This is a genomic window from Salinivibrio sp. ML198 (assembly GCF_001996015.1).
Lineage (GTDB): Bacteria > Pseudomonadota > Gammaproteobacteria > Enterobacterales > Vibrionaceae > Salinivibrio > Salinivibrio siamensis.
Genome location: NZ_MUEZ01000024.1, coordinates 1 through 47,603, shown reverse-complemented (window position 1 = coordinate 47,603; position 47,603 = coordinate 1). Strand labels below are relative to the sequence as shown.

General features: G+C 49.6%; 40 protein-coding genes and 1 pseudogene. 22 read left to right on the top strand and 19 right to left on the bottom strand.

Annotated elements, in window-relative coordinates:
• The 7 genes and pseudogenes from BZG25_RS16000 to BZG25_RS14595 form a co-directional block, all read left to right on the top strand.
• Positions 1 to 640 (top strand): annotated as a pseudogene (locus tag BZG25_RS16000) (sel1 repeat family protein); the annotation flags it as partial.
• A 180-nt stretch (positions 641 to 820) separates the two neighbouring features.
• Positions 821 to 1,936 (top strand): hypothetical protein, encoded by a 1,116-nt coding sequence (locus BZG25_RS14620; RefSeq protein ID WP_077579459.1) that lies wholly within the window; start codon positions 821 to 823, stop codon positions 1,934 to 1,936.
• Positions 1,937 to 2,117: 181 nt separating this feature from the next.
• Positions 2,118 to 2,870, top strand: a complete 753-nt coding sequence (locus BZG25_RS14615; protein ID WP_077639324.1) for a DUF2931 family protein — start codon at positions 2,118 to 2,120, stop codon at positions 2,868 to 2,870.
• Between the two features lie 231 nt (positions 2,871 to 3,101).
• Entirely contained in the window at positions 3,102 to 3,620 is a 519-nt protein-coding gene (hcp-2, locus tag BZG25_RS14610; protein WP_077459225.1) for a type VI secretion system effector Hcp-2, read from the top strand.
• A 124-nt stretch (positions 3,621 to 3,744) separates the two neighbouring features.
• Positions 3,745 to 5,691 carry a type VI secretion system Vgr family protein gene (locus BZG25_RS14605; RefSeq protein WP_077639323.1) on the top strand — a complete coding sequence of 649 codons (1,947 nt, stop codon included), beginning with the start codon at positions 3,745 to 3,747 and terminating at the stop codon, positions 5,689 to 5,691.
• 35 nt (positions 5,692 to 5,726) lie between these two features.
• Positions 5,727 to 6,011, top strand: a complete 285-nt coding sequence (locus tag BZG25_RS14600) for a type VI secretion system PAAR protein (protein WP_077459223.1) — start codon at positions 5,727 to 5,729, stop codon at positions 6,009 to 6,011.
• Positions 5,995 to 7,101, top strand: coding sequence for a sel1 repeat family protein (locus BZG25_RS14595; RefSeq protein ID WP_077639322.1), 1,107 nt, complete (start codon positions 5,995 to 5,997; stop codon positions 7,099 to 7,101). Before BZG25_RS14600 ends, BZG25_RS14595 begins: the two co-directional genes overlap by 17 nt.
• Positions 7,102 to 7,157: 56 nt before the next feature.
• On the opposite strand, the gene BZG25_RS14590 is transcribed toward BZG25_RS14595, so the two are convergent.
• Together BZG25_RS14590 and BZG25_RS14585 are read right to left on the bottom strand one after the other, a co-directional pair.
• Positions 7,158 to 8,552, bottom strand: a complete 1,395-nt coding sequence (locus tag BZG25_RS14590) for a diguanylate cyclase (RefSeq protein WP_077579462.1) — start codon at positions 8,550 to 8,552, stop codon at positions 7,158 to 7,160.
• 92 nt (positions 8,553 to 8,644) lie between these two features.
• A complete protein-coding gene (locus BZG25_RS14585; protein WP_077579463.1) occupies positions 8,645 to 9,529 on the bottom strand; it encodes an aspartoacylase in 885 nt (294 codons plus the stop codon).
• A 222-nt stretch (positions 9,530 to 9,751) separates the two neighbouring features.
• Here BZG25_RS14585 and BZG25_RS14580 point away from each other — a divergent pair, with 222 nt between their 5' ends.
• On the top strand, positions 9,752 to 11,182 hold the full coding sequence (locus BZG25_RS14580; RefSeq protein WP_077579464.1) for a 6-phospho-beta-glucosidase: 1,431 nt from the start codon (positions 9,752 to 9,754) through the stop codon (positions 11,180 to 11,182).
• 137 nt (positions 11,183 to 11,319) lie between these two features.
• Here the strand turns inward: BZG25_RS14580 and BZG25_RS14575 are convergent, their stop codons facing one another.
• The 3 genes from BZG25_RS14575 to BZG25_RS14565 all read right to left on the bottom strand — a co-directional run bounded on the left by BZG25_RS14575 (position 11,320) and on the right by BZG25_RS14565 (position 14,911).
• The gene (locus BZG25_RS14575) at positions 11,320 to 11,859 is read right to left on the bottom strand and encodes a histidine phosphatase family protein (protein WP_077579465.1); all 540 of its coding nucleotides are present in this window, start codon (positions 11,857 to 11,859) and stop codon (positions 11,320 to 11,322) included.
• 193 nt (positions 11,860 to 12,052) lie between these two features.
• The gene (locus BZG25_RS14570; RefSeq protein ID WP_077579466.1) at positions 12,053 to 13,888 is read right to left on the bottom strand and encodes a GGDEF domain-containing protein; all 1,836 of its coding nucleotides are present in this window, start codon (positions 13,886 to 13,888) and stop codon (positions 12,053 to 12,055) included.
• On the bottom strand, positions 13,889 to 14,911 hold the full coding sequence (locus tag BZG25_RS14565; protein WP_158010047.1) for an ABC transporter substrate-binding protein: 1,023 nt from the start codon (positions 14,909 to 14,911) through the stop codon (positions 13,889 to 13,891).
• A gap of 250 nt (positions 14,912 to 15,161) precedes the next feature.
• Between BZG25_RS14565 and BZG25_RS14560 the strand changes: the two genes are divergently transcribed.
• The 5 genes from BZG25_RS14560 to BZG25_RS14540 are packed head-to-tail and all read left to right on the top strand — an operon-like array spanning position 15,162 to position 18,592.
• Positions 15,162 to 15,548: a hypothetical protein gene (locus tag BZG25_RS14560; protein WP_052708091.1), complete on the top strand. Its 387-nt coding sequence runs from the start codon at positions 15,162 to 15,164 to the stop codon at positions 15,546 to 15,548.
• Positions 15,549 to 15,605: 57 nt separating this feature from the next.
• A complete protein-coding gene (locus BZG25_RS14555; RefSeq protein ID WP_046075510.1) occupies positions 15,606 to 15,962 on the top strand; it encodes a hypothetical protein in 357 nt (118 codons plus the stop codon).
• Positions 15,963 to 16,011: 49 nt separating this feature from the next.
• The gene (locus BZG25_RS14550; RefSeq protein WP_198531502.1) at positions 16,012 to 16,566 is read left to right on the top strand and encodes a GNAT family N-acetyltransferase; all 555 of its coding nucleotides are present in this window, start codon (positions 16,012 to 16,014) and stop codon (positions 16,564 to 16,566) included.
• Positions 16,556 to 17,248, top strand: coding sequence for a penicillin-insensitive murein endopeptidase (locus tag BZG25_RS14545; RefSeq protein ID WP_077579469.1), 693 nt, complete (start codon positions 16,556 to 16,558; stop codon positions 17,246 to 17,248). The genes BZG25_RS14550 and BZG25_RS14545 overlap by 11 nt, the downstream gene beginning before the upstream one ends.
• A 39-nt stretch (positions 17,249 to 17,287) precedes the next feature.
• Positions 17,288 to 18,592 carry an MFS transporter gene (locus BZG25_RS14540; RefSeq protein WP_077579470.1) on the top strand — a complete coding sequence of 435 codons (1,305 nt, stop codon included), beginning with the start codon at positions 17,288 to 17,290 and terminating at the stop codon, positions 18,590 to 18,592.
• A 63-nt stretch (positions 18,593 to 18,655) separates the two neighbouring features.
• Here BZG25_RS14540 and BZG25_RS14535 read toward each other — a convergent pair whose 3' ends face one another.
• Both BZG25_RS14535 and trpS read right to left on the bottom strand, forming a co-directional pair.
• Positions 18,656 to 20,326: a methyl-accepting chemotaxis protein gene (locus BZG25_RS14535; RefSeq protein WP_077579471.1), complete on the bottom strand. Its 1,671-nt coding sequence runs from the start codon at positions 20,324 to 20,326 to the stop codon at positions 18,656 to 18,658.
• A 221-nt stretch (positions 20,327 to 20,547) separates the two neighbouring features.
• Positions 20,548 to 21,585, bottom strand: coding sequence for a tryptophan--tRNA ligase (trpS, locus tag BZG25_RS14530; RefSeq protein ID WP_077579472.1), 1,038 nt, complete (start codon positions 21,583 to 21,585; stop codon positions 20,548 to 20,550).
• A gap of 288 nt (positions 21,586 to 21,873) precedes the next feature.
• On the opposite strand from trpS, the gene BZG25_RS14525 reads away from it, so the two are divergent.
• From BZG25_RS14525 to BZG25_RS14515, 3 genes are read left to right on the top strand one after another with little or no spacing between them, the layout of a single operon-like run.
• Complete coding sequence (locus BZG25_RS14525) at positions 21,874 to 22,605, top strand: 5-oxoprolinase subunit PxpA (protein WP_077579473.1); 732 nt, start codon at positions 21,874 to 21,876, stop codon at positions 22,603 to 22,605.
• Positions 22,602 to 23,297, top strand: coding sequence for a 5-oxoprolinase subunit PxpB (gene pxpB, locus BZG25_RS14520; RefSeq protein ID WP_077579474.1), 696 nt, complete (start codon positions 22,602 to 22,604; stop codon positions 23,295 to 23,297). The genes BZG25_RS14525 and pxpB overlap by 4 nt, the downstream gene beginning before the upstream one ends.
• Complete coding sequence (locus tag BZG25_RS14515) at positions 23,282 to 24,232, top strand: biotin-dependent carboxyltransferase family protein (RefSeq protein WP_077579475.1); 951 nt, start codon at positions 23,282 to 23,284, stop codon at positions 24,230 to 24,232. The genes pxpB and BZG25_RS14515 overlap by 16 nt, the downstream gene beginning before the upstream one ends.
• Before the next feature lie 77 nt (positions 24,233 to 24,309).
• Here BZG25_RS14515 and BZG25_RS14510 read toward each other — a convergent pair whose 3' ends face one another.
• Both BZG25_RS14510 and BZG25_RS14505 read right to left on the bottom strand, forming a co-directional pair.
• Positions 24,310 to 26,139 carry a DUF3413 domain-containing protein gene (locus tag BZG25_RS14510; RefSeq protein ID WP_077579476.1) on the bottom strand — a complete coding sequence of 610 codons (1,830 nt, stop codon included), beginning with the start codon at positions 26,137 to 26,139 and terminating at the stop codon, positions 24,310 to 24,312.
• Between the two features lie 73 nt (positions 26,140 to 26,212).
• Positions 26,213 to 26,614, bottom strand: coding sequence for a diacylglycerol kinase (locus BZG25_RS14505; RefSeq protein ID WP_077579477.1), 402 nt, complete (start codon positions 26,612 to 26,614; stop codon positions 26,213 to 26,215).
• A 96-nt stretch (positions 26,615 to 26,710) separates the two neighbouring features.
• Between BZG25_RS14505 and BZG25_RS14500 the strand changes: the two genes are divergently transcribed.
• Entirely contained in the window at positions 26,711 to 27,754 is a 1,044-nt protein-coding gene (locus tag BZG25_RS14500; protein WP_077579478.1) for a glycosyltransferase family 9 protein, read from the top strand.
• Positions 27,755 to 27,793: 39 nt separating this feature from the next.
• On the opposite strand, the gene acnA is transcribed toward BZG25_RS14500, so the two are convergent.
• Positions 27,794 to 30,532 (bottom strand): aconitate hydratase AcnA, encoded by a 2,739-nt coding sequence (acnA, locus tag BZG25_RS14495; RefSeq protein ID WP_077579479.1) that lies wholly within the window; start codon positions 30,530 to 30,532, stop codon positions 27,794 to 27,796.
• Positions 30,533 to 30,708: 176 nt separating this feature from the next.
• Positions 30,709 to 31,311, bottom strand: coding sequence for a DUF6151 family protein (locus tag BZG25_RS14490; protein ID WP_077579480.1), 603 nt, complete (start codon positions 31,309 to 31,311; stop codon positions 30,709 to 30,711).
• Positions 31,312 to 31,749: 438 nt separating this feature from the next.
• Between BZG25_RS14490 and BZG25_RS14485 the strand changes: the two genes are divergently transcribed.
• The 3 genes from BZG25_RS14485 to BZG25_RS14475 all read left to right on the top strand — a co-directional run bounded on the left by BZG25_RS14485 (position 31,750) and on the right by BZG25_RS14475 (position 34,295).
• Positions 31,750 to 32,385 (top strand): 2OG-Fe dioxygenase family protein, encoded by a 636-nt coding sequence (locus tag BZG25_RS14485; protein WP_077579481.1) that lies wholly within the window; start codon positions 31,750 to 31,752, stop codon positions 32,383 to 32,385.
• Positions 32,386 to 32,387: 2 nt separating this feature from the next.
• Positions 32,388 to 33,635, top strand: coding sequence for a cysteine desulfurase-like protein (locus BZG25_RS14480; RefSeq protein WP_077579482.1), 1,248 nt, complete (start codon positions 32,388 to 32,390; stop codon positions 33,633 to 33,635).
• Positions 33,636 to 33,827: 192 nt separating this feature from the next.
• Complete coding sequence (locus BZG25_RS14475) at positions 33,828 to 34,295, top strand: ASCH domain-containing protein (RefSeq protein ID WP_077579483.1); 468 nt, start codon at positions 33,828 to 33,830, stop codon at positions 34,293 to 34,295.
• 54 nt (positions 34,296 to 34,349) lie between these two features.
• Here the strand turns inward: BZG25_RS14475 and BZG25_RS14470 are convergent, their stop codons facing one another.
• Positions 34,350 to 34,634, bottom strand: a complete 285-nt coding sequence (locus BZG25_RS14470; RefSeq protein WP_046075496.1) for a hypothetical protein — start codon at positions 34,632 to 34,634, stop codon at positions 34,350 to 34,352.
• 154 nt (positions 34,635 to 34,788) lie between these two features.
• Between BZG25_RS14470 and BZG25_RS14465 the strand changes: the two genes are divergently transcribed.
• Positions 34,789 to 36,171 (top strand): lyase family protein, encoded by a 1,383-nt coding sequence (locus BZG25_RS14465; RefSeq protein ID WP_046075495.1) that lies wholly within the window; start codon positions 34,789 to 34,791, stop codon positions 36,169 to 36,171.
• A 6-nt stretch (positions 36,172 to 36,177) separates the two neighbouring features.
• Here the strand turns inward: BZG25_RS14465 and BZG25_RS14460 are convergent, their stop codons facing one another.
• The 5 genes from BZG25_RS14460 to BZG25_RS14440 form a co-directional block, all read right to left on the bottom strand.
• Positions 36,178 to 37,590 carry a GGDEF domain-containing protein gene (locus tag BZG25_RS14460; RefSeq protein WP_077579484.1) on the bottom strand — a complete coding sequence of 471 codons (1,413 nt, stop codon included), beginning with the start codon at positions 37,588 to 37,590 and terminating at the stop codon, positions 36,178 to 36,180.
• A gap of 120 nt (positions 37,591 to 37,710) precedes the next feature.
• On the bottom strand, positions 37,711 to 38,154 hold the full coding sequence (gene msrB, locus BZG25_RS14455) for a peptide-methionine (R)-S-oxide reductase MsrB (RefSeq protein ID WP_077579485.1): 444 nt from the start codon (positions 38,152 to 38,154) through the stop codon (positions 37,711 to 37,713).
• Between the two features lie 107 nt (positions 38,155 to 38,261).
• The gene (locus tag BZG25_RS14450) at positions 38,262 to 39,350 is read right to left on the bottom strand and encodes a succinylglutamate desuccinylase/aspartoacylase family protein (protein WP_046075493.1); all 1,089 of its coding nucleotides are present in this window, start codon (positions 39,348 to 39,350) and stop codon (positions 38,262 to 38,264) included.
• Positions 39,316 to 40,221 carry a 30S ribosomal protein S6--L-glutamate ligase gene (rimK, locus tag BZG25_RS14445; protein ID WP_046075492.1) on the bottom strand — a complete coding sequence of 302 codons (906 nt, stop codon included), beginning with the start codon at positions 40,219 to 40,221 and terminating at the stop codon, positions 39,316 to 39,318. Before rimK ends, BZG25_RS14450 begins: the two co-directional genes overlap by 35 nt.
• Positions 40,222 to 40,235: 14 nt before the next feature.
• Positions 40,236 to 40,676, bottom strand: coding sequence for an ATP-dependent zinc protease (locus BZG25_RS14440; RefSeq protein ID WP_046075491.1), 441 nt, complete (start codon positions 40,674 to 40,676; stop codon positions 40,236 to 40,238).
• A gap of 218 nt (positions 40,677 to 40,894) precedes the next feature.
• Between BZG25_RS14440 and BZG25_RS14435 the strand changes: the two genes are divergently transcribed.
• The gene (locus tag BZG25_RS14435; protein WP_046075490.1) at positions 40,895 to 42,235 is read left to right on the top strand and encodes a magnesium transporter; all 1,341 of its coding nucleotides are present in this window, start codon (positions 40,895 to 40,897) and stop codon (positions 42,233 to 42,235) included.
• Positions 42,236 to 42,305: 70 nt separating this feature from the next.
• Here BZG25_RS14435 and BZG25_RS14430 read toward each other — a convergent pair whose 3' ends face one another.
• Complete coding sequence (locus BZG25_RS14430) at positions 42,306 to 43,217, bottom strand: mechanosensitive ion channel family protein (RefSeq protein ID WP_241828726.1); 912 nt, start codon at positions 43,215 to 43,217, stop codon at positions 42,306 to 42,308.
• Between the two features lie 111 nt (positions 43,218 to 43,328).
• A partial coding sequence (locus BZG25_RS14425) for a VCBS domain-containing protein (protein ID WP_131826119.1) occupies positions 43,329 to 47,603 on the bottom strand: 4,275 nt, incomplete at its 5' end.

The window sequence follows — 47,603 nt, the reverse complement described above, 5'->3', positions numbered from 1 at the left end:
TACCTCCTATGAAAATAAATACTGCACTGAGGAAATTTACCAAAAAGCAGTCGAGGGATTTAAAAAACTCGCAGCGGAAGGCGATCTTCGTGCTCAGTACTTTTTGCTAAAAGAAAAAGGTCTTGATAAATCTGTAGAAAAGCGTGAAGAATATATTAAAGAAGTGGTTCGATTCGCAGAGGATCATTATTATAAGCCATTAATGGACTATACATATTCACTAAGAAAACAATCAAAAAAGGGTAGAGTGTTCAGTACAGAGAAGTTAAAAAACTTATCACTTAATCTCTTCAGAGTAGCAAGCAATAATTATTATATACCTGCGATGAGTAAGTTAGTGTATTATGAAAGAGATAATGCTGTTCTTTTTGATAGGTTGAAGAAATCAGGTGGCCGGAATTATTTTTGGGCTATGGCATTTGATAGAAGCAATGAGTTAACAACTAGAGATAAATACTGCCATGCTGTGTTATTCGAGAAGATATATAAAGATATGGACTTTTACGGTTTTGACAGTGATTGGCCTAAGAAAGGTGATTACGATGAAAGTATCTGCGAGACAGATAGGGAAATTTCTGAAATGAAGCCGATGATTTATATGGATTATTTCACTAGGATCGATAATTGGGGCCAAGGGTGATTTTCGTTCGGCTGATACTGGAGTTTCCCGAAATTAAAGAATTTCTTCCCCGTCTTGATGTGATATCCTAAATATCCCGTTCAGTGAGTGATACAACACTCGCTGGGCGGTAGCATTCCTTAGCTTTAAAACGTTATGTTATCTGTCGGTCTAAAATCACTATCTGCTGGACACAGCCTTATGATGCGTCATAAAACGATTATCCAAGTTATACTTTTAACCTTATCGATAAGTTGCCTCATAGGTTGCAAAAAAAAGGCGATCAACCCTGAAGATGATATTCCTTTATTTAAGAGCTTTATTGAAAGGAACATCGATAAAGTAGCCGATGATCCCTATATATCGAGTACAGTAAAGCCTGATGATGAGATTTATGACTTGATGCTAATGCTGCAGCGTGGTGATTGGAGTCAAACAACTTGGGATGAGATGGACTCTTTGATGAATAAGGGCGTAGAGAATGCCAAAATAATCTATGCACGTACAAAAATAGATGAAATTTATAAACGAAGTGAAGCCACTACTATACTGACTGAATTGATGAGAAAAGGAAATCCTTATGCGACTTACTGGCTATCTAATAAAAGTAACTTATGTCTTTCTTATCTTTCATCAGAGTATTTTGGCAATAAAGTAGCAAAAGAACTTGGCTTAGACACCTCTTACGAAAATAAATATTGCACCGAGGAAATCTATCAAAAATCGGTCGAGGGGTTTAAAAAACTCGCAGCGGAAGGCGATCTTCGCGCTCAGTACTTTTTGCTAAAAGATCAAGGCCTTGATAAATCAGTAGAAAAACGCGAAGAATACATTAAAGAAATTATTCGATTTGCAGAGAGTCACTATTATAAACCATTGATGGACTATCTGCATACATTAAAGAAACCAAGTCGTAGAGGACTAGAGTTTCGCACTGAAGAATTTAGAGAGCTCGGCCTAGATCTGTATAGAGTTGCGAGTAATAATTACTATACACCTGCAATGAGTATATTGATGGCTTATGAAACAGATAATCATACTCTTTATAAGAGAATGAAGCAGTCCGGTGGCCGTTATTACTTCTGGGCAATGGCTATAGACAGAAGTGACGAGTTGACCGAGAAAGAGAAATACTGCCATGCTGTGTTATTCGAGAAGATGTATAAAGATACGGACTTTTATGGTTTTGACAGTGATTGGCCTAAGAAAGGTGATTACGATGAAAGTATCTGTAATATAGATAAGGAAATTTCTAAAATGAAGCCAATGATTTATATCGATTACTTCACTAGGATCGATAATTGGGGCCAAGGGTGATTTTCGTTCGGCTGATACTGGAGTTTCCCGAAATTAAAGAATTTCTTCCCCGTCTTGATGTGACATCCTAAATATCCCGTTCAGTGAGTGATACAACACTCGCTGGGCGGTAGCATTTTTTAGTTCTAAAAAGTTATGGTATCTCTCGGCCAAAACATCACTATCTGTTGGACACAGCACTATGATAAGTCATAAAACAACTATCCAAGTTATATTTTTAAGCTTATCGATAAGTATGCTTACCGGTTGTAAAGAAAACGAGCCTCTACCTGGTGACCCTTGGCAGGTTTCTGTGGTAACGCCTTCATTTTATCCCATTAAAATCACGCAAGCGTATGGTGTAAATGAAGAGCAAGACTGGAAAATGCCGATCCATGGTCTCTCTCAATCGATGAGAAAAAGCCGCATAGATTATGTCCGTACTGTGTTTCCTGATTATGATGGGTTTGGTTTTCCTTTATCATCTTTGACCGCTGTTAATGGACGCCAGGTGGGATCTGCGAATAAGCACTTACCAGATAGCATATATATATATTGGACCTCACTGATTAATATGCGGTTTTTTGTGACTAAGTATGATCTTCCTCAGAAGGTTAAGGAAATAATGGCGAAAGGGGTTAGCTTTGAGCGATATGATGGTTCTTTAGGTTACTGTTTTCGGAATGAATTTTTCTTTGGCATGCTGCCTAATGGCAAAGCCAAAGTGTGGTTGATGGGCTGTGATCAACTTATCTATTTGGCAGAGTTGGAGCCAGCACGAGAGAAAGACCGTGACCAAAATGGTACAACGGCTGATGTATATAGGCGTGGATCTAAGCCAGAGAAAGCAAAACAGCGTGGAATCGATGCAGGTGTATCGACTGTCCCGATTCCATGGGAGAAAGTTGGCAAAGTGTATAGCACGGACACCGTCGAATTGCTCAGTGAGCAGTAAGCTTGGGTGGATCGACGTGCGTTCCGGCGGTTTGTATACGCTCAGTGATATGCCAAGCAACTTTTTGCTTGGCTTGGCAAGAAGTTGCTTGAAGCGTGCAAAAAATTGGTCAGCAAATAATTAACTGTCTGATATATAACGAATTAAAAGTTGGCATGAATCTAGCTTGCTAGTAGGGCTAGACAGCAAGAGTCGCTGTTGAAACTCAAATCAAAAAATAGAGGAGCGATTATGCCAACGCCATGTTATATCTCGATTGAAGGTGAAACCCAGGGTTTGATCACTGCCGGTGCCTGCACAGCTGATTCAATCGGTGATGCATTCGTTGAAGGTCATGAAGATGAGATGCTGGTACAGCAGTTTGATCACAATGTCACTGTTCCAACTGATCCTCAGTCTGGTCAGCCATCAGGACAACGTGTTCACAAGCCATTTAAGTTTACCGTGGCATTGAATAAAGCTGTTCCATTGCTTTACAACGCGCTGTCTTCAGGCGAAAAAATGTCTACTGTGGAGCTGAAATGGTACCGCACGTCGATTGAAGGTAAGCAAGAAAACTTCTTTACTACCAAACTCGAGAGTGCGTCAATTGTTGACATCCACTGTGAAATGCCACATTGCCAAGATCCGGCTAAATCTGATTTCACTCAGAATCTCACCGTATCTATGTCTTATCGTAAGATCACCTGGGATCACGTTAACGCGGGTACGTCAGGATCAGACGATTGGCGTAAGCCTATTGAAGCCTAAGGGCTCATTATGTTGCGTCGGCATATTGCCGGCGCTTCATCATTTGTCTAGCGTGCTTCAGTCATTAGTCTGAGGAGTGCTAGACAAGTGTTCACTGTTGCGGGAACAAGATTCGGGAGACATCATGGCGAAATTACGTTTTGAATTTAGCGTCGAGGGCTTAGAGCCAGACACGTTTGTGGTCAGAGAGTATCAGGGCAATGAATCTCTCTCTGCTGCGGCGTTCGATCAGCAAGCTTGCAACGGGTTTCGTTATTCGATTGCTTTGGCGAGTCGTGACCACTCACTTACTCCAGACCAAGTGGTGGACTGCCAAGCAACGCTTTCCCTCTACCGTAATGAGCAGTGTGAGCGTCGTGTCAGTGGCATTGTGCGTCAATTTTCTCAAGGGGATATTGGCCATCATCACACTTACTATGATATTGAATTAGTCCCCGATATTGAGCGCTTGTCGCTACGTCAAAATAGCCGTGTTTTCCAGCATCAAACGGTTCCGCAAATCATTTCCGTGCTTTTGCAGGAAATGGATATCACGGATGTCGGCTTCGGACTGACAAAAGAATACGCTGAGCGTGAATTTTGTGTTCAGTATCGAGAAACAGATCTGGCGTTTTTCCATCGAATCGCCGCAGAAGAGGGGCTCATCTACTGCTTTTTATGGAAAGAGGGAAAGCAGCTTTTATACATTACTGATTCACCTTTCGCTCTCCCAGCTCTAGAGCAGCCGATTGCCCACAACGCGCAGTCAGGGGCGGTGGTGGATGAGCCGTATATCCGTGCGATAGAAAAACGCACGCGCATTGTTCCCTCGTCGTTGGCAATGAAAGACTATAGCTTTAAAAAGCCGAGTTATAGTTTTTTGCAACAAGTAAACACGGCAGGCATCGATTATCAACGCCAAGATTATGAGGTTTATGATTTCCCAGGCAGATATAAAGATGATGCCCAAGGCAAACACCTAGCGCAGGTACGGCAAGAATTTCTGGTGCGTGATAAAGTCACCGCGGACGGAAAAAGTAATCATTTTCTTGTACAGGCGGGGCATGCATTTGAAATGCAAGATCATCTCGACCGTACCATGAATCAAAAATGGCAAGTGGTGCGCGTTCAGCATTACGGCACCCAGCCACAAGCGGTCGAAGAAGAAGGCTGTTCTGGCGCTACCACTTATCATAATCAGTTTACCGTGATTCCGGCCTCCACCTCGTGGCGGGCAACCCCGCACCCTAAGCCACAGGTGGACGGCCCCCTTATCGGTATTGTCGTCGGCCCCGAAGGTGAAGAAATATTCTGTGATGAGCATGGTCGGGTGAAAGTGCATTTTCCATGGGATCGGTATTCAAATGGTGACGAACAGAGTAGCTGTTGGATCCGAGTCTCTCAGGGCTGGGCGGGCAGCCAATATGGCATGATGGCCATTCCACGTATTGGGCATGAGGTGATTGTATCGTTTTTACATAACGACCCAGATCAGCCGATCATCACAGGACGCACTTATCACGCAACAAATGTACCCCCTTATACGTTGCCTGCGGATAAAACCAAAACCGTGTGGCGCAGTGAATCGCATCAAGGAGAAGGGTATAACGAGCTAACATTCGAAGATCAATCGGACAGTGAGCAAGTGTACTTGCATGCACAGCGTGATTGGCAATCCGATGTGGAAAATGATGTCATTACTCAGATAAGGCATGATGAGCACCAAAAAACCGCCCATGATTCTTTTTCTAGAGTGGCGAATAATCAACATGTTACCGTCGATAAGCAAGCAAGAGAGCGAGTGAAAAAGGACGCCACCTTTGAGGTTGATGGTGGTATTCATGAAAAAATTAATAACCGTTTCGCGGCCACCGCCGGACGTGAGGTGCATCTAAAAGCGGGCACAAATGTCGTGCTTGATGCTGGCACAGAGATTACCGTATCGGCCGGTGGTAGCGTCATGAAAGTAGATGCTGCAGGCGTGCACTTATTAGGGCCTGTGATAAATCTCAATGCAGGTGGAAGTGCGGGGAGTGGATCGGGTTACCAGGGTAAACAACCGGCCTCACCACGCGCAGTGAAGAAGCCCTAATCATATTCGCAAGTTCATAAGAATCGAGGAAAACTATGCCAAAAGCTGCACTGGTTGGCCATATTGGTACCGCCCATGATGGCTTTCCGCCTACGCCCATTACAGCGGGTTCACCAACGGTAAAGATTGATGGGATCCCAGCGGTACGCAAAGGCGACCCACTGGCTCCCCATAGTAAGCCTAAGCATCCACCGCATGGTCGGTCAGTAAATGCTGGGTCTGGTAGCGTCAACATTGATGGAAAGCCGGCTGCACGAATTGGTGATGCAATAAGTTGTGGCGGCGTAATTTCAGGAGGTTCGAGTGTCAACATTGGTTAAGCCGTCACGATTAAAAGTCAGTTTTTGTACCCTTTTGCTTGTTATCAGTGGACAGGCTTTCGCCGAGCAGGTTGAAATAGAGGCGACGCCGTTTGTGTCATTGGAGCCGGTAGAGAAAATTGCCGATGACTATGATATCCAAGCGATGACACCGGAAGCACTGTTTGAACATGGCCGTTTGTCACGTGCGCAATTCCATTATCAACGCGCAGAGAAGTATCTGCGAGCGGCTGCCGATCAAGGTAATGTGCCTGCGGCTTACTTGTATGCAGTTCTGGTGAGTGATGATGGCAAGAAACTCGCGTATTCTCCTGAGGCGCAGCAATATCTCACTCAGGCTGCACGAGAAAGCTACATCCCAGCCATGAAGCTATTGGTTGAAGAAGGTGAGTGGTTGTCAGCCAACCATCGCACGATATGGCGTCACAAGTACGAAGAGGCCTTGGATGCCTGGTATAAAGATGCCCCTGAAGAGGCAGCCTTTAGTTTATACCAGTACACCGCTTCCACAGATAAACAAAAAGCTGAGGTCTATCTCGAAGAGGCCATTGCGGCAAACGATGTCGATGCGCTATTACACAAAGCATCACAAATAGAAACGGCGCAGCGCGGCTTTTATCTTTTCCCTAGCTCTCGCCTGGATGCGGCTGCTGAGGTGAAAAAGCAAATTGCCAATGCTGGGGGGATCCCTGGAACGAAGAGTTTATACCGTGACTTTATTCGCCGTGGAGAAGCCCCTAAAGCCGTTGAGTGGCGTGAAAAAGCGATAGAGCAGGGCGATCTCATGTCCTTGGCGGCGTTAGGTCGCGTATATACAACAAATTATGCACCTGATGATGAAAAGTATATTGATGGTTTGGTGTATCTCTCCGCATACCTGGATGTGGTTGGTCAAGGGCGATTTGTCGACCTAAGGGATCAAGCGATGGCACAGTTTGAGCTGGCGTCTTCTCGGGTGTCTAATGAGGTCCTGAAAGATGTGGAGAAAAACGCGGCAGAGCTACGAAAAACCCACACCTTCTTTCACTACGATCGATATTGGCAAAAAACAGCCACGAACACAGAGAAAGAAGCAGATCCAACAAGCTAGCTGGGTAGAGGTTTGATAATTTAGCTCCGGCGAAGACTTTAGCGGCCGTAATCGAATCATTGCTTCTCGATTCGATTGCGGCCGTTTTCTTTTGCGAGATAGAGCGCGGTATCGGCACGTTGAATGATACTGTCTTGTGTATCACCTGCCGAGAAGCCCGTATAACCGATACTGATGGTACAGCGTATGGTTTGTCCGTCGACGTGAATTTCTTCGCCATGTACGCGCTCGACCAAGCGCTTTAGTACAACCTCAGCACCACTCAAATCCGTTTCAGGAAGCAAACAGAGAAATTCCTCTCCGCCCCAGCGACCGTATATGTCATTAGTCCGTGATTCTTCCCGCACAATATTGCCGAAGCGTTGTAAGGCGATATCGCCTGCCCGATGACCAAAGGTGTCATTTAAGCGTTTGAAGTTATCGAAGTCTACGATCGCCAGCGTCAAGGGGTTGTTGTACCGTTCGCAGCGTGCCAGCTCTTGAACGAGAGCGTTGCTGAGGTAATGGCGGTTATAAAGTTGCGTTAATGAGTCAGTATTCGCTTGTATTTCAAGCAATTGTTGCGCTTGTTCGAGTGCTTCCCAGTCTCGTAGACGCGCCAGCTCGTGACCGACCCATTCGGCAAAAAGTCGTACCAGTTCATAGTCTTGCGAAATAAAGGGGCGAGTGGGTTCAGGGCTTGAAAAATTTAACGTGCCATAGCGCTCGCCATCAATAAAAATGGGGGCACCGATATATGCTTCGAGGCCGAAATGTTCGTAGCAGGGGTGGGCTTTGATATCGCTTTGCGAAACATGGTGGAACCCTTGCGCCTCATTGGCCTCATAGACGTGACAACAGTATGTTTCTTTTAGATCAAACACCTGTCCAGGCTGCAGGGCGTCATCAGGATGCTGCGCATATTGTACGGTATAACGCTGACCATGAATGTGGCTGAGTATACCGATAGGCAAATTAAAGTGTTTACAACCGAGAGAGAGAATACGCTCTACGCGCCGGCAAAAATCCAAATTGCGTGCTGACGTGATTGAGTGGAGCTGGTTGAGCGCGGATTCTACTTCTACGCGGGTGCTAATGTCTTGAATAAAAGCCACATACATGGTGACAACTTGTTGCTCATCGCACACTGGCCCACCATGTGTTTCGCCTAAAAACACATGGCCATCGGCGGTCTTATATCTCACCACATAAGCATCGTAGTATGCGTGAACTGAGTGGGTGTTAAAACGATCTTTGCCCGTTGCGGTAAAGTCTTCTTGCTCGGCGTAAAGGATGCGCGTGCTAGCGCCTTTTACGTCCGCTAGGCTGCAACCAAATAGGGCTTCTGCTTCGGGGTTTAATAGTTGTATACGGCGATTTGTATCAGCAATAACAACCGCCGTATCGAGATGGCGAAAAAGCGAGGGCAGTAATGTGACAATATGCTTGTACTGGTCAATGGGCTGATTCACTGCTGGGCTCTGTACGTCTATTTGGCTTAGACTAAGCGTAGTACAAATCCCAGCAGCTCGCGCTCGCTGAGGAGATTAGGCGGAGAAACAGGTTATACCGTGAAGGTAAATACGTTAGCCATCGACATCGCAATATTGTTGTCGTAATACGCTGCTTCATTAATGAAGTGCGGATAGGCCGTGTAGTCGCCTTGCCATGTTAATTCTTTGCCATCAAAACACATAAACAGTGGGTCACCGGGCTTTATCGGCTGAAAGTCTTTGTCTTGAACGTGTTGGTGCACCATACCAATACGTTCCCCATGCTCATTTTGTGGCAAATGCAGTGTCTCTTTGTAACGATACGCGGTGACGCTTTTAGGCAGTGCTGGCACCTTATCAATATTAAACAGATGCACGAAGTCCAAAATGTGTGTCGTCATTTCTTGCATCGATTCCATTACATCATGACGCAGTACCGATTGGGGCTGTGGGCCTACCTCAACGATCACCCCTTGTTTGCCGATCGAGCATAAAAATGCATGCTGAATAGGTTCAATATGATCTTCGACTAAGATGATGGCATCGGGCATACGCTCACTAATATAAGCGGCGAGCTGCTTATTGAACGTATCAAGTGTCAAGAGTATCAGTGTGGGTCCCATGTTGCTGGTGGTGTTATGCAGGTCGATAATAAAATCGACGCGCGGATCCCCTTTAGGGCCTAATTGTTGGTTGAGGGCTTTAGCGCGACTTTGCTCATAGTTTGCCAAGCTGTAGTCAGCCAGCAGTTTAGGATCGAATTGGCGGTTAAGGTCGCAGTCTAGATAGCGTTTGTTGGCGCTATAAGCAGGGGGGTTCGCAAAGACATGTTCGGTGGAAAAACTATCGCGGGCTGTGATTGCTGGGTTGGATTGCCACTGTTTTAGTGCGTAAACACCGCTAAACTCATTACCGTGGGTGCCACCAACAATAGCAACGTTACTAAACCGACTCATGAAAGCTCCTGATATGTGAAGAATAATCGCATGGATTTGTCTATTTAGACAGCTTAGCACTAACTACTCGATAGGTTAATAGCATAATTTTTCTTTATTAATGCTTTTCTATTCACTTGATCGCGAGTTGGTAGTGGAGGTCCTATGCTTTTTCGAGTCAGTTCACACTTCAGCTGAGTGGAAATCGTTAGCCTAGCGGAAGACGATACAAAGAGGTGAACAATGAAAACGGTATTTCCTGAGCATTTTTTATGGGGTGGCGCGGTAGCGGCTCATCAAGTTGAGGGGGGATGGGATTGCGACGGTAAAGGCGTCAGCATTGTGGATGTGCTGACCAAAGGTGCCCATGGTACACCGCGCACAATTACCCAGCGTGTTGAAGAACATGAAGCCTATCCGAACCATGATGCTGTGGACTTTTATCATCGCTACCGTGAAGACATTGATCTCTTTGCGGAGATGGGTTTTAAGTGTTTTCGCACGTCTATCGCGTGGTCGAGAATATTTCCTCTTGGTGATGAGCTCACGCCGAATGAAGCGGGCCTTGCCTTTTATGATGACCTTATTGACTACCTATTAGAGAAGGGGATTGAACCTGTCATTACGCTTTCTCATTTTGAGATGCCCCAGCACCTTGTCACCCAATACGGGGGCTGGGCTCATCGAGATGTGATTGAGTTTTTCGTGCGGTTTTGCGAGACCGTAATGACTCGCTATCGCGACAAAGTCTCCTATTGGATTACCTTTAACGAGATCAACAACCAGCTCAACTGGGACTATCCGCTATTTGGCTATTGTAATTCAGGTGTGGTTTTTACCGAGCACGATCATCCCGAACAGAGACTCTATCAAGTGCTACATCATCAATTCGTCGCCAGCGCCAAAGTGGTGTCTCTAGGGCATGTGATTAATCCGGATTTTAAAATAGGTAGCATGATCCACATGATGCCGTTGTATCCGGCGAGTTGTCACCCTGATGATATGTTGGCGTCACAGCAAGCGATGCGTGACAAATATTTATGCAGCGATGTGCAGTTGCGAGGCCACTACCCACACTATATTTGGCCGCAATGGGCCAGCAAAGGGATCGAGGTCAATATGCATCAAGAGGATGCAACGATTCTTAAAAACGGCTGTGCGGACTTTTTGGCGATCAGCTATTACATGACGAATATCGTAGATGCCAACCCGCCAGAAGAAGATGAAAATGCTTTATTCAGTGCAAGCCGATTGAATCCGCATCTACCCGCTTCGGACTGGGGCTGGCAAATTGATCCCAAAGGTTTACGCTTTGCGCTTTCTGAGCTGTATGAGCGTTACGAAAAACCGATTTTTGTGGTGGAGAATGGGCTTGGCGCGACAGATAAGCGTGAAACCTCAGGGGAAATCAATGATGATTACCGAATCAGCTATTTATCACAACATATTGAGGCGCTCGCGGATGCCATTTGGCAAGATGGCGTTGAGGTGATTGGCTATACGCCATGGGGCTGTCTCGATTGTGTGTCCTTTACCACGGGCGAATACCGCAAACGCTATGGTTTCATCTACGTTGACCGTCATGATGATGGCAGTGGCGACTTTTCTCGCCATCGTAAAAAGAGCTTTTACTGGTATCAAAACGTGATTAAGAACAATGGTTTGATAGAGTAAAGGCTCTGGTAGAATCGCAGTAAGACGAGAAGGGACGCCTAGTGCGTCCCTTTTATAACTATCGGTAAAGTCATTGCATCGAGGTATGCGATTTTTACCGTTTTAGCGCTAAAGCCTCGCCCGCTAAGGGGGAGAAGTTAGAGATTGGGTTGGTAGTCGACCTCAATCACTTCTCCATATTCAATCCCTTGCTCACGATAACCCACTAAGCTCTCAATCACATTAAAATGCGCGATAACCGCAATCGTATTGTAGTCTTGATAGGTGTCGAGCACAGATGTCACTCGGCGATATAACGCGGTCGCGGACTCATAACCTGCATTGGTCACTTCATTTCCATTGGCAAACAGTTCTCGGTACTCAATCCAGCGTCGATCGCGCTCAGAAAGAGGAATATAGCTCCCTTTGATATCCGCTTGCCACTCGCGGAGGTCATGCTCGACAAACAGTTCTTTTTGCAATTGCCGGTTGAGGATTTCTGCTGTTTGTAAGGCACGTGTGTAGGGTGAAGAGAGGATGATGTCTGCGTGTTGTAAACTCGGGTGATCGGCTAGCGATTGAATAGCGGGAATACATGCACGTTGGAGTGGTGCATAGTCTTTTTCCAGTTGGCTCATTTGGCGAGCGTCGGCCAAAGAGTAATCGGTTTTTCCGTGACGGACAAAGACGACTTTCATAGGGCTTCCTTTTCTGCGTCGACAGCGTCTGAAGCGCTGCTTCTTGAGTCGGTGACATTTTTATTATCCGGATAACGAGGCGAGACACCCGCTTGGCGGGTGGTCAACATATCGCTTACGAGGGTTGTAGCATACCGTCATCGGACTGTCATGACTCACCCGTGGGATTGAGAGGAGGGCGTGAGCAAGCTCGCTATTTTTCTCTGGTTTGATCTAATATTTTGGTGCGATCACGGCCTTCTTCTTTAGCTTGATATAGACGCTGATCAGCCATTTCGAGTAGGTATGAGTCCGTGGTTTCGCGAGTTGGGAGCGTAATAATGCCACCGATACTGACAGTGATTTTGTCACCATCTGGGTTTTTCTTGTGCTCGATATCAAGCTTGGCAATTTCAGCGCGAATGGTTTCGGCCAGCTGAGTTAACTTCGAGGCATAGCGCGTTGAGAGCGTGATCGCAAACTCCTCGCCCCCAAAGCGTGCCACGGAACCATGAAAGCGTTCCGTTTGTGTAAGCAGCACGCGCGCGATTTGGGTGAGAACGTCATCGCCTTTGAGGTGACCGTATTCATCGTTATACGCTTTAAAATGATCGACATCGATCATCATGACGGCGACAGGTAACCGGCTGGCGATGCCATGTTGGATATGGTTTTTGAGCTCACGTTTAAACGGTCTTCGATTACTTAACCGGGTGAGGTCATCGGTTTCTGCTTGTACTTTCAACTTTTCATTGGCGACAATCAGCTCTTCTTGTAGCTCTTCCATGGCGTAATGGTTTCGTTCACGGATCATCACTTCACTGATGGCGGTGGCGAAACGTTTTAAAAGCAATGTCTTATTGTTATCCCAGATGAAGGGTAGACGGCGATTTGCCACTGTAATCATACCAAAGCTTTTTCTACCGTCGGTTAGCGGAAAAGCGGCAAACGATAAAATATGCCGTTGGCGCAACCAAGAGCGCTCGTTAATTGCATTATCGCCGAGCTGGCCGACATGGGGAACGACCAGTGCGTCGGTATCAGCCAGCCACCGTTTTATCATGTGCATATCGCTTAAATCGACGGTCTGGGGGGCAAAATCAATCTCTTGTGGCCAGTAACAACGACGTTCAGCGCGGAATGCGTCAAAGGCATACCAGCCAATCGCCTCAACGCCGAGTAATGACGCCATATCGGGAAAAATTTTCTCTACGTCTTCAGTAATATATTGCGAGTCTGCACGTAAAAATTGAATTGAAATATCGGCCAGTAGAGAGCTAGCGTTTGATTGCCAATTGAGTGCTTTGGTGCGTTGCTCGACTTGCTCTTTCAATAAAGTTTGATGTTGACGAAGTTCACGCTCTGTCACGCGTTTTTGTAGAAAGTCGTCTCTGATACGCGATTGCATCGCATTGATTGAGCGAGACACTTTACCTATTTCGTCATTACGTTGAATCAACGAGAGCGGCACACTCGTTTGGTTGGCCTTGTCGGTTTGGTAGTAATCGAGCGTATTTGACAGCTGTTGGAGTGGGCGCGAGCACAGCCGGTGGATAACCCACAAAATCAGCAGAGTGATGATAAAGGTTTCAGTAAAATGGACGACAGCGACAGGCACGGCGCCTGTGAAGGCATCGCGTTTAATCGCACTGCGATCGAGCACAATGTTCAGGGTGCCAATATTGTTACCTTGAACGCTCAACAATGACTGATGATTGGCGTCACAGTCCTCACTGGTATTATTGACTTCAGTGATGTGTGTGCCATCAAAACCTTTTACCTCGACGCGACAAATGGTGGGGATCATCGACAATCCCTTTACACTGCGGCGCACAAGCTCTAAATCAACGACCCACAATGCATGGCTAATCACGCGAGCCGAGTTATGGCTCCGGCTCTCTACCAGTTGTGTGGTCGTAGCCAGTGTGCGCTGGTAGTTGATGTACATCTGCGTCAGTGTACTCCCTACCGCAAACAGTAAGCTAATCGCGAGCACAACGAAAGCGACGCGCGCTTGAAGACCGCGTAAGTTTACATCGCGTTTTATCACTTAGTTATCCATTTGAGTTGTGGTTGAATGACAATGGCTTTCAATCCCTTTCGCCATGTTCAAAAACGAGATTTGATCCCACGCCTGCTCGCGCAACTGTACGAAAAAAGCGGAGCCAGGTTCAATTAAGTGAAACAACTGTCCAGCGCATTGCGGTGGTAACGGCCAGCCTTTATCGTGAGCGTAAATGCGGCTCAATGCAAGGCCAGCGGCTTTAAAGTGCCCGCCCCCAAGGGCTGAAATGTCGCCTTTTTCTCGCAAAGAGAGCACGCGCTCGGAGGTATTGACCGTGGCAAAATAGATGTCATCGCCGGGCGTTTTTCCTGCTTGCCGCGCGGCTTTCATCGCGCCAAACGCCATATGATCGTTGGCCGTCCACACGTAGCGCACATTTGGGTAGCGTTGCAACAAGGTATGCATTTGCTCTTGGCTGATGGACTCATTCCACTGACCATGAACAACTTGATGTAAGGTAATGTCTGAGCGTTCAACGAAAAAGCGCTTGCCGCCCGCTTCGCGTTGGACGGATGCGGGGGTGGTAAGATCACCTGAAATCATGACGGCTTCGCCGGGCGCATTATCGCCTGCTTGCACCATGGCTTCGGCGATCGCATAGCCTATCGAATGATTGTTGGGAATAATGCTCGGCAGTAAGTATTGTTGCCAATGTGGGTCTTGGAAGAGCTTGGTTTTGGTCTGCTGATCGACATCATTCAAGATAAGTTGTACATAAATAGGATACTTTCTCAGTATAGGAAGTAGGTTTTTGGCCGCCAGCTTTTCATTCACGATGATAATGTAATCAGGGTGGGTCGGTTTACTCAACGTTGCGGCGAGTATTTGACGCACGGCAAAATGATTGCGATCGGCGTGGCGAATCGTTAGGTCAATATTTAATGCTGAGGCAGCGCTATTGGCATATTCATCCACGTCCTGCCAGAAGCTTTCCGTTGCATAACCGGGATTAATAAATAGTACACGGGGCTGAGCCTGTTCAGCATGAATGTGCGTACTGAACATCATGTATATAGAAACAACACACCACAAAATCAGTCTTCTACACATGTAGGGAAGGGTCCTCTCCATTGGCCACCTCTGTTAAGGATAGCGCATATGTATACGCTTGATTGCGGTAGGTTTATCATTGTCTGTAATTCGTTCAGATAGCCGCTGTTTGACACGTAAATTTTATTGGGCAAGAGAAAGCATATACGGCATCATAGTTATGTAGACTAGAGTGCCAGTCAATGGCGAACAAAATGATAACAATGCAATGAAATCTTACTACGATAAGAAGAAATTTAAGCGGCATTTTCCGATGGATTTTTATGGTGAGAGTGAAGGCTGGCAGTTTGCAGTGCGCGCCTTGTCTCCCACGCAAGTCTTATCGGCGAAAAGCTGGGTGGCGCGATTGAGCTGTCGTCGCCGAGACTTTCGGCTCGTTGATTTGGCGATTGACCGCTTCCACTTTTTGAGTGGCGGCGATGAGCAGATGCGTTTCACGGGCGTGGATTTGGGCACTAAAGTGAGTATTCGCCGGCAAGGGCAAATCGTCACTGTCGACGCCCTTAATCACCGCTATGGTGCTTTGACAGCAAACGTCCAGCCGTCAATTTCAACCGCGTGCATAGAGCCTGCGAGCAAGATCGTACTCTCTTAATAGGCGTCTCTTTGGCGGTTTGCATCAGTGCCATACTGAGAAAAAAGGTGGGAACTCATGACGTTTATTGTGATTATCGTGCTTAGCATTCTTGGTGGTTTGTTGGCGGGTGAGCACTTCCATTCTTATCTTCTTGGGCTGGGCGTCGCCAGTACAGCGGTGGGTGCTTGCTATTGGATCACGTTTCGTAGCAGTCATTACCCCCAGTTTGCACTGTTTTTGTTGTTGCTCGGGGTAGTCGCTAAGATTGCGGTGACGGCGGCGGGTGTACTGCTCGGGTTAAAACATGCGTTGATCACCTCGCCTTTGGTCTTTTCGCTTTCGTATTTGTTTTTCTTGTTCGCCTCGACCTATTGCTATTTTCGCTATCGTGAATATTGGCTCACGCGCTTGCGTCATAAAGACTTACAGTAACGGGCTCGGCGGTGTGTAGTGTGATCGTTAACGAGGGATGGTATTAGTGATGTATTCAACGAAGCGATTGACGCTGCGCGCATGGCAAGTGTCCGATTTGACCCCTTTTGCGGCACTCAATCAAGACCCCGATGTCATGCGCTATTTTCCCAGTGTGCTTTCACGCGCACAAAGCGATGCAATGGCGGCGCATATTCAATCCAAACTGGCGGATAATGGGTTCGGATTTTGGGCGGTAGAGCTGATGGAAACACGGGAATTCATTGGCTTTGTGGGGTTAAACCGTCCCACCTTCGATCTCGGCCATCAGCCGTTTGTTGAAATTGGCTGGCGTTTAGCGTCGCCACATTGGGGAAAAGGCTATGCCACTGAAGCGGCACAAAAAGCACTCGCCATCGGCTTTGAGGACGTTGAGCTTCCGGCAATTTATGCGTTTACCACCGAGAGTAATCTGCCCTCACAAGCAGTGATGAAAAAACTCGGGATGACGCCGGCTGCTCCCTTTACCTTTTTGCATCCTCATTTGGCAGCAGATCATCCGCTCGCAACGCATGTCTTATACGCGATATCGAAGCCCAGCTGGCAGGCAAACCATGCTAATTAATCGCCGGTACCTATCGTTCATTCTTTCCGTTTTTTGTTTGTTGTTTCCATTGGCGGGCACTGCGCAGCAAAGTACCTGTCATGGCACTACGTCGAATGGTCATTTAGCCAATGGGGTACAGTTGCCCAGTGACGGGGCGAATTTCATAGGCTACAGCTTGATTGCGCGTTGGGCGGGGCGAACCTATGTTCACTCCGCAGTGCGTGACATCATCGTGGCATCGTATCAGTCTTTGGAGGCGGAGCAGCCAGACAAAGTATATCAATATGCTGAAACGGGCTTTGAGTCAGGTGGTCAGTTCAAACCGCATAAAACCCATAGAAATGGCTTATCGGTTGATTTTATGACACCGGTCGTCGATGCCGAGGGGCGATCGGTTCATCTGCCGACTCATCTACTCAATAAATTTGGCTACAGCATTGAGTTTGATGGGAATGGTCAATACCAAGACAAGCACATTGATTACACCGCCATGGCCGCACACATAGTGGCGTTACACCGAGAAGCGACGCGTCGTGGCTATGATCTTTGGCGTGTTATCTTTGATCCAACTCTTCAGCCGGCACTGTACGATACCCCGTATGGGCAGTATTTAAAGCAACATATTCAGTTTTCAACGCGGCGGTCTTGGGTTCGCCATGATGAACATTATCACGTTGATTTTGCCGTGCCTTGCCAATAAGGGCAGAATAAAAACAAAAAGAAAAGACTGGGAGAAAGTGTGCACAAACTAGCGGATGACTTACACCAAAAGCTTTTTAATGAAGAAGATGCGCGTGCCTGTAAAGACATTGATGGCAGTGCGTGTCGTGAGGTTCCGGGCAATTTTTTCCGCATCATCGTTAGCCAAGGACTCACCAAAATTGGCGACGCGGTATCTAACCCGAAAATTGTCTTGCCAGCGCTTCTCACCGCAGTTGGCGCCCCCTTGGCGTTAATTGGCTTATTGGTGCCAATACGAGAGGCGGGCTCGTTAGTGCCTCAGTTGGGTATCGCCGGTTATGTCCGCCAATTTGCGGTACGTAAGTGGGCATGGGTGGCGGGCTCTGTCATTCAAGGGGCGTGTATCCTAGCAATGGCCATCGCAGCGTTACTTTTAACCGGTCAAGTAGCCGGCTGGAGCATTGTTGGCTTGCTGGTGGTATTTAGTCTGGCGCGAGGCTTGTGCTCGGTCGCTTCGAAAGATGTGTTAGGGAAAACCATTCCTAAGCCGCAACGAGGACGTTTGAATGGGTGGTCGTCAAGCTTGGCGGGGGCGGTGACGATTGCTGCCGGTGTCGGATTGTTCAGCGTCTCGGATCAACAGCATGTGTGGGTCTATTGTGCGTTACTGGCATTCGGCGCAGTGCTTTGGTGGATTGCCGCAGCGTTTTACAGCCAAGTGGATGAATACGAAGGGGCCACAGAAGGCGGAGCCAATGCGCTCACGCATGCACTGTCTAAACTGCGCTTGTTGGTGGATGATAGACGCCTACGCCACTTTGTGATCACCCGTTCACTGTTACTCTGTTCGGCCCTATCCGCGCCCTATTATGTGCTGTTAGCCAGTCAGCATAGCCAAGCGCTGGCGATCACCACCGCAAGCTTTGTCGCCATTAGCGGTATCGCAAGTTTGTTGTCGGCTCCTTTTTGGGGACTGTTTGCCGATCGATCTAGTCGCCAAGTGATGATAATGGCCGCTGTAGTGACGGCGATACTGGGGCTGGTGGTCGTGAGTATCAGTCATTGGTATCCCGCGCTGTTTTCTTTTGCGTGGGTACTGCCTGGCGTCTATTTTGTCCTGACCATTGCTCACGAGGGTGTGCGCCTTGGCCGTAAAACCTACATCGTGAATATGGCTGACGGCAATCAGCGCACCGATTATGTCTCAGTTAGCAATACTTTGATTGGCTTCATGCTCCTATTCATGGGCGGCGTCACGGCATGGTTGAGCCAGTGGGGGTTGATGGTGGTGATTGCGGTGTTATCGGCGCTTGGCTTGCTGGGGGCATTGATGGCGCGCGCCTTGCCTGAGGTGGAACGGTAAGCCGATTGTCCAGCAGCAAAAAGGCGCTGAAATATCAGCGCCTTTTTCGTTTGGTTTGACGAATCAAACTTTAAATTGGCTCACCAGACGTTTGAGCTCTTCGCCTGTCTGATTTAAGTCAGTCGCCGCTTGTGCCGAGTCATTACTGGCGTTGAGTAGTTGGCTCACAATGTCGCGAATCGATACCAGATTACGGTGAATGTCTTCGGTCACCGTGGTTTGCTCCGAGGCAGCCGAGGCGATATAGCTGGTCATGTCATTGATTTGTGTGATTGCATTACTTACCGAATCAATGCCGCTACCAATCTCGTTGGATGCCTCCGAGGTTTGCTGGCAGGTATCGTTACTTTGCTTCATTCCCTCAACAGCCTGATTGACGTATGACTGAAGTTCATCCAGCATTTCGCGAATTTCGTGAGTGCTCTTTTGCGTACGGCTTGCGAGGGTTCTCACTTCGTCAGCGACCACGGCAAAGCCGCGACCCTGTTCGCCTGCACGTGCGGCCTCAATGGCAGCGTTAAGTGCCAGCAAGTTGGTTTGTTCAGCAATATCGCCAATCACAGAAAGCACGCCAGTAATTTTATGGGACTGCTCATTCAGCGAATCCACATGTGTACTCGAGGTATTCATTTGCTCGACCAGCGCTTGCATCGAGGTGATCGAGAACTGAACTTTCTCTTGGGCGTGACGCGCATCGTCAGTAGCTGCACTGGTGGCATCAGCCACTTGGGTAGCATTCTGTGACACCTCTTGCGCAGCCGAGCTCATCTGGGTAACAGCGGTGACCACTTGCTCGGTCTCGTTATCGTGAGTCTGTAATTGCGTGGCAACCATCTGGGTTTGCTCGTCAATCGTACGTGCGGTGTGACTCACTTTTTCCGTGACATCCACCACGCTGCGGATGGTGGTTTGCAGCTTATCGATAAAGCGGTTGAATGCATCCCCAAGCTGAGCAATTTCGTCACTGCCTTTAATTTTCAGGCGCTGGGTCAGGTCGCCATCACCGTCGGCAATATCATTGAGGTTGTCCAGCATGTCTTTCACCGGCGTTGACATCCGTTGGGCAACAAAGGCGACGGCAACGAACGTAATGATCAGAATAAGAATACCCGCAATGACCATGCGCGCAGTTTGTGCCGCTAATGCTTCCTCTGCATTTTCACGGAAATCGGTAACGCGCGCCTCAATATCGTCAATGTACGCCCCAGTACCCAACATCCATTGGCCGTTATTGACCATATCGGCATAGCCAATCTTTTCGATCAGTTCATCGGTACCCGGTTTTTGATAGAGGTAGGTGAAGGTGCCATCACCGTTTTGCGCCGCTTCGAGTAGGCCCACGATAATTTTGTTGCCCTTGGGATCAGTAAGATTGATCAAGGACCGGCCTTCTAGCTCTGGCTTTAAGGCGTGGAATACGTTGTTGCCTTGTTTATCGTAGATGTAAAAATAGCCAGCCTTACCAAAGGTCACTTCGCGAAGTGCGTCTTTGACATTTTGCGTGGCATCGCCGCCCGCTTGCTGTGCGTTTTTTACTACAGTCGCGGCAATTTCAGTCGCTTCGCGCAGTTGCATTTTTCGCTCATCAATTAATTTGGTTCGAAAAGTGGCAATGTTCTCTTCGACCAGCTCTCGCTCGTAATAGGTAGTGATAAACAACGTAACGAGAATGGATAATACCAAAGGTACGATGGCAAGCACTAAGAGCTTTCCGCGCAGCATTAACTTCAACATACCGGATACCTTGTGTTAATTGTGGTTTCGATTTCGCTAAAGTATGGAAGACATTTTTTCCGTTTGCCGCGCAAAAAGCCCTTTTATTTGATGTGGATTGGGAAACACCTTGCAATCTTTCACATCTGTCTAACTCGTTATGCAAAAGAGATTGCGATAACTATCTGATTCATCACTGGTAAGTAAGTATAAGCCATTTTTTACTCACTCCTCTTACCTCTTTATCCCACAAGCAGGCCCAACGCACGCTTAACGTTCTGGCATGTTTGTTCTGTCTGTATACGCGCCTTTTTTTGCCCATCTTTTAGGACACCATACAAGTAATCAGGGGCGTTCATTAGTGCTTTTCGCCGTTCTCGAATGGGCGATATCAGGGAGATTAAGCTATCGGTCAGCACGTTTTTCACTGTCATATCCCCCAGACCTCCGCGCTGATAATGTGCTTTGAGTTCGGCGACGTGTTGAGCGTCAGGGTGGAAAGCGTCCAAATAGGTAAAAACGACATTGCCTTCAACTCGGCCGGGGTCTGAGACGCGTAGGTGTTGAGGGTCTGTGTACATGGATCGCACCGCGTCACGTATGGTGTCATTGTCATCGCTAAGATAGATGGCGTTACCCAAAGATTTTGACATCTTGCTTTTACCATCAACACCCGGCAAGCGCGATGCTTTGCTGGTAAGTGCACGACATTCGCGTAATACAGGCTCGCCGACAACGTGATTAAATTTGCGCACAATGTCGTTGGTTTGCTCGATCATAGGAAGTTGATCATCGCCTACTGGCACGAGGTTAGCGCCAAATGCGGTGATGTCGGCGGCTTGACTGATTGGGTAGGTTAAAAAACCGACGGGAACTTGCTGTCCAAACTGCTTGTCGTTGATTTCGTGTTTTACCGTGGGGTTGCGGACCAGTCGTGCGTAACTCACTAAATTACTATAAAACATGGTGAGTTCTGCGAGCGCAGGAAGTTGGGATTGCTGACAAATTGTGACCTTATCAGGGTCAAGCCCAACCGCGAGATAGTCTGCGACCAAGCCTAAAATATGCGTGGCGACGTGACTTGGTTGATGGCCATTGTCGGTTAATCCCTGCATATCTGCGACCAGAATGGTTTGAGCACATTGTCCTTGTAACGCAAGTCGTTGGCTAAGTGAGCCACTGTAATGACCAAGATGTAAGCGGCCAGTGGCGCGATCGCCGGTCAGAATAACGTCGTTTTTGTCGATAGCGTTTTTGTCGATAGAGTAGGGGGTGTGCATTGGTGTCTCCTTGAGGATAAAAGCCGACGGAGACAGGGAAGTTGAAAACGATTCATTGACTGCCTACCGGCGGCCAATGAATACCCAGACTCAATGGCACGCTAAAGCGCGCGCCACCACTGGGTGCGAAAAATCAATAGAGTGTGTGTATCAAATACCGTTTTCATAGTGGTTTAAACTATCAGTCTTATGAGTACGACACAAGACTCACATACTGACTATTTTGTTGGTTTATCCGCGGGTTAAAAAGCCGTAAGGTAAAGCAAAGTCAGTGAAATCGAGGGAGTGATGAAACTAAACGCAGACATGGGTGAAAGCTTTGGTGCGTGGTCGATGGGGATGGATAGCGCGCTAATGCCGTGGATTGATATGGCCAATATCGCGTGTGGTTTTCATGCCTCAGATCCTGATGTAATGGCGGCCACGGTGGCACTCGCAGTAAAGCACAATGTGAGTATTGGTGCTCATCCCGGCTACGCTGATAAGCAGGGCTTTGGCCGTCGTCATATTGATCATACCCCAGCACAAATTAGTCACCTCGTTCGCTATCAAATAGGTGCGCTACAAGGGATCTGTGCACGCTTTAATGCGAGCCTTGATTATGTGAAGCCCCATGGTGCGCTGTATAACACCATGATGGTGGACAATGATTGCTTTGAAGCGGTATTGGTTGCGGTGGCTGACACGCTGCCCAATACACCATTAATGGTGCTGGCACTGCCGGATAACCGTCAGCATCGCCAGCTAGCCCAACAAGTCGGTGTGCCGCTGATTTTTGAGGCCTTTGCTGATAGAGCCTATCTGGCGTCAGGGCAATTAGCGCCGCGCGGCCAACCGGGCGCGGTGTTAGATGACGCTAACGCGATGATTGCGCAGGTGTTGCAGCTATCTCAACATGGCACGGTGACAACCCTTGAGGGGCAAACGCTCACCCTATCGCCGGATACGGTGTGTGTGCATGGAGATAATCCACAATCGGTCGAGGCGATAAAACAACTCAGAAAGGCCTTAACACCATGACACTCAAGGTTGAGCAGGTCAGTGAAACCACGGTAATGATCCGGTTGGGCAATACAATCGATCTTGCCTTAGTCCCACAGTTATCTGCGCTGTGTGAGCGAATCCGCCAACACTTTGGCCGTGGTGTGGTTGAATTAATTCCTGCCTACACCAGCGTTCTGGTAGAAGTGAATGTTCGCTTGCTTCCGCCAGAAAAGTTGAAAACGTGGGTGATGAACCAAGGCGAATCACTGCGAGTCACCGACGACGCCGTGGGCGGAAAACACGTGACGTTGCCGGTGTATTATCACCCTTCGGTTGGGCCCGATTTAGCTGCGGTCGCCGAGTTTGCTGGCGTGAGTGAGCAAGAGGTGATTGCGCGACACAGCCAACAAACTTACACCGTCTGTGCGATTGGTTTCGCGCCTGGCTTTGCCTTTCTTGCGTCGGTGGATGAGACGATAGCCATGCCGCGGCATACCACGCCTCGCCATCAGATCCCCGCCGGCAGTGTGGGCATTGCACAACAGCAAACCGCGGTGTATCCGGCGGCGTCGCCCGCAGGCTGGCAAATTATTGGCAACTGTCCCAAGGTGCTATTCAATCCCCGTCAATCGCCCATGATGCCGTTTGATGTAGGTGATACCGTCCGTTTTGAGCCAATGTCAGAGTCTGATTACCGCGCGGCAGGAGGTCAATGGTGGCAGGATTAACGGTGCTCGACCCCGGCGTATTGAGCTTGGTGCAAGATACAGGTCGTTACGGGGTGGGCCAGCTTGGCTTAAGCCAAGGCGGGCCGGTCGATTGCCACGCATTTGCTTGGGCGAATTATTTACTCGATAATCCCGCCAATACACCTCTGGTCGAGATAACCATGGGTCAGGCACGTTTTCGTGCTGATCACGCCATGTCGATCGCTATCACCGGTGCAGACATGCAACCTTGTATCAATGGTCAGCGCGTGGGTATGTGGCAGACGTTAACGCTAAATACGGGTGATGAACTAAGTTTACGCTACGCGCGCCGTGGCTTGCGCGCCTATCTCGCGGTGCGTGGCGGATTGGCGGTAGATGGCGCATTTGGCAGTGCCGCGACGGTGATGCGCAATCAACTCGGCGGCCTGCATTCCGGATTAGGCGAACAGGCGGGAGGCATGGCGTTCACCAAAGGAGAGGTGTTGCCTTGTCGACCGCATGCGCTGTTGCCGAGGGTGCGCGGTGTGCCGACACGATTTATTCCTGACTACAACGCCCTGACCCCACTGGCGCTTGTGCCGGGGTATCAATTTGATAGCTTCAGCTCCGAGGCGCTAACGGCATTTTTTGAGGGCGAATACACGGTCGATCAGCACAGTGATCGTATGGGCGTGCGCCTCAATGGACCGAGCGTCGTGAGCAAGCAACCGGGCATTGTTTCCGAAGGCATTGCGCTCGGGGCCGTGCAAGTGCCCCCGGATGGTCAGCCGATTGTGTTGCTCAACGATCGGCAAACACTCGGTGGTTATCCTAAGCTTGGCTGTTTAACCCGTGCCAGCTTGAGCATGTTGGCGCAAACGCGACCGGGTCAGGCCGTGCGTTTTTATCCAGCGCGGCTGGCGGATGCATCGGCGCAATGGCAAGAGTTTGTGCAGTTTTTTGACTGGATATAGCCTGCAGAAAATGGATAGATGAGCCTCTGGAAGACAGAGGCTCATAAACGGATAGGCTTTAACGTGCAAGCGACGGACTAGCGGAAACGGCTGATTTGCTCGAGGGCTTTTTCCATTTGTGCAAAGTCAGGTGACGCGTTTTCTATGGGTCGGTTGGTGTTATCCATGTATTGATATTGCCCCCCCGCACCCACTTCTAAAATAGTGTCATCGGTCACTAAGGCATAGCCGCTGTAGTTTGACGATAACACCCAATCTTGGCCGGGGTTTGGTGCAAGTAAGTCATGACCAATCGCATAGCTGGCTGGATCGGACGTTACGCCTAAATAGTGCTTCATCAGGGTGGGCGCGACATCTTGGTGGCTGGTGAGTTGTTTGCCGGTATCGACCTGTTTTGCCTCGATGCCGGGGCCTATCAGCGCGAACGGCACGTGAATTTGTGGGTCAGTAAAGTTACTGTTATGACCCCAATAATTCAGCTGGTTATCATTCATTTCTTGGCCGTGATCGCCAGTGAGAACCAGCAGAGTATTGTCGAACTCCCCGCTTTGTTTCAGCTCTTCAACCACTTGGGCTACCAAACTATCAACGTAACGCACGCTGGTCTTGTAGCGATTGAAAAATGGCGTCGGATCTGTCTCGTTATTTAGCTTGAGATAGTTAACTTCGTCCAACATCGGCTGATACTTGGGCGTAAAGTTCGCAGGAAAATCATAGCCATGTGGCGCATCGTAAAACAAAAACGAGAAAGTGGGACGATTGGGGTCACGCTTTTGGTGCCAACGGATCCAATCTTGGGTGAGATCTGCGTCTAGCTCGGCGGGAGAGTCGCCCTCAGAGCCGTTACGTAAATCGGACACCTTGGCAAACACGGTTTGGTTGAATTCCGGCTTTTCCAATTGCGCGGCGGTAAATATACCCAATTGATAATCGAGCGCCTGCAGGCGGTCTATCAGTACCGGTGATTGCTGATTGGCAAGAAAACTGTGCCAATAGGTGCCAGGCATGCCATAAAACAGGCCAAAAATGCCGGTACGGGTGGCGTTCCCCGTCGCAAGGTGATGTGAATAGGTACGGCCATTTTGTGCCAGTGCCCAAAGGTGAGGGGTGTTGTCGGCGTTGAAGGTATCCGCGCGCCATGAGTCAACCACCAAAAACATGATGTTCACCGGCTGCTCAACCTCGGTCGTGCTCAGCGGCGAAAGGGGATAGTTCAGGTCGGCTTCGCGATCTACATCCATCGCCTTTTGGCGCGCTAGAGCTTTTTCATCAATCCAGCCGTTTTTGCGCATCATACTGTTGGCGGTGGCTGGATAGAAAAGTGGCAAATAACGTTTCACCGTTGTCACGGGTTGGTACGCATAGGCAGCGGCCCAAATATGAATCCCGTGGGTGGCAAGCAAGGTAAGAAACGTGAGCAGAGCAAATTTTTTGCCGACTTTGTGCTGGGAAGAAAACCGTGTCCGCGACAACGCAGCCAGTAGCCCCCATTGCGCGGCGAGGCAGGCCATCACGCCACCGATGACCATCAGCCAAGTAATGAGCGGGAAGCTGACAATCTGCCCGGCGAGGATCAAATCTAGCACCATGGCATTAATATGGAATCGGTACTGGGCAAACACGATGGTATCGATGAAAAGCGTGATCACACCCACCGAGGCAATCAAGGCGAGCAACGGTTGGCGCACCTTGGTTGGCAGCAATAGCAGTGGCAGTGTTACTAAGCCAACAATGGCGGCAAGTAAGGCCATTTGGCTAAAGGTACTGACCACGATAAAGGTGATGCCAAGTGGCTCAGTGGGAAAGCTAGGTAGAAACGCAAAGTAGCGGCTGGCTATTGCCATCAACACCAGGGCGTTAATGGCGATGAACCAGCTGTGTGTTTGAAGTCGCGATTTAAAAGACATGATTTCTCATCACAGTTAAGTTAATCAATCGGCAACATAATGGACGCGTTGCCGGGTTGTATGACGACATGTGTCATTGAATAAGTGGGGCGCCAAAGTGATGCCATAAGGTGGTAATCCAGACCACACCCGCTAAAAGCAAACTGACAAACACCGCCGCAGAGCCGATGTCCTTTGCTCTGCCGCTGAGCTCATGGCGCTCTTCACCCACTCTGTCGACCACGGCTTCAATGGCGGAGTTAAGCAGCTCGACGATGATGACTAACACAATGACACTGAACATTATCAGAGAATCAGTCAACGGTAATTGCAGCCAAAGTAATACGGCTAACGCCGTTGCCAATAATACAACTTCTTGACGGATCGCCGCTTCATGGTGATATGCCGCTTTTAATCCAGCCCAAGAATAGCCAGTGGCTTTAATGATACGTATCAGCCCTCGCGGCTTTTCTGAGGGGGATGTATTAGCGCCCATAAATACATTCTCGTAACAATTTGATCGATAGGGTGGCATTTTACATTTAACCGAGCCAACTGCATAATCGGCGCGATAACTTAATTGGAATTTGTTATGCCTCTGTTTACTGACGCCCCACGCTCCCTGTGTTTTTTGCGCCTATCTGCGATTGGCGATGTCTGTCACGCGGTCGCGGCGATCCAAGCCGTGCAGCGTCATTGGCCGCAGACGCAGATCACTTGGGTGGTTGGTAAAGTCGAAGCCCAGCTTTTGGCCGGGCTGGAAGGGGTGGAGCTGGTGGTGTTTGATAAAAAAGCAGGCTTGGCAGGCATGCGTCACGTCTGGCGGCAGCTGAAAGGACGCCGGTTTGATGCGTTAGTGCATATGCAACTTGCTTTGCGTGCCAGTTTATTGACTATGGGGATCGGCGCGCGCTATCGCGTAGGGTTTCATCGTCACCGAGCGAAAGAGGGACAGTGGCTGTTTACCAATAAACGGATCCTCGATACCCAATCTTGCCATGTGTTAGATAGCTTTTTCGCCTTCACTCAATATTTGGGCGTGCCGGTTACGCCGCCGCAGTGGAATTTGCCACTTTCTGAGGATGACCACGCGTTTGCTGAAGCGCAACTGGGTGACAAGCCTACTATCGTGATCAGTCCAGCCGCGAGCAAAGATGAGCGCAACTGGCTACCAGAGCGTTATGCTGAATTTGCCGACTACGCGGTCGGTAAAGGTTATCAGGTGGTACTCTGTGGTTCGCCGGCTGCGCGTGAAAAAACGCTGGCTGCGCGTATTATTGCCGCTGCTAACGTGCCACTGGCTAACTTGGTGGGACAAACAAGTCTCAAGCAATTGGCCGCGGTGCTCGCACGCGCCGATGCGGTGCTTGCCCCCGACTCTGGCCCCGCGCACATGGCGACCACCCAAGGCACGTCTGTCTTAGGCCTTTATGGCCATAGCAACCCGAAGCGAACCGGCCCTTATAACAATCTCGCGGATGTGGTCAGTGTTTATGAAACCTTTGCTGAACAGCAACATGGAAAGCCCGTTGAGCAATTGGCATGGAGCACGCGGGTGAAAGGCGATCACGTGATGGCCTCCATTGGCACTCAGCAGGTGATCGACGCCTTTGAAACCATGATGGCGAAGCAATAAAAAAGGCCCCGTGGGGCCTTTGTGGTAGCGATGCTAGTACTAGCTGGCGAGTTGGCGCAGCACATAATGGAGAATGCCGCCGTGGCGGTAGTAATCCCACTCGACCGCGGTGTCGATGCGGACGTTGACGTCAAACTCAATGGTTTTATCATCCCGAACCGCACGTACCTTGAGGGTAGAGGGTTCGCCGCTGATCTCCTCAAAATCGAACGTTTCCGTGCCATCCAACTCGAGTGACTCGACGGAATCGCCGTCTTTAAATTGCAACGGCAACACACCAAAGCCCACTAAGTTAGAGCGGTGAATACGTTCAAAGCTTTCAGCAATGACTGCTTTAATCCCCAGCAGGTTAGTGCCTTTGGCTGCCCAGTCACGGCTCGACCCTGTCCCGTACTCTTTGCCGGCCAAGACCACCAATGGGGTGCCATCTTGTTGATAGCGTTGGGCCGCCTCATAGATGCTCATTTGCTCATTGGTGGGTAGATAGGTGGTCATGCCGCCCTCGGTGCCCGGTGCCATATGGTTTTTTAAACGCACGTTGGCAAAGGTGCCGCGCACCATGACTTCGTGGTTACCACGGCGGGAGCCATAGCTGTTGAAATCTTTCGGCTCAACCCCTTTGGATTTCAAATACTCGCCCGCTGGACTATCCGGTTTAATCGCCCCTGCAGGTGATATATGGTCAGTCGTAATAGAGTCGCCCACTTTCACCACACAGCGTGCGCCCTTGATGGGTTTCATCTCGGGGAGCGCCATGGTCATGCCATCAAAGTACGTTGGTTTTTTAACGTAGGTGGAGTCAGGCCATGAGTAAATCTCATCTTCAGGGACTGGCAGTTTCCGCCAAGCGTCTGTACCGGCAAATACATCCGAATATTTGTCTTGGTACAGCCCCTCCGTCATCGCTGATTGGATGGTTTGCGCGACTTCCTGTGGCGTTGGCCAGATGTCTCTGAGGTAGACCGGCTTGCCGCTTTCATCTTGTCCTAATGGCTCCTTAAGGACATCCACATTCATATTACCTGCCAGTGCGTAGGCCACGACAAGTGGTGGTGAGGCTAAATAGTTGGCTTTCACATCTTGGTGAATACGGCCTTCAAAGTTACGGTTACCGGACAGTACGCTAGTCACCAATAAGTCGCCGGCGCGAATGGCTTCAGTGATAGGCTCTGGTAATGGCCCTGAGTTACCAATACAGGTAGTGCAGCCAAAGCCGACGATGTTAAAGCCAAGCTCAGCCAGAGGCTCGAGTAACCCCACATTCTCTAAATAGGCAGGGACAACTTGTGATCCTGGCGCAAGCGAGGTTTTCACCCACGGTTTTGTTTTTAAGCCAAGCTCGCGTGCTTTTTTTGCCACCAGCCCAGCGGCAACAAGTACGGCCGGGTTTGAGGTGTTGGTGCAGGAAGTGATTGCCGCGATGACGACGGCGCCGTTTTCAAGCGTAAACGTCTCTCCCTTATACTTAACTTGAGTATCACCTTGTTCGCGCACACTGGGATTATCGACCGCAGTTTGTCCACCTTCACTGGCAAAACTGGCGATCAAGTTATTTGCTGCCGCTTGTTCTTTTTCCAACAGCTGATCGAATTGGGTTTTGGCATCGGTTAATGCAATTCTATCCTGTGGACGTTTGGGACCCGCCAGGCTTGGTACCACATCACCCAGATCGAGATGGAGCGTGTCACTATAATCAGCAACGGGTGCATCGTCATCACGCCACAAGCCTTGTGCTTTAGCGTAGGTTTCGACCAGCGTGATTTGCTCATCGGTGCGTCCTGTCAGGCGCATGTAGCTAAGCGTTTCTTCATCAATCGGGAAGATGCCACAGGTTGCACCATACTCTGGCGCCATATTGGCAATGGTTGCGCGGTCAGCCAGCGGCAATTTAGCGAGGCCCGGGCCATAAAACTCAACAAATTTACCCACCACGCCGCGCTCACGTAGCATTTGGGTGACGGTAAGTACGAGATCTGTTGCCGTGGCAGACGCAGGCAGCTCACCTTTGAGCTCAAAACCGACCACTTCAGGAATTAGCATGGTAATAGGCTGGCCGAGCATCGCCGCTTCCGCTTCGATACCGCCTACCCCCCAACCCAGCACACCCAAGCCGTTAATCATGGTGGTGTGCGAGTCAGTGCCCACGAGCGTGTCTGGCATGGCTAACTTGTTGTCGCCGTGCTCTTCCACCAATACACCGGGTGCTAAAAACTCGAGGTTCACTTGGTGTACGATCCCAGTGCCAGGTGGTACGACGCGGAAATTGGAGAAGGCTTGTTGACCCCAGCGCAAAAATTGGTAGCGCTCGCTGTTGCGCTCGAACTCAATCTCAGTGTTTTTCTGCAAGGAATCAGGGTTGCCATAATCATCGACCATCACTGAGTGGTCAATGACAAGATCAACCGCACCAAGCGGGTTGATTTTAGCTGGGTCACCTTTAAGCTCTCGCATCGCGGCACGCATGGCTGCTAGATCCACCACGGCAGGTACGCCGGTGAAGTCTTGAAGTACGACGCGAGCGGGGGTGAAGTTCACCTGATCTTGTCCTGCTTTATCAGCTTGCCACTGGCAAAGTGTGCGAATGTCATCGGCAGAAACATTCTTACCATCTTCTTTGCGTAGTAAGTTCTCTAGCAGGACTTTTAGGCAGTAAGGTAATCGATGAATGTTGAACGTCTCAGACAGTGCGTCCAATCGGTAGTAGTCGTAGGTTTCACCATTGACGTGTAGGGTTCGTCGGGTATTGAAACTATCTGGATGTTGAGATGGGTTGCTCACGGATGCCTCCCCTTGTCCGTTATTGTGAATAAGAGAGGCGACCTTACCTCGAAGGCCGTCGCCTCGCTCGGGGGATTGCTTGATTTTACCGCACTATTGTAAATGGGGTTTTGATGAAGTTAAAGCATCGTTATCACGGTATTTCCAATCACTTCCATCGGCTGTACCTTACTGCGTCAGGGTAGGGACTGTCTTCCTCTCGGTGATGGTGTTGATTGCCCGACATGATGGACAAGCCCTCGCGGACGTCCTTCACGGTCAAAAAAGACATTGGGGCGATGTTTGCCTAGTAGTCGTGCCCACAAGCCCTTTACGGCAGTGATAACCATCAGGCGCAATGGAAATCGTGCGTGAACCTTGTTTACTGTAGGCGTTGAGCGAGCATCTTGGCCTTGCACATACCAGCGAACCGGGCCGATCTCTTCTTCATTATCTCCTTCAATGTGATAGCAAGCACTCACCACGCCAACAAAAGGAATATCGGCATTAATCGTATTGGCGATAGGCGTTTGGCAACAACGAGTATACCAGCGGTATAGGCCTCGCTCGCCCAACCTTAAACAGGTTAATTGATCTCGGCCGCGATAAATACGGAGCTGCGCTGGCGTAATTTGTAGCACTTCTGTGCCGCCGCCTGGCTCGAGTTCAGTGTGGTAGCCCAGTGTTTGCGCATAGGTCTGACAATCACTGCAAAAGCACACACAGCGTTGGCTTTGTTGTGCGTCAATGATCTCTCCTGTCATCTGCCCACATGAACACTGAATGGCAAGACGAGCCATATTATTTCCCCCAAGCTGCAGAGCGTGTCTTAACAGTATAGCGCGAATTGTGAGTTCAGACGGTTGCGATAAACGGATAGACACAGCCACAAAAGGGCGGAACCTTATCTATAACATCCTGTTTTATCACTCATGGCAACTTTTCGTGACAGAAAAGTGGCGAGGTGGTGATTTAATATGTTGCTAATAGTTTTCATGTTGGTGATTAATGCTGATGTTTAATATTTGTTAACTTTCGGGTTGGAGGTTTTCAATAGCTTAAGGGTTATCAATAGCGGATAATTCTGATTGATGTTTTTATGGTCGACAAATCTAGGGTTGAAACTGGAAATAACAGGGGATTTAGTTAAACATAACATGTAACGCATTTGTTAATCTTGTATCTGGCAACGGCCCTAGCATCAATGCGTGCGTCGGTACAGATAAAAGGAGAAAGCCATGAATACGTCTTCACTACTCATGCAGCTCAATCAACTGGACGATAATCACATCAAGCAGCTTCAACCCTCGTTTGGTAATCTTCCAGGCACTTCACATGCTGATGGTGGCTATCGACTTCGCCGTTACTCGGTGGTTCATGTTTTCAATGGGGGCGTCGAAAAACTACCACCGCGACCGTTTATGCAAACCTCGGACATTAACGAGTTCCAAGGTGACGTAGCGAGAACATTTGAAGATATTGAATCAGAAACCGTGCAAAAGCCCGGCTTTCATGCCATGTGTCGCACGTTCCGCGATGTGTATCAATTAAGTGACGATAACGATATTGAAATCCACCAAATTCGTATTCAGGCGGATAATCAGTCGGTGCAAGTCGCCCCAGAAGGCGTTCACCAAGACGGCTTTGATCATATCGCCATTGTCAGTATTGGCCGCGATAATATTGAGGGCGGTGACTTTCAGGTATTTAGTCATAAAACCAGCGCACCGCTGTTTAGCCTGCCGCTGGAACCGGGACAAATGGCGGCACTTGATGACCGTACACTATGGCATTACGCTGAGCCGATTACGCCCGTGGATAACCAGAAACCGGGCACGATGGATGTATTTGTACTCACAGCAACAAGGAAGTAACGATGACACCGGCAGGTTTTTCACCCCATGCTGTTCGGGGCCACTTTCCCGCACTCGCGCAAATCATTGAAGGCAAACCCGTCGCATTTTTCGATGGGCCTGGGGGCGCGCAAGTGCCCCGCGCGGTGCTTGACGCTATGGTGGATTATTTAGGGCACTACAATGCCAATCTGGGCGGCCAGTTTTTCTCTGGTCGTTATACCACCGAGCTTATGCAGCGCGCACGTGATGTGGCAGCCACCTTTGTGAATGCCGCATCGTCAGAAAGCATGGTATTCGGTCCGAATATGACCACCTTGACCTTCTCTTTGAGTCGGGCGATCAGTCGCGACTGGCAGGCGGGAGATGAAGTGATTGTTTCGGCACTCGATCACTATTCAAATGTATCTAGCTGGCAACAAGCGGCGCACGACAAAGGCGCGATCGTGAAACAGGTACGTGTTGATGAGTCGACGTATTCTATCGATATGACCCACCTTGCCAGCCTAGTAACCGACAAAACTAAGTTGATTGCGGTGACACTCGCCTCTAACACCACAGGCAGTCTGGTGGATGTGGAAAAAGTGGTAGAGATGGCGAAACAAGTGGGCGCCAAAGTGTATGTGGATGCGGTGCATTATGCGCCCCATCACTTAGTGGATGTGCAAGCACTCGGGTGCGATTTCCTTGCCTGTTCGGCGTATAAGTTTTTTGGACCCCATGTTGGTTTTGTCTATGTCGCGCCTGAGTGGGTACAGACGTTAAAACCGTATAAAGTGGAACCTGCGACTAATCAAGGCCCCGGCCGATTTGAAACAGGCACCCAAAGCTTTGAGGCCATCGCGGGGTTTATCGCGGCGGTTGACTATCTCGCACAATGGGGTGATCCCACGTCGTCACTACGAGAAAGGCTAGCGGCAAGCTATGCGCAGTATCAAGCGCATGAGCAAGCACTGTCAGCACATTTTATCCAGTTGATGCGCGCTTATCCCAAAGTACGTATTTATGGTATTACCGACGATAATCAGCTCGATAAACGCACTCCAACGTTTGCGATCCGCATAGAGGGAGCAGAACCTGCTGAGGTTGCTCAAGCACTTGGCGAGCAAAATTTGTGTGTCTGGAATGGACACTTCTACGCCCAAGGCTTGTGTGAGCAGCTTGATATCTTAGATAAAGGCGGTGTGATCCGCATCGGTATGATGCATTACAACACAATTGATGAAATTGACCGGCTTCACCAAGCCTTATTGCCATTTATTAGCGATTAAACGTCTCTTCTATTCTGAGCGGCCATCCTGGCCGCTTTTTTATATTGGTTGGTTAGTGTCAGCGACCTTTATTTCGTTGTAAGAAAAATGTGAAACGTTAGCTGGCGCATAGGCGAAAACGAAACAGAGCGTTAAGATAACCGTCGTTTAACTGCCCAAGAAACCATTCAAAAAGAAAACAAGGCGAGAGAGATGACTGAAGAACAATACGCCTTTTGGCACCAGTACCTGGCGACCCTGCCAACTCACCAGCGGCCAAGTGACGATATGGTGGTAGTCGATACGTTAAGCCACCATACCGTCAGAGCCAATGAAGTCGCGACCTTGGTGAGTTTGAATAAAAAGAAAGCGCACTGCCGGTTGCGTAGTTCTTTGGAAGAGAAAAATGCGGTGATCCCGCAAAAAGGACATTATAAGATTGTCCTTAATGGTCACCAGCGACCCGTTTGCATCGTCAAAACCACACAGGTGAGCTATTGCCCGTTTAACCAAGTCAGCGCTGAATTTGCCGCACGAGAAGGCGAGGGAGATGGTTCGTACCAATGTTGGCACGAAGCGCATTGGGGTTACTTCTCCCAGTACGCTAAAACACACGGCCTGCATTTTGATGAGCAATCGGATGTGGTGCTTGAAGAGTTTGAAAAGGTCTACCCGCTCTAAATATAAAAGCCGCGCCCAGCGGCTTTTTCGATGACGGCCATCAGAGCTATAGGTCTACTCACCGATATCCAAATTAATCTCATCGGCCCATGGCATGTCTGGCAGGGTGTCTAAGTTGGCTTCATAGCGAGACAGGGTAAATTGCCCGTTGTGATGGCTAACATCATAGATCTCAACCATTAACGCACAGGCAATGTACTCGATAGCTTCGTCGCGTGAATAGCCGGTCATACGCAGGCGCATCAAGGTTTCTGCTACCTTTTTAGGGTCTTGGTCGGCGATCTGGTTCTCAACCACTTCAATCAAGTTAGCGATACTGGTACTGGTTTCATCTTGCATATTATTACTCATTGATTGTGACGCGGGCACCATATTAGGCCATAGCAGATGTTCAAGCACGGGGTTTTTCAATCCGTCGCATCAGCGCGTTTCATTTATCAGGCGTAATATGTTAATGATAACCATTATCGTAACGTGAAAGGAAGGTATCAAAATGACAAAAACACGTATTGAAAAAGACAGTATGGGCGATGTCGAGGTGCCTGAGCAGGCGCTGTATCAGGCTCAAACACAGCGTGCGGTGAATAATTTTGCAATCAGTGATCAGACGATGCCAGCGGACTTTATTCGTGCGCTGGCGATGGTGAAGCATGGGGCGGCACAGGCAAATGAGTCGCTAGGGTTGTTAGAGAGTAAGATTGCCGGTGCCATATGTGAGAGCGCAAAAGAAATCATGGCGGGGAATCACATTGAACAGTTTCCTGTTGATGTTTTTCAAACGGGCTCTGGTACCAGTTCTAATATGAACATGAACGAGGTGCTGGCTACCTTGGCCTCAGAGAAATCCGGTGAGACGGTCAGTCCTAACGATCATGTCAATATGAGCCAAAGCAGCAATGACGCGGTACCAACGGCCATTCAGATCAGTACCACATTAGGCTGTGAGCAAAAGCTGCTACCTGCACTCGCGCATCTGCGTGATGCGTTACAGGAAAAGAAACAGTCAGTTGGCCACATCGTGAAAACGGGTCGTACCCATTTGATGGATGCCATGCCTGTTACTATCGGCCAAGAGCTAGAGGCTTGGTCTCAGCAGATCGAGCACGCGATGGTACAAATTACCCAAAGCCTGTCATCGGTACGCGCACTGGCTCAGGGTGGCACCGCGGTGGGAACCGGGATCAATGCTCATCCATTGTTTGCCGAGCGTTTTGCCGAAGCGGTAGCCGCGCTTAGCAAGACGGGTTTTACTGCCAGTGAGAACCCATTCTTTGCCATTGGTAGCCAAGATGCGTTGGTTGCGCTTCACGGCCAGCTAAAAACGACCGCCGTGGCAACCATGAAGCTAAGTAATGACTTGCGCTGGATGAACTCCGGTCCACTCGCAGGGCTCGGTGAGATCGAGCTGGAAGGGTTGCAGCCCGGCTCGTCAATTATGCCAGGCAAGGTCAACCCAGTGATCCCTGAGTCGGCGGCGATGGTATCAGCTCAGGTGATGGGCAATGACACCACAGTGACGGTGGCAGGTCAGTCAGGGAATTTTGAGCTTAACGTGATGTTACCAGTGATTGCCGCGAACGTGTTGCAAAGCATCAACTTGCTCGCTGGCGCAAGCCGACTGCTTGCTGATAAAGCGATTCGCAGCTTTAACGTGAGAGAAGATAACCTACAAGCCGCGCTGTCTCGTAACCCTATCTTAGTGACCGCACTTAACCCCGTTGTGGGATACCTGAAAGCGGCAGAGATTGCCAAGAAAGCATACCAACAAGGCCGCCCCATTCTCGATGTCGCCGAAGAAGAGACCGAGCTGGGTCGAGAGAAGCTCTCGCAGCTGCTTGATCCAACCAAGTTGACAAAGGGCGGCATTGCGGAATAGCGCGGCTCACTCCGCCGTGTTGGGCGCTACCACCACACGATTGCGTCCCAAGCTTTTGGCGGTATATAGGTGATCATCGGCACGGTCAAATACTTGCTCAGGGTGGCTATCGCTTGGGCGGCTTTCGGATAAGCCACAGCTGACCGTGTAGGTGAGCGATTGATTGTCAAACTGTGAGGTATTCGCCGCAATACGTTGGCGAATACGCTCGGCCACATAGTAGGCATCGTGACTGTCAGTATTGCGAAAGATAATCACAAACTCTTCCCCACCATATCGAGCCACCAAATCGGTTTGGCGAACGGCGCGTGTGATCTCAGCAGCAACATCTTGCAAGACGCGATCGCCGGCGGAGTGGCCATATGTGTCGTTAAATTGTTTGAAGTTATCGACATCAATGACTGCGACCGTATAGGTGTACTGCGTTCGCCGAGCGCGTTCGTATTCAATCGCTAATTCAGGCAATAGGCCGTAGCGATTAACGGTGCCCGTCAGTGGATCTAAGCTGGCTTTTCGTTGCCAGCTGTCTCGTGCTGCCACGGCATTTTTATACTCCATCACTTGGATGGAAATACTGATGCTGGCCAGTACGGTGGTAAAGATAAAAATAAGCAGTGCTAACACGCCGTCATAGAGGTTAGGGATCGCGAATGCGCCCATATCGAATGGTACCATTAAGATAGACACGATGATTAAGCCACAAAGACCAATCAGAAGCGTACGCCAATGGCCGGAGAACGCGATATAAATCAGCAACGCAAGCTCGATGTAGATTGCGCCTGGAAACACAGAAAAACTGATGAGTGTGAGTGCCATAATGGCAGTGACGTAGCCCACGTTTTGCCAACTGAGTTTTGACCAGTCGATCCCCAGCCTTTGCCAAGCGGTGTACAAGCTGACCCAAAGCAGTGTTGATGTGGTGTAAGTCATCATAAATTCAATGGTCAAGAATTGTAGTCGTCCGTGAACTAACTGATCATCGATATAAAGCGGGATCGCGACAATGGCCATCATTACTATTGCGGGGAATAGGCATCCAACGAGCACAAACCGAAAAAGGGCCCGCACTGTATCCAGGCAATGTGGATAATACTTTTGCCATAGCCATGCGGAGAGCGCCGAGGCGAGCGTTAAAAATGTACCAAAAAAAATGCCTGTCGCGAGATGGAGCGACTCGATGCGGGCGATGGCGGCTAGACCGTGGCCAAGAGAGCCGGCAAGGATAAGCGGGAGTATCATCCCCATTCCTAGATGCCGGAATAATACCACCGCAAGGCCACTGGAGATATTGAGCAAGGTGACCGTGTGGACATCGAGTATCGCGGATAAATAGCGCATATCCAGCCAGACGATTGCCCCGTAAATGAAGCTCCACAACAAAATGTGGCGAGCGGAAGGTAGAGAGAGCCCCAGTAGCATGTCACCTCTGCGTCGTGCGATGCAATAGGATATAAACGTGATTGATAGCGGCAGTACGGTTAATGAATAGTATAGCAGAGCCGAGGTAGAGCTCTGCGTTTTCAGCGGGACAGGTACTTTTTAATCGAGCTTTTTCAACGCGACGGCATTCATACAAAAGCGTAAACCAGATGGTGGGGGACCATCAGGAAATACATGGCCAAGATGCGCGTCACAGGTCGCACAGGTGGTTTCAATCCGTGTCATCCCGTGACTGCTATCTTTGTGATAAGCGATAGCATTATCTTGCGCCGGTTGCGTAAACGAGGGCCAGCCTGTACCTGAATCAAACTTTTCATGCGCATCAAACAGCAAGGTGCCGCAGCATGTGCACCCATAACGCCCTGGCTCAAAGAGCGTACACATGCCTGAGCTGAACGCGCGCTCTGTGCCTTTTTGCCGGGTAACACGAAAGGCTTCTTCACTGAGTTGTGTTTGCCACTCTTGGTCTGTTTTCTCAACCCGCGACGGCGGCGCGAGATTACCGCTTTCACTTCGAGCGACGATGTCTTGCCATGTCAGCATGATGTCGTTCCTCTTATTGAACGGGCGGCTGCCCGTGCTACAAAACGCGTAGTGTTATGAATCTTATTGCTCGATGCAAGTAGTACGGTTTGTTTCTCGTGACTCGATCATGTTGATAGCGTACCAATTCCCCACTTTAACTCATCATCTTGGTCGTCTTTGACTTGGTCTCGATAACCCTCCAAGTGTTGTTCAATCAAATCGTCAGACTGTGAGAAAAAAGCAATATGAAAGATAGCATCACCTTCATTGACCACGGGCAGTGTTTGCTGCCCGATGAGGATACCGCTCTGAGGCGCGATCACTTCTACCTCTTGGCTGCCTGCTGGATCAGAAATGATACCGATTACTTGTTGCTTGGAGACCATTTCACCCAGTGCAATGTGGCTGCGGAATATGCCATCGGCGTCGGCGCGCACCCATCGGGTTGCTCTGGCTGTGACGGGTTTGTAAGGTAATTTACGCCGCGACTGACGCAGCATACCCAAGTGGCGCATTACGCGTATCACTCCCCTGACCCCTGCGTTAATTGCGTAAGGCTCAAAGCGTAGGGCTTCACCGGCCTCATAGGTGATCACCGGAATGCCAATTGCCTCTGCCTCTGCGCGTAAGGAGCCGCCCCTTAAGGCGGCGTCGACAACCACAGGGGCGGAAAATGCGGTCGCCATCGCCCCCGCTTCTGGGTTATCTAAATTGGCGCGGATTTGTGGCAGATTGGTGCGGTGGATAGCGGCGGTATGCAAATCGATCACATGGGTGCATTGGCTAATCACTTCATTAAACAGCTGATACGCCATGCGCCCGGCAATTGAGCCACGTTCAGAGCCCGGAAAGGAGCGATTCAAATCACGCCTATCCGGCAGATAGCGAGACTTGTGAATAAAGCCAAATACATTAACAACGGGAATGGCAACGATTGTTCCGCGTAGTTTTTGGGTGTCGGTTCTCGCCATAATTTGGCGAACAATCTCGATACCATTGAGCTCATCGCCATGAATGGCCGCACAGATTAACAGTGTAGGGCCCGATAGTTTGCCGTTAAGAACCTCTATACTCACGTTGAGTGGGGCGTGGGTATAAAGCTTGGCGATTTCCAGCTCTAAGCTAAGGCGATCACCTGGGTTAACGGTCTCACCCCCGATATCGATAGCATTGTTTCTTTTAGCCCTTACCACGAGTTCGCGTCCTCTTGGCATTAGCAGTCTTTTCGATGTATTCCACCACCATACCCGCGACGTCTTTCCCGGTGGCTTTTTCTATGCCCTCTAACCCCGGTGAGGAGTTGACTTCCATCACCAAAGGGCCGCGCTCGGAGCGCAGTAAATCGACCCCAGCGACATTGAGTCCCATGGCTTTAGCCGCAGCAATTGCGGTTCGACGCTCTGCCGGTGTGATCCGTACCAAGGTTGCGGAACCACCTCGGTGTAAATTGGAGCGAAACTCCCCTGGCTGGGCTTGACGTTTCATCGCGGCGATGACTTTGTCACCAATCACAAAACAGCGAATATCGGCGCCGCTGGACTCTTTAATATACTCTTGCACCAAAATGTCTGCTTTTAGGCCCATAAAGGCTTCTATCACACTTTCAGCCGCTTTTTTGGTTTCGGCGAGGACGACACCAATGCCTTGAGTGCCTTCCAGCAGTTTGACGACCACAGGGGCACTGCCGACCATCTCCAATAGGTCTCCAACATCCCCAGGCTTGCTAGCAAACCCAGTATGTGGCATGCCTATGCCTTTGCGCGACAGCAATTGCATCGAGCGCAGCTTATCTCTAGAGCGGGTGATAGCCACGGACTCATTAACGGGAAAAACCCCCATCATTTCAAACTGGCGCAGTACGGCACAGCCATAAAAGGTCACCGATGAGCCGATACGAGGGATGATGGCTTCAAACCCTTCTAGCTCTTCGCCAGCAAGATGAATTGACGGTTGTGTGGAGTTGATGCTCATGTAACAGCGCAGCGCGTCAATGATTTTATACTCATGACCACGCTGTTCGCACGCTTCAATCAGACGTCGAGTGGAATAGAGGTTTTTATTCCGGGAAAGGATACCGATTTTCATTGTGGTTAGGACTCCTATTTGCCGAGCAGGAATGAATGCATAGGATCGACAATGACGTTGCCTGTCATCGCGGTACGACCTAACAGCATACGAAAGCGCATGTTATCGCGTGCGGTGAGTGTCATCTCTATGGGATAACACAGTTCACCGGCTTTGAGTGTGGTCTGAATCACATAGCGAAGTTGCTCGTGCCCGCCAGAGTCGCGCACGACACGGCGCGCAAGCACGGGCGCTTCCGCTTGAATAACATGTTCGTCATCACCTTGGTGAGGGTGGATCCAAAAACGAACCCAAGCAGCGCCTCCTTTTTCAAACTCTTCAATTTTGAAGGTATGCAAGCATGAAGTACGCGCGCCCGTGTCAATTTTGGCTTTTATACGCGCAATATCTAGGTCTGGGAGGCTAATCCATTCGCGCCAACCCACACACACTTTTTCCGTTGATTGAACCGGCATTGTTATCATTACTCGTTATTGCTCTGCCTTGCTTTTACCATAGAAGTGATAGCGGTTATTCGTGGTAAGAATCTGAAAAATCAGCGATGATATGTGATAACCATCGCACACTGGAAGCGGCACTATCATGGCATATGGGAGACTGGTTGAGAGGGACGCCCTACCGGGGCGGGTCGCTGGGTTTCTGTGCACATGATGACCGTTGAGAAGGAAATACCATGCAAACGAGTGATAGACAAGAAGTGATTGATGATTTGCTATCAAAAGTCGATCAAGGTGCGCCCGAAACGATACAAGAGATAGAGCAAGCACACGGTGTTGATAGCCTTGCTTTGTTATTAGAAGCCTTACCTGTTAGCGATCGTGTGGGCTTTTGGGAGCAACTCTCTCCTTCAATACAGCTTCCTGTGTTGGCGGAGATGCGCGATGACGCAGGCGAAGCGGTTATCCGTGCCGTTGATGAGGCACAGCTACATACACTGTTCGCTGATCTCGACGCGGACACCTTGTTGGAACTGCAAGATGTGTTGACCGAACCGCTGTTAGAGGAAGCGCTCGGTCGGATGGACTCGGAGCAAAAGCAACGCTACGCCTCTGCGCAACAATATGCGGATACTCAAGTGGGCCACTGGTGTGATCATCAACCTTTGGTGGTGCCGGCTAAAACCAAGGTAAATGTGGTACTCCGTCTACTTCGACGGGTGATGCCAAAATATTGCGATCATGTCTTCGTGGTCGATAGTCGAGGCATTTGGGTGGGTGCGGTGCCTATTCATAAGTTGTTCGGCGCGGACGGTATTCTCAAAATCAGTGAGCTGGTACGCGAGCAATTTCCCAGCTTAAATGCGCGTGATGATATCTATACCAGTGCCGACAAAGTCGCGAGCAGTGAAGAAATCGCGCTACCCGTATTGGATGATGGTGGCATGTTAATTGGCCGGCTTGACCTTGGTACTGCCTATGAGATGCAAGCGGAACGGGCAGAAGCGCAAATCATGGCCACGGCGGGTTTGGATGAAGATGAAGATTTATTCTCCCCGGTGATGAAAAGTGCGCGTAATCGCGCGTTATGGCTTGGGATTAACCTGATGACGGCTTTTCTGGCCTCTTGGTTTATTGGTTTGTTTGAAGCGACATTGCAACAAGTGGTCGCGCTTGCCGTATTGATGCCCGTGGTCGCCTCAATGGGTGGGATTGCCGGTAGTCAAACGCTGACGCTGATCGTGCGAGGCCTCGCGTTAGGACAAATATCTAAGGCTAACTTAAAGCCCCTTTTGAGTAAGGAATTTAAAGTGGGGCTACTCAATGGCGTGCTTTGGGCGCTTGTGATTGGTGCTATTGCGGGTTATTGGTTTGAAAGCTGGGGACTCGGTGCGGTGATTGGCGCCGCGATTGTCGCCAATATTATCAGTGCTGCACTGGCGGGGATTTTTGTACCTGTGTTATTAGGGAAGCTGAAGATTGATCCGGCTCTGTCAGGCTCAGTGATTTTAACCACGGTGACTGACATCGTCGGTTTTGTCGCTTTCTTAGGCTTAGGAACGTTGTTTTTACTGTAAGTGATTCTTAGGCGTGATGTGTTGTTACTTAGTGGATAGCGCTCGTGATAGCCACGAGCGCTTTTTTATATCAAGCCGGTGTTGAAGGTGTGGCCGTTTCTGCCTCTGACCGCTCGGTTTGTTCGCTCAGTTTACCGTCTGCTGCGGGGAGCAGCTTTTCGCAATAAAGCGTCATCACATCCTCGCGAATGAGCTGCTCTAATTCGGCCGCACGCTCGGTAGGACAAAACAATCGCACATGCACCAGTTGCTCTCCTGTCTCTGTGTGCGAGAGGTAAAGATGAGGCTCTGGGCCAGGAAGATCGACACCAGCATGGCGCTCAATCACATGGTTATAACGTCGAGCAATATCCATAAAGTCTTCGCTGTGATCATCAATACGCGCCAGTAGTGCGGGAATATGGGGGTATAAATTTATATCGCCACGGATCACCAGGTGAAAATGGTGATAAACATAGCGCTTCATAAAGTTCAGGTTTTTCACAGTGGTAGAGAAAAACAAGCTGTTCGGTAATGTCGCGGTTTTTCCGGTGTAGCAATAGTGCCCATGATGGGTATCAATTTCTTGAATTTTGGTCGCCATCAAATTGTGCTCGATCACTTCGCCACGAGAGTTACCTACCTCAATCCAATCCCCGATACGAAACGATCGTGAACTGGCGCGCTGAATAGAACCGGTAAAGCACAGGATAATTTCTTTGGAAGCCACTACCACCGCGACCGCAATGGCTGTGAGCGAGAGGGCAAACTCACTAATTTCTGTGTTCCAAAACAAGAACAAAAACAGTAAAAGCAGACTAAATGCACCATTTTTAGTGCGAGATATCCACTTACGTTGATCTTCGCTGAGAAAGTTACTATCACCGCGAATATGACGCAAAATCAGGCGACGGATCACGCTAACAAAGACGATAACACCAATGGTGGTCAATAGTTTGTTTTCGACCAACAGTTGGGCGATGTTTTTCAACTCAGATAACAAAATCGCTCCCGTAATGCTTCTGGCAAGTTTTGGCGCTATTCTGCCCCTTTGTTAGGCAAAATAAAACGTAAACTTGCGACTATCACGCATAAGGTGCGCGTTAGGCATGAGTTAGTCTGTCATCAGTTTGCTTTGTTGGATCATGGCATCAATCACAGAAGCGCTTAGCTCTTGGCTGCTCAGGCCACTCATATCAATTTCGTATGCACTAGCCATGTCTGCCACACTGAGGTTTTCAAACACCACGTGCTGGTCGATTTGATTATCGCCCGCCGAGGCGATGTACAAGGTGGCTTCACCTTGGTCGTTGTCCTCAAGAGTTAGGTAGTCTTCTAGATTCGCACCGTCTTGGTCTTCATCAATCAGAAGCTCGGAGAGATCCAGTATGTCCTTTTGCACATCAAAGTCAGTAATACGATCAACCGCCTCAGCGCCGATAGACCCTTGATCACCGCTCAAAAAGGCGAAAGTGTCCGACCCAAGCCCCCCTGTCAACGTGTCGTCACCTTGGCCGCCAATCAGCAAATCATCGCCAAGGCCGCCATCAAGCGTATCATCGCCGTGGTTCCCGAGTAAGCTATCATCTCCTTCGTTACCGATCAGGGTGTCGTCACCTGTACCGGCCGCGAGAATTTCACTTTGATAGTTACCTTCTAGCGTTTGGTCATCAATGGCAATAATATCAACCAGTGCACTGTCCATATAACTGCCGTTAGAGGTAGTGTACTCAAATTGATGCTCAGGCTCTGGTAACACCGCATTCGAGCTATCCAAAGTCAGGTAAATCTCGTAGCTTTCGGTGTCATTAGATCCATTGTTGGAAACGATCTCAAAGTAGTAAGTGCCCTGCTGACCGGCCGTAAAGCTATTGCTGCCAGAGTCGGGATTGAGGGTGTCCAAAAGCTGTTGGTTTTGGTCATAGACTCTCACGCTTAGATCATTGAACCAATGGTCATCATCAAAGAGTAAGGTTTCGTTCTGGTAAAGATCCATTTTCGTCATATCACTATCAATGCCGTTCTGGACCGTCCCCGTCAGGGCAGCATTGGCACCATAGTTACCAGCATCAATGTGTGTCCACACCTCCTGTGTCATGGTGCCGAATTTACCGCGGTCTAGGCTCTGTGCCTGAGCAAAGGAACTGGCGAAATCGCCCAGTTCGGATTCAGCAATAAACTCGGAATCGTTACCGATGGGATCAAGGAAGCTTTGCGTATTCATCGCACTATCGGGCGTGAAAGTGACGTCATCTGTGCCCGTTACCGACCCTTGTATTGCATTACTGGTGGCCGTGATCGTACTGTCCATCGAAGGAATATCGTTATGGGTTAAGGCCAAACCGGGAATGACGATCGGACTACCATCATGAATATTGGTGATTACAATATCGTGATTGGCATCTAGCCGTGCCTCGTAGTAGAGGTTAATGGCGACATTGACCTCACTGGTATCGCCATCGTTGTCGGTAAGCGTCAGCGCAATTTGCTCTTGCTCGTTGAGAATATTTCTGTCGACCGCAACGCGGTAGTCGTATTCGCCGGTATCAAAATTGATGGTGAGGATACCGCCTTTTGCGGTTTCAAAGGTCTGCTGCGCGCTGTCAGTCGCCGGGTCATAGTTGTATGTTTGTCCATCCAAGGTGAGTGTAGAAATATAGCCATCGTCGGCGCCGAACAAAGAGACAGTATTGCCGTCATCATCCGTCAGCACGAGACCGCCTGACACTTGTCCACTCTCAATGGTTTGTAGCAGTGAGTAGGCGAGCTCATTTTCATCGGTGACCAGCAACACATTGTCACTGGTATTGCCTGAACTGCTTGCCGCAATCGGTGTCAGTGGCGATGTCGTAATGCCATCCCCGACCCCGACACTGAAGGACTCGTCAATACCTTGCGTACTGACATAAGTTTGCCATGCGCTTTGCAGGCTGGTGTTACTTTCAAAGTCATCATTGGGCATCCCGTCCGAGATAAAATACGAGATAGTCTTATCTGCGCTGATCCCTGATGTATCAATATTATTGATGATCTCATTGAGCGCGTTATCGTACCGGGTCGCGCCACCTGCGTATAAGCCCTCAATGGCATCCAACGCGCTGGCGGCGTCATTAAGAAGCCAGCCTGATGAACTCGCCGTATCCGAGAACGACACAATTTGGATATTAAGATCCCCGAGTCTGTCGTATTCCTCAATCATCGATTTTAGCGCGGCTTTAGTGACTTCCATCCGAGTGGGTGAATCCGGATCGCTTGGGTCAACCGGATCGGACATACTGCCGGACAGATCAATGGTGAGAATAAGGTTAAACGTCGAGCTACTCTCCGCCGTCGCGTACAAGGCACTTTCGATGTTGTCTGAGGTCGGCGTGTCATCTTGCACATTGACCGTTAATGTCGATGAGCGATACGCCGTAGACGCCGTCGGATCATAGGTGGTGTAGGTGAAGGCTTCGCTCACGTTATCACCGCTGGTGGCATTATTGAGCGTATAGGTGTAGTCACCCGCGCGATAACCTTGGGTGTTGTCTTGGTTATAAACAGTCAGAGTGCCACTGGCAGTGGTGAGGGTTAAAACCCCATCACTGCCAAAGCTTTGCCCATTAATTTGATGCAGGCTGACATTAACGCCAATCCCCGTATCATTATCCAACAGGTTACCTTGGGTGGTTTGACTATTATCGTCGCTCACTAACCCTTGCTCGCTGACTGAAGCGATATCGGCGTTTAACTGGGTATTGTTGTCATGACCGAGTGTGAGCTGCGCCTGACTCGTATCCCCATCGCTGTCGGTGAGGGTATAGGTGAATACCTCATCGTCCAGCGTGCTGGCATCCGTCGTTGACGCGACCGATGATTGATACAGGTAGCTGCCGTCGGGTTGAATGGTTAATTGCCCTTGCGATGTGGCAATCACAGTACTGCCGTTGACTGCATACGTGGTGCCATTGAAGCTAACCGCGGTCACCGTGGTGGTATCCGCCCCGAGGGTATCGGCACCGGCGCCGGCAGTGATCACGTTCCCTCCTGTCGAGGCGCCAGAGGCTACGCTATCACTATCATCATGGGCTACCGGCGCAGAGTCGCTCACATCGAAGGTCACGGTTGTCCACTCTTCATTCTCGCTACTTTGGTAGGAGAAGCTGTCATAGACGTGACCGCCGCCTGCATGGTTCACTGCCGGTGCAGTGTAGGTAAAGCTACCGTCTGCGTTGACAGTAACACTGCCACCCAATGCGGTGACGATGGTGGCAGGGCCGATCACAATTTCACTGTTACCACTTTCTCCTTGGCTGGCATTGGTGGCAACGCGGGTGACAGAGGCCTGTGTGTCTGTATCGTTGCTGATCAGTCCGTCGACACTAGCAATGCTGGTGGCTTGTCCTTCGGTCTGTGCAAAGCTGTCATTTTCTAGATTCAGAGTGGCCGTGGTTGATGCCTGATCCGTGCCGTCGGTACTGATAGCCGTAATCGATAGCGTGACACCAGTAATATCGGCAGGAGAGGCGAGATTAAGACCACTCAGTTGCGCGTCCGTGAGTAGCCAATCGCCGGTGCTTGCCTCTTTTGTCCCCGCTGATAATACTGCATCATCCGGTAAGCCGCTGATTCGGTAAGTAAGTGTTTCGCCCGATTCATTGGCGGTGCCGGAGATTGTTAAAGGCGATAGAATCGCACGTGACCCGCCTGCGCCAGGGTCAGTGGCGGAGATTTGTCCCGTGTCATCGATATAAGTCAGTGATTGATCGCCACGGCTGACTGTGAGGGTGGGGGCGGTAGCAACCCCTTCGACGTTGAAGGTGACATCGTGGGTCAGGCTCGCATTTTGCGTATCGGTGGCGCGGAAGCTTACTGTCTCTGTCCCACTCCAATCGGCGACCGAAGAAATGGTCGCGACTCCATTCGCATCAATAGAGACAGAAACTCCACTGGGCACATTTGCCACATCGAAACTCAAGGTATCGTCACTGTCGATGTCGGAAAACACCGTATTGAGATCAATGGTGTAGCTAACAAAATCCTCTTGCAGAGTTTGTGTTGAAACGGCTTGAGCCAAGGTGGGGGCGTCATTGGCCCCCGTAATGGTGATGACAATATCTTGTTGTGTGTTATCGCTTGCGGTGAGGGTGATGGTGTCCGTCACTTGATCACCGGCATCTAAATCCTGCACTGAGCTCTGATCGAGGGTGTAAGTCCAATTGCCGTTGACCAGCTCTAGCGAACCGTAAGTGCCGCTCTCTGTGGTATCGGCAAAGGTTGGCGCGTCGTCACTATCCACATCACTGATCGCAATGGTGCCGGTGGCAGTGACCGCATCGCCTTCGTCACCTTCGGTCACTGAGCCGGTAAAGCTACCGGTGACTTCAGGTAAGTCGTCGGTGCCGGTAAT

What these genes read in the sequence shown, in the direction of transcription:
- BZG25_RS14620 (WP_077579459.1), top strand. Translation starts at nt 821, where the DNA reads ATGATGCGTCATAAAACGATTATCCAAGTTATACTTTTAACCTTATCG.
- BZG25_RS14615 (WP_077639324.1), top strand. Translation starts at nt 2,118, where the DNA reads ATGATAAGTCATAAAACAACTATCCAAGTTATATTTTTAAGCTTATCG.
- hcp-2 (WP_077459225.1), top strand. Translation starts at nt 3,102, where the DNA reads ATGCCAACGCCATGTTATATCTCGATTGAAGGTGAAACCCAGGGTTTG.
- BZG25_RS14605 (WP_077639323.1), top strand. Translation starts at nt 3,745, where the DNA reads ATGGCGAAATTACGTTTTGAATTTAGCGTCGAGGGCTTAGAGCCAGAC.
- BZG25_RS14600 (WP_077459223.1), top strand. Translation starts at nt 5,727, where the DNA reads ATGCCAAAAGCTGCACTGGTTGGCCATATTGGTACCGCCCATGATGGC.
- BZG25_RS14585 (WP_077579463.1), bottom strand. Translation starts at nt 9,529, where the DNA reads ATGAGTCGGTTTAGTAACGTTGCTATTGTTGGTGGCACCCACGGTAAT.
- BZG25_RS14580 (WP_077579464.1), top strand. Translation starts at nt 9,752, where the DNA reads ATGAAAACGGTATTTCCTGAGCATTTTTTATGGGGTGGCGCGGTAGCG.
- BZG25_RS14575 (WP_077579465.1), bottom strand. Translation starts at nt 11,859, where the DNA reads ATGAAAGTCGTCTTTGTCCGTCACGGAAAAACCGATTACTCTTTGGCC.
- BZG25_RS14565 (WP_158010047.1), bottom strand. Translation starts at nt 14,911, where the DNA reads ATGATGTTCAGTACGCACATTCATGCTGAACAGGCTCAGCCCCGTGTA.
- BZG25_RS14560 (WP_052708091.1), top strand. Translation starts at nt 15,162, where the DNA reads ATGAAATCTTACTACGATAAGAAGAAATTTAAGCGGCATTTTCCGATG.
- BZG25_RS14555 (WP_046075510.1), top strand. Translation starts at nt 15,606, where the DNA reads ATGACGTTTATTGTGATTATCGTGCTTAGCATTCTTGGTGGTTTGTTG.
- BZG25_RS14550 (WP_198531502.1), top strand. Translation starts at nt 16,012, where the DNA reads ATGTATTCAACGAAGCGATTGACGCTGCGCGCATGGCAAGTGTCCGAT.
- BZG25_RS14545 (WP_077579469.1), top strand. Translation starts at nt 16,556, where the DNA reads ATGCTAATTAATCGCCGGTACCTATCGTTCATTCTTTCCGTTTTTTGT.
- BZG25_RS14535 (WP_077579471.1), bottom strand. Translation starts at nt 20,326, where the DNA reads ATGTTGAAGTTAATGCTGCGCGGAAAGCTCTTAGTGCTTGCCATCGTA.
- trpS (WP_077579472.1), bottom strand. Translation starts at nt 21,585, where the DNA reads ATGCACACCCCCTACTCTATCGACAAAAACGCTATCGACAAAAACGAC.
- BZG25_RS14525 (WP_077579473.1), top strand. Translation starts at nt 21,874, where the DNA reads ATGAAACTAAACGCAGACATGGGTGAAAGCTTTGGTGCGTGGTCGATG.
- pxpB (WP_077579474.1), top strand. Translation starts at nt 22,602, where the DNA reads ATGACACTCAAGGTTGAGCAGGTCAGTGAAACCACGGTAATGATCCGG.
- BZG25_RS14515 (WP_077579475.1), top strand. Translation starts at nt 23,282, where the DNA reads ATGGTGGCAGGATTAACGGTGCTCGACCCCGGCGTATTGAGCTTGGTG.
- BZG25_RS14510 (WP_077579476.1), bottom strand. Translation starts at nt 26,139, where the DNA reads ATGTCTTTTAAATCGCGACTTCAAACACACAGCTGGTTCATCGCCATT.
- BZG25_RS14505 (WP_077579477.1), bottom strand. Translation starts at nt 26,614, where the DNA reads ATGGGCGCTAATACATCCCCCTCAGAAAAGCCGCGAGGGCTGATACGT.
- BZG25_RS14500 (WP_077579478.1), top strand. Translation starts at nt 26,711, where the DNA reads ATGCCTCTGTTTACTGACGCCCCACGCTCCCTGTGTTTTTTGCGCCTA.
- BZG25_RS14490 (WP_077579480.1), bottom strand. Translation starts at nt 31,311, where the DNA reads ATGGCTCGTCTTGCCATTCAGTGTTCATGTGGGCAGATGACAGGAGAG.
- BZG25_RS14485 (WP_077579481.1), top strand. Translation starts at nt 31,750, where the DNA reads ATGAATACGTCTTCACTACTCATGCAGCTCAATCAACTGGACGATAAT.
- BZG25_RS14480 (WP_077579482.1), top strand. Translation starts at nt 32,388, where the DNA reads ATGACACCGGCAGGTTTTTCACCCCATGCTGTTCGGGGCCACTTTCCC.
- BZG25_RS14475 (WP_077579483.1), top strand. Translation starts at nt 33,828, where the DNA reads ATGACTGAAGAACAATACGCCTTTTGGCACCAGTACCTGGCGACCCTG.
- BZG25_RS14470 (WP_046075496.1), bottom strand. Translation starts at nt 34,634, where the DNA reads ATGCAAGATGAAACCAGTACCAGTATCGCTAACTTGATTGAAGTGGTT.
- BZG25_RS14465 (WP_046075495.1), top strand. Translation starts at nt 34,789, where the DNA reads ATGACAAAAACACGTATTGAAAAAGACAGTATGGGCGATGTCGAGGTG.
- BZG25_RS14460 (WP_077579484.1), bottom strand. Translation starts at nt 37,590, where the DNA reads ATGCTACTGGGGCTCTCTCTACCTTCCGCTCGCCACATTTTGTTGTGG.
- msrB (WP_077579485.1), bottom strand. Translation starts at nt 38,154, where the DNA reads ATGCTGACATGGCAAGACATCGTCGCTCGAAGTGAAAGCGGTAATCTC.
- BZG25_RS14450 (WP_046075493.1), bottom strand. Translation starts at nt 39,350, where the DNA reads ATGCCAAGAGGACGCGAACTCGTGGTAAGGGCTAAAAGAAACAATGCT.
- rimK (WP_046075492.1), bottom strand. Translation starts at nt 40,221, where the DNA reads ATGAAAATCGGTATCCTTTCCCGGAATAAAAACCTCTATTCCACTCGA.
- BZG25_RS14440 (WP_046075491.1), bottom strand. Translation starts at nt 40,676, where the DNA reads ATGCCGGTTCAATCAACGGAAAAAGTGTGTGTGGGTTGGCGCGAATGG.
- BZG25_RS14435 (WP_046075490.1), top strand. Translation starts at nt 40,895, where the DNA reads ATGCAAACGAGTGATAGACAAGAAGTGATTGATGATTTGCTATCAAAA.